This is a genomic window from Marinomonas algae, assembly GCF_047525555.1.
In the GTDB taxonomy this organism is placed as follows: Bacteria; Pseudomonadota; Gammaproteobacteria; order Pseudomonadales; family Marinomonadaceae; genus Marinomonas.
The window spans coordinates 36,253-93,923 of record NZ_JBLIXK010000001.1 but is presented as its reverse complement, the minus strand read 5'-3'; the positions used below and the strand labels follow the sequence as shown (position 1 = coordinate 93,923).

General features: G+C 42.3%; 48 protein-coding genes (1 of these 48 running past the window's edge). 29 read left to right on the top strand and 19 right to left on the bottom strand.

The window, feature by feature from the left end; all coding sequences use genetic code 11:
• From ACMUMQ_RS00395 to mobA, 6 genes are all read left to right on the top strand, one after another.
• On the top strand, positions 1 to 1,196 hold the 3' portion of the coding sequence (locus tag ACMUMQ_RS00395) for an NAD(P)/FAD-dependent oxidoreductase (RefSeq protein WP_414680081.1). 58 nt of this gene lie to the left of the window's left edge; 1,196 of the gene's 1,254 nt are visible here — the last part of the coding sequence; its start codon lies off the left edge, out of view; it ends in the stop codon at positions 1,194 to 1,196.
• A gap of 44 nt (positions 1,197 to 1,240) precedes the next feature.
• Entirely contained in the window at positions 1,241 to 3,799 is a 2,559-nt protein-coding gene (gene nirB, locus ACMUMQ_RS00390; RefSeq protein WP_414680080.1) for a nitrite reductase large subunit NirB, read from the top strand.
• 4 nt (positions 3,800 to 3,803) lie between these two features.
• Positions 3,804 to 4,139, top strand: coding sequence for a nitrite reductase small subunit NirD (gene nirD, locus ACMUMQ_RS00385; RefSeq protein WP_317003443.1), 336 nt, complete (start codon positions 3,804 to 3,806; stop codon positions 4,137 to 4,139).
• A 287-nt stretch (positions 4,140 to 4,426) separates the two neighbouring features.
• Positions 4,427 to 7,102, top strand: a complete 2,676-nt coding sequence (locus ACMUMQ_RS00380; RefSeq protein WP_414680079.1) for a nitrate reductase — start codon at positions 4,427 to 4,429, stop codon at positions 7,100 to 7,102.
• The gene (locus tag ACMUMQ_RS00375) at positions 7,099 to 8,097 is read left to right on the top strand and encodes a glycosyl transferase family protein (RefSeq protein ID WP_414680078.1); all 999 of its coding nucleotides are present in this window, start codon (positions 7,099 to 7,101) and stop codon (positions 8,095 to 8,097) included. Before ACMUMQ_RS00380 ends, ACMUMQ_RS00375 begins: the two co-directional genes overlap by 4 nt.
• Before the next feature lie 10 nt (positions 8,098 to 8,107).
• Positions 8,108 to 8,683, top strand: coding sequence for a molybdenum cofactor guanylyltransferase (mobA, locus tag ACMUMQ_RS00370; RefSeq protein WP_414680077.1), 576 nt, complete (start codon positions 8,108 to 8,110; stop codon positions 8,681 to 8,683).
• A 28-nt stretch (positions 8,684 to 8,711) separates the two neighbouring features.
• Here mobA and ACMUMQ_RS00365 read toward each other — a convergent pair whose 3' ends face one another.
• From ACMUMQ_RS00365 to purM, 3 genes are read right to left on the bottom strand one after another with little or no spacing between them, the layout of a single operon-like run.
• The gene (locus ACMUMQ_RS00365) at positions 8,712 to 9,386 is read right to left on the bottom strand and encodes a DUF3108 domain-containing protein (protein ID WP_414680076.1); all 675 of its coding nucleotides are present in this window, start codon (positions 9,384 to 9,386) and stop codon (positions 8,712 to 8,714) included.
• A 55-nt stretch (positions 9,387 to 9,441) separates the two neighbouring features.
• Positions 9,442 to 10,095, bottom strand: coding sequence for a phosphoribosylglycinamide formyltransferase (gene purN / locus ACMUMQ_RS00360; protein ID WP_414680075.1), 654 nt, complete (start codon positions 10,093 to 10,095; stop codon positions 9,442 to 9,444).
• The gene (purM, locus tag ACMUMQ_RS00355; protein ID WP_414680074.1) at positions 10,092 to 11,150 is read right to left on the bottom strand and encodes a phosphoribosylformylglycinamidine cyclo-ligase; all 1,059 of its coding nucleotides are present in this window, start codon (positions 11,148 to 11,150) and stop codon (positions 10,092 to 10,094) included. The genes purN and purM overlap by 4 nt, the downstream gene beginning before the upstream one ends.
• Before the next feature lie 115 nt (positions 11,151 to 11,265).
• On the opposite strand from purM, the gene ACMUMQ_RS00350 reads away from it, so the two are divergent.
• Positions 11,266 to 12,351 (top strand): DUF2066 domain-containing protein, encoded by a 1,086-nt coding sequence (locus tag ACMUMQ_RS00350; protein ID WP_414680073.1) that lies wholly within the window; start codon positions 11,266 to 11,268, stop codon positions 12,349 to 12,351.
• The gene (locus tag ACMUMQ_RS00345; protein WP_414680072.1) at positions 12,351 to 12,578 is read left to right on the top strand and encodes a hypothetical protein; all 228 of its coding nucleotides are present in this window, start codon (positions 12,351 to 12,353) and stop codon (positions 12,576 to 12,578) included. Before ACMUMQ_RS00350 ends, ACMUMQ_RS00345 begins: the two co-directional genes overlap by 1 nt.
• Before the next feature lie 80 nt (positions 12,579 to 12,658).
• On the opposite strand, the gene gltA is transcribed toward ACMUMQ_RS00345, so the two are convergent.
• Entirely contained in the window at positions 12,659 to 13,942 is a 1,284-nt protein-coding gene (gene gltA / locus ACMUMQ_RS00340; protein ID WP_414680071.1) for a citrate synthase, read from the bottom strand.
• Between the two features lie 572 nt (positions 13,943 to 14,514).
• Between gltA and sdhC the strand changes: the two genes are divergently transcribed.
• From sdhC to lhgD, 11 genes are all read left to right on the top strand, one after another.
• Positions 14,515 to 14,892 (top strand): succinate dehydrogenase, cytochrome b556 subunit, encoded by a 378-nt coding sequence (gene sdhC / locus ACMUMQ_RS00335; protein WP_414680070.1) that lies wholly within the window; start codon positions 14,515 to 14,517, stop codon positions 14,890 to 14,892.
• Positions 14,886 to 15,233, top strand: a complete 348-nt coding sequence (gene sdhD, locus ACMUMQ_RS00330; protein WP_414680069.1) for a succinate dehydrogenase, hydrophobic membrane anchor protein — start codon at positions 14,886 to 14,888, stop codon at positions 15,231 to 15,233. Before sdhC ends, sdhD begins: the two co-directional genes overlap by 7 nt.
• A gap of 3 nt (positions 15,234 to 15,236) precedes the next feature.
• Positions 15,237 to 17,009 carry a succinate dehydrogenase flavoprotein subunit gene (gene sdhA / locus ACMUMQ_RS00325; protein WP_414680068.1) on the top strand — a complete coding sequence of 591 codons (1,773 nt, stop codon included), beginning with the start codon at positions 15,237 to 15,239 and terminating at the stop codon, positions 17,007 to 17,009.
• Between the two features lie 12 nt (positions 17,010 to 17,021).
• A complete protein-coding gene (locus ACMUMQ_RS00320) occupies positions 17,022 to 17,726 on the top strand; it encodes a succinate dehydrogenase iron-sulfur subunit (RefSeq protein WP_317003461.1) in 705 nt (234 codons plus the stop codon).
• 368 nt (positions 17,727 to 18,094) lie between these two features.
• Entirely contained in the window at positions 18,095 to 20,932 is a 2,838-nt protein-coding gene (locus ACMUMQ_RS00315) for a 2-oxoglutarate dehydrogenase E1 component (RefSeq protein ID WP_414680067.1), read from the top strand.
• A gap of 33 nt (positions 20,933 to 20,965) precedes the next feature.
• Positions 20,966 to 22,474 carry a 2-oxoglutarate dehydrogenase complex dihydrolipoyllysine-residue succinyltransferase gene (odhB, locus tag ACMUMQ_RS00310; RefSeq protein ID WP_414680066.1) on the top strand — a complete coding sequence of 503 codons (1,509 nt, stop codon included), beginning with the start codon at positions 20,966 to 20,968 and terminating at the stop codon, positions 22,472 to 22,474.
• Between the two features lie 106 nt (positions 22,475 to 22,580).
• The gene (lpdA, locus tag ACMUMQ_RS00305; protein ID WP_414680065.1) at positions 22,581 to 24,020 is read left to right on the top strand and encodes a dihydrolipoyl dehydrogenase; all 1,440 of its coding nucleotides are present in this window, start codon (positions 22,581 to 22,583) and stop codon (positions 24,018 to 24,020) included.
• Between the two features lie 90 nt (positions 24,021 to 24,110).
• On the top strand, positions 24,111 to 25,277 hold the full coding sequence (gene sucC, locus ACMUMQ_RS00300; RefSeq protein ID WP_317003466.1) for an ADP-forming succinate--CoA ligase subunit beta: 1,167 nt from the start codon (positions 24,111 to 24,113) through the stop codon (positions 25,275 to 25,277).
• A 2-nt stretch (positions 25,278 to 25,279) separates the two neighbouring features.
• Complete coding sequence (gene sucD / locus ACMUMQ_RS00295; RefSeq protein WP_414680064.1) at positions 25,280 to 26,152, top strand: succinate--CoA ligase subunit alpha; 873 nt, start codon at positions 25,280 to 25,282, stop codon at positions 26,150 to 26,152.
• A gap of 96 nt (positions 26,153 to 26,248) precedes the next feature.
• Complete coding sequence (locus ACMUMQ_RS00290) at positions 26,249 to 26,479, top strand: cysteine-rich CWC family protein (RefSeq protein WP_414680063.1); 231 nt, start codon at positions 26,249 to 26,251, stop codon at positions 26,477 to 26,479.
• Between the two features lie 15 nt (positions 26,480 to 26,494).
• Entirely contained in the window at positions 26,495 to 27,721 is a 1,227-nt protein-coding gene (gene lhgD / locus ACMUMQ_RS00285; RefSeq protein WP_414680062.1) for an L-2-hydroxyglutarate dehydrogenase, read from the top strand.
• An 85-nt stretch (positions 27,722 to 27,806) separates the two neighbouring features.
• Here lhgD and ACMUMQ_RS00280 read toward each other — a convergent pair whose 3' ends face one another.
• Positions 27,807 to 29,954, bottom strand: coding sequence for a TonB-dependent siderophore receptor (locus ACMUMQ_RS00280; RefSeq protein ID WP_414680061.1), 2,148 nt, complete (start codon positions 29,952 to 29,954; stop codon positions 27,807 to 27,809).
• Positions 29,955 to 30,182: 228 nt separating this feature from the next.
• On the opposite strand from ACMUMQ_RS00280, the gene ACMUMQ_RS00275 reads away from it, so the two are divergent.
• The 3 genes from ACMUMQ_RS00275 to ACMUMQ_RS00265 all read left to right on the top strand — a co-directional run bounded on the left by ACMUMQ_RS00275 (position 30,183) and on the right by ACMUMQ_RS00265 (position 33,038).
• Complete coding sequence (locus tag ACMUMQ_RS00275; protein WP_414680060.1) at positions 30,183 to 31,136, top strand: helix-turn-helix transcriptional regulator; 954 nt, start codon at positions 30,183 to 30,185, stop codon at positions 31,134 to 31,136.
• Between the two features lie 117 nt (positions 31,137 to 31,253).
• Complete coding sequence (locus tag ACMUMQ_RS00270; protein ID WP_414680059.1) at positions 31,254 to 31,733, top strand: hypothetical protein; 480 nt, start codon at positions 31,254 to 31,256, stop codon at positions 31,731 to 31,733.
• A gap of 225 nt (positions 31,734 to 31,958) precedes the next feature.
• Entirely contained in the window at positions 31,959 to 33,038 is a 1,080-nt protein-coding gene (locus tag ACMUMQ_RS00265; RefSeq protein ID WP_414680058.1) for a class I mannose-6-phosphate isomerase, read from the top strand.
• 143 nt (positions 33,039 to 33,181) lie between these two features.
• Here the strand turns inward: ACMUMQ_RS00265 and ACMUMQ_RS00260 are convergent, their stop codons facing one another.
• The 4 genes from ACMUMQ_RS00260 to ACMUMQ_RS00245 form a co-directional block, all read right to left on the bottom strand.
• Entirely contained in the window at positions 33,182 to 34,492 is a 1,311-nt protein-coding gene (locus ACMUMQ_RS00260) for a TRAP transporter large permease (RefSeq protein WP_414680057.1), read from the bottom strand.
• Positions 34,489 to 34,983: a TRAP transporter small permease gene (locus tag ACMUMQ_RS00255; RefSeq protein WP_414680056.1), complete on the bottom strand. Its 495-nt coding sequence runs from the start codon at positions 34,981 to 34,983 to the stop codon at positions 34,489 to 34,491. Before ACMUMQ_RS00255 ends, ACMUMQ_RS00260 begins: the two co-directional genes overlap by 4 nt.
• A 95-nt stretch (positions 34,984 to 35,078) precedes the next feature.
• The gene (locus ACMUMQ_RS00250; RefSeq protein ID WP_414680055.1) at positions 35,079 to 36,071 is read right to left on the bottom strand and encodes a TRAP transporter substrate-binding protein; all 993 of its coding nucleotides are present in this window, start codon (positions 36,069 to 36,071) and stop codon (positions 35,079 to 35,081) included.
• 268 nt (positions 36,072 to 36,339) lie between these two features.
• A complete protein-coding gene (locus ACMUMQ_RS00245) occupies positions 36,340 to 37,113 on the bottom strand; it encodes an FCD domain-containing protein (RefSeq protein ID WP_414680054.1) in 774 nt (257 codons plus the stop codon).
• A 182-nt stretch (positions 37,114 to 37,295) separates the two neighbouring features.
• Between ACMUMQ_RS00245 and uxaC the strand changes: the two genes are divergently transcribed.
• Genes uxaC through uxuA form a run of 3 tightly spaced genes read left to right on the top strand, consistent with a single transcriptional unit; the run spans position 37,296 to position 41,420 of the window.
• Positions 37,296 to 38,702 (top strand): glucuronate isomerase, encoded by a 1,407-nt coding sequence (gene uxaC, locus ACMUMQ_RS00240; protein ID WP_414680053.1) that lies wholly within the window; start codon positions 37,296 to 37,298, stop codon positions 38,700 to 38,702.
• Between the two features lie 59 nt (positions 38,703 to 38,761).
• On the top strand, positions 38,762 to 40,231 hold the full coding sequence (locus ACMUMQ_RS00235; protein ID WP_414680052.1) for a mannitol dehydrogenase family protein: 1,470 nt from the start codon (positions 38,762 to 38,764) through the stop codon (positions 40,229 to 40,231).
• Between the two features lies 1 nt (position 40,232).
• The gene (uxuA, locus tag ACMUMQ_RS00230) at positions 40,233 to 41,420 is read left to right on the top strand and encodes a mannonate dehydratase (RefSeq protein WP_414680051.1); all 1,188 of its coding nucleotides are present in this window, start codon (positions 40,233 to 40,235) and stop codon (positions 41,418 to 41,420) included.
• A 70-nt stretch (positions 41,421 to 41,490) separates the two neighbouring features.
• Here the strand turns inward: uxuA and ACMUMQ_RS00225 are convergent, their stop codons facing one another.
• Positions 41,491 to 42,966 carry a RimK family ATP-grasp domain-containing protein gene (locus ACMUMQ_RS00225; protein WP_414680050.1) on the bottom strand — a complete coding sequence of 492 codons (1,476 nt, stop codon included), beginning with the start codon at positions 42,964 to 42,966 and terminating at the stop codon, positions 41,491 to 41,493.
• 292 nt (positions 42,967 to 43,258) lie between these two features.
• On the opposite strand from ACMUMQ_RS00225, the gene ACMUMQ_RS00220 reads away from it, so the two are divergent.
• Positions 43,259 to 44,419 (top strand): GNAT family N-acetyltransferase/peptidase C39 family protein, encoded by a 1,161-nt coding sequence (locus tag ACMUMQ_RS00220; RefSeq protein ID WP_414680049.1) that lies wholly within the window; start codon positions 43,259 to 43,261, stop codon positions 44,417 to 44,419.
• 84 nt (positions 44,420 to 44,503) lie between these two features.
• Positions 44,504 to 45,547, top strand: a complete 1,044-nt coding sequence (locus tag ACMUMQ_RS00215) for a threonine aldolase family protein (RefSeq protein ID WP_414680048.1) — start codon at positions 44,504 to 44,506, stop codon at positions 45,545 to 45,547.
• 107 nt (positions 45,548 to 45,654) lie between these two features.
• Here the strand turns inward: ACMUMQ_RS00215 and ACMUMQ_RS00210 are convergent, their stop codons facing one another.
• The 4 genes from ACMUMQ_RS00210 to ACMUMQ_RS00195 all read right to left on the bottom strand — a co-directional run bounded on the left by ACMUMQ_RS00210 (position 45,655) and on the right by ACMUMQ_RS00195 (position 49,602).
• On the bottom strand, positions 45,655 to 46,941 hold the full coding sequence (locus ACMUMQ_RS00210) for a TRAP transporter large permease (protein WP_414680047.1): 1,287 nt from the start codon (positions 46,939 to 46,941) through the stop codon (positions 45,655 to 45,657).
• 1 nt (position 46,942) lies between these two features.
• On the bottom strand, positions 46,943 to 47,467 hold the full coding sequence (locus ACMUMQ_RS00205) for a TRAP transporter small permease (protein WP_414680046.1): 525 nt from the start codon (positions 47,465 to 47,467) through the stop codon (positions 46,943 to 46,945).
• Positions 47,468 to 47,554: 87 nt separating this feature from the next.
• Positions 47,555 to 48,529 carry a TRAP transporter substrate-binding protein gene (locus ACMUMQ_RS00200; RefSeq protein ID WP_414680045.1) on the bottom strand — a complete coding sequence of 325 codons (975 nt, stop codon included), beginning with the start codon at positions 48,527 to 48,529 and terminating at the stop codon, positions 47,555 to 47,557.
• Between the two features lie 248 nt (positions 48,530 to 48,777).
• Positions 48,778 to 49,602 (bottom strand): AraC family transcriptional regulator, encoded by an 825-nt coding sequence (locus ACMUMQ_RS00195; protein WP_414680044.1) that lies wholly within the window; start codon positions 49,600 to 49,602, stop codon positions 48,778 to 48,780.
• 149 nt (positions 49,603 to 49,751) lie between these two features.
• On the opposite strand from ACMUMQ_RS00195, the gene ACMUMQ_RS00190 reads away from it, so the two are divergent.
• On the top strand, positions 49,752 to 50,831 hold the full coding sequence (locus ACMUMQ_RS00190; protein ID WP_414680043.1) for a calcium-binding protein: 1,080 nt from the start codon (positions 49,752 to 49,754) through the stop codon (positions 50,829 to 50,831).
• 111 nt (positions 50,832 to 50,942) lie between these two features.
• On the opposite strand, the gene arsJ is transcribed toward ACMUMQ_RS00190, so the two are convergent.
• From arsJ to ACMUMQ_RS00165, 5 genes are all read right to left on the bottom strand, one after another.
• Positions 50,943 to 52,166 (bottom strand): organoarsenical effux MFS transporter ArsJ, encoded by a 1,224-nt coding sequence (gene arsJ, locus ACMUMQ_RS00185; RefSeq protein ID WP_414680042.1) that lies wholly within the window; start codon positions 52,164 to 52,166, stop codon positions 50,943 to 50,945.
• 70 nt (positions 52,167 to 52,236) lie between these two features.
• Positions 52,237 to 53,244 (bottom strand): ArsJ-associated glyceraldehyde-3-phosphate dehydrogenase, encoded by a 1,008-nt coding sequence (locus ACMUMQ_RS00180; protein WP_414680041.1) that lies wholly within the window; start codon positions 53,242 to 53,244, stop codon positions 52,237 to 52,239.
• Positions 53,245 to 53,292: 48 nt separating this feature from the next.
• Positions 53,293 to 53,637 (bottom strand): metalloregulator ArsR/SmtB family transcription factor, encoded by a 345-nt coding sequence (locus ACMUMQ_RS00175; protein WP_414680040.1) that lies wholly within the window; start codon positions 53,635 to 53,637, stop codon positions 53,293 to 53,295.
• 203 nt (positions 53,638 to 53,840) lie between these two features.
• Positions 53,841 to 54,692 (bottom strand): universal stress protein, encoded by an 852-nt coding sequence (locus ACMUMQ_RS00170; protein WP_414680039.1) that lies wholly within the window; start codon positions 54,690 to 54,692, stop codon positions 53,841 to 53,843.
• Positions 54,693 to 54,757: 65 nt separating this feature from the next.
• Complete coding sequence (locus ACMUMQ_RS00165; RefSeq protein ID WP_414680038.1) at positions 54,758 to 56,248, bottom strand: SulP family inorganic anion transporter; 1,491 nt, start codon at positions 56,246 to 56,248, stop codon at positions 54,758 to 54,760.
• A 388-nt stretch (positions 56,249 to 56,636) separates the two neighbouring features.
• On the opposite strand from ACMUMQ_RS00165, the gene ACMUMQ_RS00160 reads away from it, so the two are divergent.
• On the top strand, positions 56,637 to 57,671 hold a 1,035-nt coding region (locus ACMUMQ_RS00160; protein WP_414680037.1), incomplete at its 3' end, for a retention module-containing protein.

Below are 57,671 nucleotides of genomic sequence, written 5' to 3'. Positions count from 1 at the left end.
TTGGTGCTGGAATGGCAGGCAGCAAGCTGGCGTTTGATTTGATGCAGCAAAAAAATGCGAATTATTCTATTACCTTGATTGGTGAAGAAGCTCAGGTTGGATACAACCGAATCATGTTGTCTTCCTTGTTAGCCAAAGACATCTCGGATCATGAAATGTCTTTGGTGGACACGGCAAAAATGCAGCAAGAAGGTGTGTCTATTATTGCTGGTGATGGGGTTGAGAGCATTGACCTTGAGGCGAAAGTGGTTTGTTTGGCCAGCGCTAAAGCCATTGGCTATGACAAATTGATTATGGCAACAGGTTCACGAGCAAGAATCTTACCTATCGATGGGGCGAAGGCGTCAAATGTGATGGGCTTTCGTACCTGGAGCGATGTCAACGTTATGGCGAGCCTTCAAGACAATCAGTCTGTTTGCGTGATTGGTGGCGGCTTGCTGGGATTAGAAGCGGCTGTTGGACTGGTTAAGCGAGGTCATAAAGTGACTGTTTTTCATCGCTCAAAATGGTTATTGAACCGACAGCTAGACGCTGAATCTGCTGCTTTGTTACGTAGCCGGTTAGAGCAGATGGGAATTGAGTTTCGTCTGGGGGAATCGCCATCTTCTTTTATTCAATCAGAAAACGGTCTCGTTAATCAGGTTGTGCGCGCGGATGGTGAGCGAATGGCGGCTGACTTAGTTGTTATGGCAGCAGGAATTTCACCAGAAATAGCTTTGGCAAAGTCGGCAGGTTTAAAAACTAATCAAGCGATTGTAGTGGATGAAAAAATGCAGACGTCCTATCGAGATGTTTTTGCATTAGGCGAATGCTGTGAATTTGACCAGCAAACTTTTGGTCTGGTAGCTCCTATTTGGGATCAGATAAAAGTGCTAATCAGTGTGCTGAATGACAAAGACGCCAGCTTTTCAATTGAGCCAACGCCAACCAAATTAAAAGTATCTGGTGTGAATCTTTTTTCAGTCGGGAAGATTCAAGCCGATCCGGAAGACTCGTGCATCTTCTTTAAAGATGTAGGAGCCAATCATTACCGCAAACTGATCGTCAACGATGGCGTATTAGTTGGGGCAATTCTTTATGGCAACGTTGCCGATGGGAGCTGGTATTTCCAGCTAATTCAAAACAAAACTAATGTCTCTGACATGCTTGAACTACTGGTGTTTGGGGAAGCATATTGCTGCCCAAAAGTTGCCTAATTAAGCGGTTTTAGACGTTGCTAGTTAAAAGCAAGGGGAACACGATGACATCTAATATACCTCTATCGGCCAATAAACCACGTCTTGTTGTAGTGGGGAATGGCATGGTCGGCCACCATTTTGTTGAACAAATTATTGCCCAAGGTGGTCACGAAACTTTTCATATTACGGTATTTGGTGAAGAGCCACATTTAGCCTATGACCGTGTGCATCTCAGTGAGTATTTTACCGGTAAAGGCGCAGCTGATTTGGCTATGACGGACGGTACGCTATATGACGACAATGGCGTTCGTTATTTTACAAACAGTCTTGTCACCGAGATTGATCGTGAAGCCAAAACACTACTCTTGCAAAATGGTGATTCATTACCGTATGACAAGCTTGTTTTGGCCACGGGCTCTTATCCTTTTGTTCCGCCAATTCCGGGTCACAAACGTGATAACACCTTTGTTTATCGTACATTAGAAGACTTGGATGCCATTAGAGATTGTGCCAAGAAAGTGACTCGTGGCACGGTTGTTGGTGGTGGCTTGTTAGGTTTGGAAGCTGCGAACGCCTTAAAAAATCTAGGGTTAGAAACCAGCGTTGTGGAGTTTGCTCCTCGACTTATGCCTGTTCAGTTGGATGAAAAGGGCGGTAGTGTTCTGAAAGGAATGATCGAAGCCTTAGGTGTGAAGGTTTATACCGACACAGCGACACAAGAAATTGTCGATGGAGAAGCGGCTTTCCATCGCATGAATTTTGCCGATGGCACACACCTTGAAACAGATTTGATTTTGTTCTCTGCAGGTATTCGACCTCAAGACGCATTGGCGAAACAGTCTGGTCTAGAAATGGGCGAGCGTGGCGGTATCACTATTAATAACCAATGCCAAACCAGCGATGCAGATATTTACTCGATTGGTGAGTGTGCGCTTTGGAATAACCGAATCTTTGGTTTAGTTGCACCAGGTTATACCATGGCGAAAGCGGCGGCAGGCCATTTGATGGGCGATGCTGGCTTGTCATTTACTGGCGCAGATATGAGTACCAAGTTGAAGCTGCTTGGTTGTGATGTGGGATCGGTAGGTGATGCTCACGGCACTTCACAAGGCTGCAAAGTTTTTGTTTATCAAGATGAGTTGAGTCAGAGCTACCGTAAAATGGTTGTCTCAGAAGACGGTAAAAAACTGTTAGGCGCAGTGCTAGTCGGTGACAACAGCTATTACGATACCTTGTTGCAATACTATTTGAATGCGATTGATCTGCCTGAACAAGCGCAGTCTTTGATCTTACCAGCAATGGATGGCGCACCTGCTGCATTGGGTGTTGATGCTTTGCCAGCGACAGCGTCAATTTGTAGTTGTCACAACGTATCGAAACAAGATATCAGCGATGCTGTCTGTGGCGGTGCTTTGTCTGTTGGTGATGTGAAAGGAGTGACAAAAGCTGGAACGGGTTGTGGTGGCTGTGCAGCTTTGCTGAAAAAGGTAGTCGACAATGAACTGCTTGCGCTGGGGGTTGAAGTCAGTACAGACATCTGTGAGCACTTTGCTTATACGCGTCAGGACTTATATAACATCATCAAAATTGGCAAGATCAAAAGTTTTGATGAGTTATTAGAAAAGCATGGCAAAGGCCATGGTTGTGAAATCTGTAAGCCTGCGGTTGGCTCTATCTTAGCCAGTGTTTGGAACGAATATGTTCTGAAAAAAGAACACATTATCCTGCAAGACACCAATGACCGCTTCCTAGGTAACATGCAGAAAGACGGTACTTACTCTATTGTTCCTCGTATTCCAGGCGGTGAAATCACACCAGAAAAATTGATTGTGCTTGGTGAAGTAGCAAAAGAATATAAGTTGTACACCAAGATTACAGGCGGTCAGCGTATTGATTTATTCGGTGCGACTTTACCTCAATTGCCAGAAATCTGGGGTAAGTTAGTCGCTGCGGGGTTTGAGACGGGTCAAGCCTATGGTAAGTCATTACGAACTGTTAAGTCTTGTGTTGGTAGTACTTGGTGTCGTTATGGTGTGAATGACAGTATGACCATGGCGGTTGATTTAGAGAACCGTTACAAAGGTTTGCGCTCTCCTCATAAGATTAAATTTGCTGTGTCTGGTTGTACTCGTGAATGTGCAGAAGCGCAAAGTAAAGACATTGGTGTTATTGCAACAGAAGGCGGTTGGAACCTTTATGTCTGTGGTAATGGTGGTATGAAGCCTCGTCACGGTGACTTATTTGCTACTGATTTAGATGACGAAACACTCATTAAATACATTGACCGCGTACTAATGTTCTACACAAAAACTGCGGATCGGCTACAGCGAACTTCCGTTTGGATGGATGGCCTTGAAGGCGGTCTAGAGTATCTGAAAGAAGTGGTTATAGAAGATAAATTAGGTATGTGTGACGAGCTGGATGCGGCGATGAATTATGTTGTTGATACCTTCCAGTGTGAGTGGAAAACAACATTAGAAGATCCAGAAGCACTAAAAACATTCCGTCAGTTTGTTAACTATGATGGCGTGGATGACAATGTTGTTTTCGTTGAAGAGCGTGATCAAATTCGCCCGGCGACAGAAAAAGAAAAGTTAGAATTGATTGCGAAGGTGGGTTAATAAGATGGCATCACAGTGGAAATTAGTTTGTAAGCAAGGTGATCTTATTAGAGGTGCTGGAGTAGCGGCTATGGTCGATGGTCAGCAAGTGGCACTTTTTTATATTCCTGAGTCTGATGATAAGGTGTTTGCTATCGGTAATTGGGATCCATTCGGCAAGGCGAACGTTTTGTCTCGCGGTTTGGTTGCTCACCTCCAAGGCAATTGGACGGTTGCTAGCCCTTTGTATAAACAACACTTTGTGTTGTCTTCTGGAGAATGTCTGGAAGACGACGCGGTTCGAATTCCTTACTGGAAAGCAAAACTAGAAGGAGATGAGGTGTACATTTCTGAGCCTTAGCTTGCATATTTTGCATTGTTTTGGTGCGATATTTTTGAAGCCTTATGGTGTTAGTAAAAGGTAACTTGTCCATTTATAGGGAATTGATAACGAATACATGGATTTAATGACTTTTATCAAAATTGGCTTGGTTATTGCTTTATACAAAGTAACTGATGCACCGTAAGTCGACGAAGGTTTACACATAAAGCAATCAGATATTACAAAAGGCAACGAGGCCCAACCGCTTTTCTAGGAAAGCGGTTGGGCCTTTTTTTGTTTTTGGATAATGGGTTTGAGGAATGATCATGACAGCACGAATTGAGAAAACGACTTGTCCATATTGTGGCGTAGGGTGCGGGGTGAATTTTACTGTACCAAATTCCGCAACTGACCCTGTTGAGCCTGTGTCTGGAGATCGTGATCATCCTGCTAACTTTGGTCGTCTGTGCGTGAAAGGCAGTAGTCTTGCGCAAACCATTCAATCTGACGATAGATTATTGACTCCTATGGTGAACGGTGAGTCTGTTGCTTGGCAAACAGCGGTTGAGACTGTCAGTGAAAAAATTGCTCAAGTGGTGAAGGATCATGGCCCTGATGCTTTTGGCTTTTACCTTTCTGGGCAGATTTTGACAGAAGATTATTATGTGGCGAATAAGTTAGCCAAAGGTTTCATTGGAACGGCTAATGTCGATACCAACTCTCGATTGTGTATGGCGTCAGCGGTTGTTGGCTATAAGCGTGCTTTTGGCTCTGATACTGTTCCCTGTAATTATGAAGACTTAGAGTTATGTGATTTGTTAATCATGGTGGGCTCTAATGCGGCTTGGACGCATCCAATTTTATTCCAGCGTATTGCAGAAGCTAAAAAGCAACGCCCTAACATGAAAGTGGTGGTGATTGATCCAAGAGAGACGGCCACTTGTGATATTGCAGATTTGCACTTGGGAATTAAGCCTGGCAGCGATGCGGCGATCTTCTCTTATTTGTTACAGCACTCTGTTCAGGCGAATGTGCTTGATCAAGGTTTTATTTCTCGTCATACCAATGGTTTTAAAGAGGCTCTAAATCAGGCGAATGAGTCAACACCGACTTTGGCTTCAGCGGCGGAATTCTCTGGAGTAAGTGAAAAAGATTTAAGTTTATTGGCAAGCTGGTGGACAGAAACGGCAAAAACGGTGACTTTTTATTCTCAAGGTGTGAATCAGTCTTCATCGGGTGTCGATAAATGTAATGCGATAATTAATTGTCATTTAGCAACTGGGCGAATTGGAAAGGAAGGTGCTGGACCGTTTTCGATTACAGGTCAACCGAATGCGATGGGCGGACGAGAAGTGGGCGGATTAGCGAATCAGTTAGCTGCACACATGGACTTCGCTACACCAGGTGCTCAGTCCTTGGTTCAGCGTTTTTGGCAAGCACCAAATATGGCGACAGAAAACGGTTTAAAAGCAGTCGACTTATTTCAAGCCATGGAAGAAGGTAAGGTAAAAGTGGTTTGGATTATGTCCACTAATCCTATGGTAAGTCTGCCTGATACGGCTCAGGTGAGAAGAGCATTAGAAAAGTGTGAGTTGGTTATTGTCAGTGATTGCAAAGCGCATACCGATACCACTGCGATGGCAGATGTCTTATTTCCGGCAACAGGTTGGAGTGAGAAAAATGGCACAGTGACAAATTCAGAAAGAAGAATTTCACGCCAACGTGGTCTTTTGCCAGCGCCAGGTGAAGCCAAACATGATTGGTGGGCGATTTGTGAAGTGGCGAAAAGCTTGGGATATCAGTCAGCGTTTTCTTATCGCAATGTTCATGAAATCTTTGTTGAGCACGCGGCGTTATCGGCTTTTGAAAATAATGGCAAACGCGATTTTGATATTGGTCACTTTAGTCAAATGACAAAAGAAGAATACGATGCTTTAGTTCCTGTGCAATGGCCTGTGCCAAAAGGGCGACCAGAAGGAACGGCTCGTATGTTTGAAGATGGTCGATTCTTTACGCCAGATAATCGAGCTAAATTTGTTCCTATTGTGCCACAATTACCTGTTAATCAGTTTTCTCAGGAATGGCCATTCACGCTTAATACGGGGCGTGTTCGTGACCAATGGCACACTATGACACGAACAGGCGATGCGGCTTTATTAACCAAACACACTGACCAGCCTTATGTAGAAATTCATCCTAGAGACGCAAGAGTGCTTGGTATTGAAGACAAAACGCTTGTGCGCCTTACTTCTTCGCATGGGGAAGCTTTGTTGAAGGCAAAAGTAAGCCGAGGCGTGGCTCCGGGGAATGTTTTTGCGCCAATCCATTGGACGCAACAATTTTCCAATGCATCTGTTGTGTCAAACCTTATTCCTCAAGTAGTTGATCCTCTGTCAGGGCAGCCGGAGTCGAAACATGCGCAAGTTAAACTTGAAGCTGTAAAAGATATTTCTTATGGTGTGGTTGTATCTTCAGAGCCGCTTGAAGAACTGGATTTCACTTATTGGTGTTATGTGCCATCTGAGCATGGCTATCATTACGAAGTGGTGTGGCCAATTGGCGAAAATGTGTCTTCGATTCAGGCTTTGTTAAATCAGAATGGTGCGTCAACAGGCGAGTGGCTGGAATATACTAACCCTGTTACAGAGCAAATTAGGCTGGCGTATATTCAGGATAAAAAGCTTTCTCTTGTTGCGTATTTGCATCCGACACCTGAATCCATTTCGTGTGATTGGTTAGAATCAAAATTAGCAGAGCAAGAACCTTTGTCTGAGTTGGATCGTATGGCGATATTAGTCGGATTGCCAGCGAATGTTGAAGATAAAGGCGCTATAATATGTACTTGTTTTCAAGTCGGTAAAAAGCAAATAGAACAAGCAATTACTGATGGTGTTTGTTCAGTCGAAGAGCTCGGTTCATTATTAAAATGCGGAACAAATTGTGGCTCCTGTATTCCTGAACTCAAACACTTTATCCCTACCATAACGGAGCTTTCTGCATGAGTAATGCGTTTACACAGTATGTGAAAATTTTAGGGCGCGGTAAAAAAGGCTCTCGTAGCTTGACTACTGAAGAGGCAGATCATGCAATGTCTCTTATTTTAAATGGCAAAGTTGAACCAGAGCAGCTAGGTGCTTTTTGGATGCTGATTCGTATACGTGAAGAAACAGTGGAAGAAACGGTTGGGTTTACTGAGGCCACACGTCAGTTTTTATCAGAAAAAGATCCGTTAGAATTTCACGTAGATCTTGATTGGCCTGCATATGCTGGTAAGCGTAATGAGTTACCTTGGTTTTTGCTTGCTGCGCTTGCTTTGGCAAATTATGGAAAGAAGGTAGTGATGCATGGTCATGCATTTGAAGGTGAAGAAAGAATATTTGTAAATGAAGCCATTAAGCGTTTAGGCTTGTCTATCTCCCATACTCGTCAGGAAGTAAAGGAGAAGGTTGATGAAACTGGTTTTGCGTATATCTCTCTTGAAAGTATCGATTTTACCTTAAGTGACATGATGGACTTGAAATACACATTGGGGTTGCGATCGCCAGTTAATACAGTGGTGCGCATGATGAATCCATTTCAAGCTGATCATAGTGTACATGGTGTCTTCCATCGTGGTTATGATGTGTTGCATATTTCAGCTTGTGAGCAATTAAATGATCCCTCTGTCTTGGTATTTCGAGGTGGTAATGGTGAAGCCGAGGTGAACCCAGAAAGGGAAGTAACCTTATGGAAATGGCAGAAAGGGGTTGCTAGTTGGACGAGTTGGTCTAAGGCTGAGAAGGAACATAAGCGTCTTAAGCATAATTTAGATCTAACTCGTCTGACGGATCACTGGAGTGGGTTGCAGGTGGATCAGTTTGGAGAGCAAGCAGTTCGTCAAACACTTGCTTCTGTTGCTGGACTTATGTTCGGAATTGCCTCTCACGAAGAGTGTTTAAGCTTAGCCGATGATATCTGGTCTAAACGCGACAAAAGTTGGGTTTCTAAACTAATTTAAACGAGCTTTTATGGCACTTACATCTCTATCTAGCGCCGTATTGGCCGGTGGAAAAGGCATTCGAATGGGAGGTCAAGATAAAGGACTTCTGCTTTTTCAGAATGAACCTATGATCATGCCGATTGCTCGTGCATTAAAGTCCATTTCTGGCTCTGTCTTTGTGAATGCCAATCGGCATGTAGAAGAATATTTAGCATTAGGTTTCGAGGTTGTTTCGGATCATCAAGCTTATTCCGAGAAAGGGCCTCTTTCTGGTTTATTGGCTTGTTTGATGCGTGCCGACTCTTCTCACTTACTTGTCTCACCGTGTGATACACCTTGTATTACGGAGCGCGCTTTTATGGCGCTTATAGAGGCAAGTCGCATATCTCCAGATAAGATTCATTATTTAGCAGGAGAGTCTGGTAATCAGCCATTGCATGCAATTTTGCCTGTTCAATCTGCCCTAGATAAATTAAAAGGCTTTTTTGATGAGGCAGAGAAGTACAATGTGATGGCTTTTTATGAGATGTTTGGCTGTAAGAGTGTATTTTGGGATAAAGAGAACGACTTTTTGAATGTAAACACACAAGATTCTTTACTCTAAATCTGGTGATATTTTATTGGTGAAAGCGTTATTTAACAGATTCTATGTTTAGGCGATAAGACTCACCATCTTCCTTGTGTTCTAGCTTAACAAGTAAGTAGTCAAATTTTGGAGCAAACCAAAATGAAGTTTGTTTACCTTTCGCTAAGTTGTCCGTTCGAATAACTTTAATTGTCGATACTTTGCCAAGTTTGGTGTCTATGGTTTCTAAGCTACTGCGCTCGAAGATCCAGTTTTTAATACGGCCGCCATCGGCTACTTGGTAATCAAACTCGCTTTTGCCTATCTTCAGATCTTGTCGGATTTGCAGTTGTATGGAAAGTTTGTCTAAGGTATCTGGGTTGATTGCAAGATTCCAAGGTTTACCTTTTATGTCGTTTCGAACCAGCATTTTTTCCCAATCAAACGTCAGCGTTGCTGTTCGCTTTTTACCAAGTGCGACACTTTTGTATTGATATTTTGTTGGGATTATTTGGTGGTTTTCGACGTAAAAATTGGAAACTTCATTCAGTGAGGCAAACATATTGTCGGCTGAAAACACAAACTGCCAAAGGTTATTGGATTTTTTTGATAAGGTTTGTGTCCCTTCTACTTTGAGGCTGATGCCTTTTTTCCAAATGGTGCTGTAGGTAGCAGAATAAGGTAAAAGAAAGGCATCGTTGGCTGCCTCAGAAGAGAAGATAGTGGTAGAAAGAACACTCATAAAAAGGCCAATTATATAGATTGAAATTTTACGAGTGATCATTCTTTCTCCCTGTTTATATCAATTCTTGATGATAACGAATACCGCATTCTGGAATGACCTTGCCATCTAAAATAGCTTGGCCGTTATCATAGCTTAGCCTGTTCTCACTGAACCATTTTACCGCTAGTGGGTAGATGATGTGTTCTAGTGAATGAACCTTGGTTGCCAGAGTGTCTGCTGTTTCGTCGTTTTCTATTTTGGTACTAGCTTGGAGTATTACCGCGCCAGCATCAAGCTCTGAGCTAACAAAATGCACAGAAACTCCATGTTCTGCTTCTTTTGCGTCAATGGCTCTTTGGTGCGTATTCAATCCTTTATATTTAGGCAACAATGATGGATGAATGTTTAACATTCTACCTTCAAAATGTTTCGTAAAAGTTTCAGTGAGAATACGCATGAATCCAGCGAGTACAACAAGCTTTGGTTGATACTGATCGATGATTTTTTGTAATTCTGCATCGAATTCTTCGCGGCTATCAAAAGACTTATGGCTCAGGGCGTGAGTGGCAATGCCTGCTGATTTAGCGCGCTCTAATCCATAAGCATCTGCTTTGTTACTGATAACAGCACAGATATTGATATTTAATTTACCTTGCAAGCTTTGATCAATCAAAGCTTGCAAGTTGCTGCCGCTGCCAGAAATCAAGACAACGATAGGGTAGCTCATGCTTCAGTCTCTAGATCAGAGATAAGCACGTCCTTTCCATTATCACGTGGGCAAATTTCACCAATGATCCAAGCTTCTTCACCTTCTGCTTTTAAGATAGAAAGTGCTTGTTCTGCTTTATCTGCATCAATAGCGAGAACCATGCCGACGCCACAGTTTAGTACGCGATACATTTCTTCTTGCTCAACATTACCTTGCTCTTGCAACCAATCAAATACAGCAGGGCGTTTCCAGCTAGTTGCATCGATTTTAGCTGCAGCGTCTTCTGGAAGTACGCGAGGAATGTTTTCTAATAAGCCGCCACCTGTGATGTGGGCTAGAGCATTAACAGAAATGCTTTCCATAAGTTTCAGGATAGATTTCACATAGATGCGAGTTGGTGCCATCAAGGCATCTTTTAATACTACGCCATCAATGGTTTGTGTTAGATCAGCGTTGTTCACTTCTAAAATTTTACGGATAAGAGAGTAACCGTTGGAATGGGGGCCAGATGAACCTAGCGCGATTAATGTGTCGCCAGACTTTACTTTGCTGCCATCGATGATGCTGTCTTCTTCAACAACGCCAACACAGAACCCTGCTAAATCGTAATCGCCATCATGATACATGCCTGGCATTTCAGCTGTTTCGCCGCCAACTAATGCACAGCCAGCTTGTAAACAACCTTCACCTATGCCTGTAACAACATTTGCAGCAACATCAATGTCTAGTTTGCCTGTTGCATAGTAATCAAGGAAAAGTAATGGCTCTGCGCCCGCAACCACAAGATCGTTAACACACATGGCAACCAAGTCGATACCAATAGTATCGTGTTGATTTAAATCCATCGCTAGACGAAGCTTGGTGCCTACGCCGTCTGTGCCAGAAACAAGAATTGGATTTTTATATTTTGTTGGAAGACGTGTTAAAGCGCCAAAACCGCCTAAACCGCCCATAACTTCAGGTCGACGAGTTTTTTTGCTTACGCCTTTGATGCGTTCAACAAGTTGGTTACCTGCGTTGATATCTACGCCAGCGTCTTTGTAACTAATTGATGGTTTATCTGACTTGGTCATTGCCTATGCCTTATCATGGTACGAGGAAAAAATGCATTTTAGCATAGTGACGCATTAGGGCTATGGTTCTTTATCATTATGGCAGTAGAATAGACAAATAAACGAAGGAAGGGCTATGAATTTTCGTATTTTATTATTACTTATTAGTGTTTTTTCAGTTTCATTTGTTCAAGCGGTTACTGTGAAGGGGCTTTATGACGCTGAAATCAATTTACCTGTTACTCAATCTGAGTCGAGAATGTTAAATGAAGCATTTGGTTTGGCTGCAGAAAGAGTATTAATTAAAGTCTCTGGCGATAGAGCTGCAATTACTGGCGATGTGTTGGCGCAGGCTAAGAAAAATGCTTCGATTTGGGTGGCTCAACATTCGGTGGCATCTTTGAGCGAACTGCTTCCGTCTGATAATGGCTTGGTTCCGGGCAAGCAAGTTAAGGTGACGTTTTATCAAGCATCTATTGATAGCTTTTTATCGCAAAACAATTTACCGGTTTGGGGAGATAATCGTCCTTCCGTTTTGGTTTGGGTAGCAAACGATAATAATGGTGTTCGAGCGTTATCAGGTTCGAAATCACCTTCTAGTGTCCTTAATCAGTTTGCGTATTTTTCCAATATGGTTGGTGTGCCTATTTATGCTCCTTTGTTGGATGACACGGACAGAAGTAATATTAGTGCGGCAGATATTTGGGGCTTTTTTGAAGATACGATTACGAGTGCTAGTAAGCGATACCAGACTGATGCAGTCGCCGCTTTGAGAGTGAGTAGTTACGTAGGGCATGTGGGCGGAAGCTTATTGGTACTGTTTAAAAATGGAGAAACAGAGCGTTTTGTTTTAAGTGGTGAGACGCCTGATGATGTTGTTGAGCAAGCAAGTACTCAGCTGGCAAAAGTGTTTTCTTCTCGGTATGCCTCTGTTCGCAATAGCAATTCAGTTAATAAGCTAAACATCCAAGTAACGGGCGTAACAAGTTACAATGTTATGAAGAGAACTCAATCCTATTTAGAAACAATCGGTGTGGTAAGAAACGTGGATTTAGTGCAGGTTGATGGTGAAAAAGTTGAGTTTTCAGTTGAAATCGATGGGGATAAGCAAAAACTTTTTAATTCTATTTCATTGAGTCACTTGCTAGTAAGTGTGCCATTAAACGCATTAGACCCTGATGCAAATCGCGTGGTTTCTTATCAATACAGTGGAGCGAAATAATGACAGATTTATCAAATGATCAAGCCGTAGAGCGAGATTTTTACGCACGATCAGCAGAAGAGCAAAAAGACTTTTTGTCTCAGACTTGGTGTAATGCTTGTGGTGAAGTGGATTTAGGCATGATTAACCCTAAAGAGTTCGAAACACTAGAGCGGGTTTGGATAGAAGGTGACTGCGTAAAATGCGGTCAAAAGACGATTACAGAAATAGTGGAAGAAGATGAATGATCTTCTGATCTTCTTCTGACTTTAGATTTAAGCAAAAAAAATCGCGCTATAAGCGCGATTTTTGTATCTATCAAAGATTACTACTTGTCAGTAGGGTAATCTCTTTGTGGTTGACCCACATATAATTGACGTGGACGGCCAATCTTGTAAGGTCCAGAAATCATTTCATTCCAGTGTGAAATCCAACCAATTGTACGAGACATAGCAAAAATTACTGTGAACATACTTGTTGGGATTCCGATCGCTTTCATGATGATGCCTGAGTAGAAGTCCACGTTTGGATAAAGCTTACGCTCTACAAAGTATGGATCTTCAAGAGCGATTTGCTCTAGGCGTTTTGCGATTTTCAATAATGGATCGTCAGACATGCCAAGTTCAGCTAATACTTCGTCACACGTTTCACGCATTACTTTAGCGCGAGGGTCGAAGTTTTTGTAAACACGGTGTCCGAAGCCCATTAGGCGGAATGGATCGTTTTTGTCTTTTGCTTTGGCGATAAATTCGTCAATGTTCTCAACATCACCAATTTCTTCAAGCATTGTCAATACGGCTTCGTTAGCACCGCCGTGAGCTGGTCCCCAAAGTGTTGCAATACCTGCGGCAATACAAGCAAATGGGTTGGCGCCAGATGAGCCTGCTAGGCGAACAGTGGATGTAGATGCATTTTGCTCGTGATCAGCATGTAAGATGAAGATACGGTCCATTGCTTTAGCGAATACAGGGTTAACTTTGTAGTCTTCGCAAGGTGTAGCAAACATCATGTACAAGAAGTTCTCAGCGTAAGATAGGTCGTTACGTGGGTACATAACTGGCTGATCTTTTGAGTACTTGTAGCAAATAGAAGCCAATGTTGGCATTTTTGAAATTAAGCGAAATGCTGCAATTTCACGGTGCTTAGGATCGTTGATATCCATGTTGTCTTGGTAGAAAGCAGATAACGCACCTACAAGACCACACATGATTGCCATTGGGTGAGCGTCATTTCTGAAGCCATCAATGAATTTGTGCATGGATTGGTTAACCATGGTGTGTTTGTTGACCATGGCATCAAATTCTTCTTTTTGCTTCTTATCCGGTAGTTCTCCGTAAAGAAGTAGGTAACAAGTTTCTAAGTAATCTGAATGTTCAGCAAGCTGGGCAATTGGATAGCCGCGATGCAAAAGAATTCCCGCTTCACCGTCTATGTAAGTAATAGATGATTCGCAAGAGCCAGTAGACATAAAGCCTGGATCATAGGTGAATACACCGTTAGCACCTAAGCCACGAACATCAATAACGTCTGTGCCTAAAGTACCTGAAAGAACAGGAAGTTCGATAGTTTTATCGATCCCATCCACTTTGAGTGTTGCTTTTTTATCAGCCATTTATGGTCTCCTTCGTATTCTGGTCCGGGGCTAAGGGGTCTTAATTTGACTCTCCTGGCCCAGAAGGTGCGCAAAAAATACTGTTTCTACACTATAAAAGTCAATCTTGTTCACTTACACAGTATTTACATTGTAGAGACATATTTCGTAATTATATGACAAAATTGCGATAAGGTCTTTTTCTATTTCTATATGGATTTGACTTTATCTTATTGATTACAAAGAAAATTAAAGTGATATATATTTGTTTATTTTATGTAATTTTATACCATTATTGTTTCGGCTTATGCCTACATTCATTTGATGAATGGTGATCATTGAAAACCTCTTGTTCAGTCTATTTGTCTTAGTATTTTTCACTGGTCTATAATTGCCGTCCCGATGATTTCATTGATTTGCTGACGTAAACTAATAAAAGAGAGTCGCTTTTAGAAAGTCGTTTGCAAATCGATGAGATTTTCAAAGCAGGCCTATGATGTGCTTTGGTGCTCTCTGCATATTTGTAGTGAGTGCAGTACATATAGATATTGGGTCGTGATTGACCATTCAATCGTTAAGATGGTGTAAATGTCGTGAATAAAAAAAGACCAGTCAACCTTGATATTTCTACAATATCAATGCCAGTCACAGCAGTCGTTTCTATTCTTCACCGCATAACAGGAATCATTCTTTTTGTGGGTTTGGTTTTCTTGTTTTATGCGTTTGACCTTTCTTTGCAGTCACAGGAAGGTTTTGACCAAGTGGTGAATGTTTTTCAGACAAGTTTTCTTGCGAAATTCATTATTTGGGGTGTTGTCTCTGCATTAATGTATCACCTTGTGGCAGGAGTGAAACATTTGTTTATGGATTTGGGGCATTTTGAAGAGTTGGAGAGTGGACGCAATGCTGCTGTCGCTAATTTAGCAATTGCCGCGATTTTGATCGTGCTAGCAGGAGTGTGGATATGGTAACTCAGATTACAAGTTTTGGCCGTTCTGGACTTTATGATTGGATGATGCAGAGAATCTCTGCCGTTGTCTTATCTCTATATACAGTATTCATTATTGGTTATTTATTGCTGAACCCAGATCTTACATACGACCAGTGGAGTGCTTTGTATGAAGCAACATGGATGCGTATTTTTAGTTTGATGGTTCTTTTGTCGATTGGTGTTCACTCATGGATTGGTTTGTGGTCTATTTCTACGGACTATATTAAAGCCACTGGTGCACGTTTTTTCTTTCAATCTATATGTGGCCTTGCGATGTTCGTCTATATCGTATGGGGCGTTCAGGTTATTTGGGGACTATAAGTAATGGCGAATATTCGTACTATTTCTTTTGATGCCATTGTTATTGGCGGTGGTGGTGCAGGCATGCGTGCTGCACTTCAGCTTACTGAGTCTGGTTTAAATACAGCTTGTGTTACTAAAGTATTTCCAACTCGTTCACACACAGTTTCTGCGCAGGGCGGTATTACTTGTGCAATTGCAAGTGACGATCCAAATGATGATTGGCGCTGGCACATGTATGACACCGTAAAGGGGTCAGACTATATTGGTGATCAGGATGCAATTGAATATATGTGTTCAGTTGGTCCACAGGCAGTTTTTGAATTGGAGCATATGGGGCTTCCGTTCTCTCGTACAGAACAAGGTCGTATTTATCAGCGTCCATTTGGTGGTCAGTCTAAAGATTTTGGTAAAGGTGGTCAGGCGGCTCGTACTTGTGCTGCTGCTGACCGTACAGGTCATGCTTTATTGCATACTCTTTATCAAGGTAACTTAAAAGGCGGCACAACATTCTTTAACGAGTGGTATGCAACCGATCTTGTTAAAAACAAAGAAGATGCAGTAGTTGGTGTTATTGCGATTTGCATCGAGACAGGTGAAACCGTTTACCTAAAAGCGAAAGCAACAGTTATCGCAACCGGTGGTGCAGGTCGTATCTTCCAGTCTACAACCAATGCGCACATCAATACAGGTGACGGTGTTGGTATGGCATTGCGTGCTGGTTTCCCAATGCAAGATATGGAAATGTGGCAGTTCCACCCAACTGGTATTTATGGTGCTGGTACATTGGTAACAGAAGGTTGTCGTGGTGAAGGTGGTTACCTGATCAATAAAGACGGCGAACGCTTCATGGAGCGTTATGCTCCAAACGCAAAAGACCTTGCTGGCCGTGATGTTGTAGCGCGTTCTATGGTTCTTGAGATTCTAGAAGGTCGCGGTTGTGGCCCAGATGGTGATCACGTTCTATTGAAACTAGATCACTTGGGTGAAGAGACTCTTAATAAGCGTCTTCCAGGTATCCTAGAGTTGTCTCGTACTTTCGCACACGTTGACCCAGTGAAAGAGCCAATTCCAGTTATTCCTACTTGTCACTATATGATGGGTGGTATTCCAACAAATGTTGGTGGTCAAGCGATTAAACAGAATGAAGCTGGCGAAGACGTTATTATCGACGGTCTTTATGCTTGTGGTGAAGCGGCTTGTGTATCTGTGCATGGTGCTAACCGTCTTGGTGGTAACTCATTGCTTGACTTGGTTGTATTTGGTCGCGCTGTTGGTCTTCACGTTAAGAAATCTTTGGATGAAGGTTTTGATTCTTTGGATGCGAGTGAGACAGACATTGAAACAGCAATGGCTCGTTTGAATCGCCTAAATACGACAACTGGCGGTGAGAGTGTTGCTAAAGTTCGTGAAGATCTTCAACGCGTTATGCAGCTTTATTTCGGTGTATTCCGTGATGGCGATGCAATGCAAAAAGGTCTTGCTCAACTGCAAGAGATTCGTCAGCGTGTTGAAAATTTACACCTTGAAGATAAGAGTCAAGCTTTCAACACAGCTCGTATTGAAGCTCTTGAACTTGAAAACTTGTTAGAAGTTGCAGAAGCTACCGCTGTTCCTGCTGAATTCCGTAAAGAAAGTCGTGGTGCCCATGCGCGTAATGACTTTACAGAACGTGACGATGAGAATTGGCTGAAGCACTCTTTATTCCATCCAGTAGATAAGAAAGTGACTAAGCGTGATGTAAACTTTGCGCCTAAAACAATGGAAGCTTTCCCACCTAAAGTTCGTTCGTACTAAGGAGTTATGTCAATGTTAGTTAGTATTTATCGCTACAATCCTGAGAAAGACGACGCTCCTTACATGCAGGATTACGAGGTTGCTTTGCCTGAAGGTAAAGACCTTATGGTGCTTGATGTTTTAAACTTGTTGAAAGCACAAGACCCTAGTATTTCTTACCGTCGTTCATGCCGTGAAGGTGTGTGTGGTTCAGATGGTATGAACATGTCTGGTAAGAATGGTCTTGCTTGTATTACACCGGTTTCTGAAGCTGTAAAAAATGGTAAGTTGGTTCTTCGTCCGCTTCCAGGTTTGCCAGTTGTGCGTGACTTGGTTATCGATATGGCGCAATTCTACAAGCAATATGAGAAAATTCGTCCATATTTGATCAATGATGCGCCGGCTCCTGCGATTGAACGCTTGCAAAGCCCGGAAGAGCGTGAAAAACTTGATGGCCTTTATGAATGTATCTTATGTGCATGTTGTTCAACAGCTTGTCCGTCTTTCTGGTGGAACCCAGATAAGTTTGTTGGTCCATCTGGTTTATTGCAGGCATATCGCTTTTTGGCAGATAGCCGAGATACAGCAACACAAGAACGCCTTGGTGATCTAGATGATCCGTTTAGCGTTTTCCGTTGCCACGGTATTATGAATTGTGTCAATGTTTGCCCGAAAGGTCTGAACCCGACTAAAGCAATTGGTAATATTCGTACCATGCTTTTACAGAGAGCAACTTAATAATGCTCTGTGTGGTCTTTTCTTCAACTTTATGTGACCACTAAAAAGTAGGCGGCTTGGATAAATGTTCAATGCCGCCATTTTTGCATGCTCTAGCAATAGAAAATGTAATAAAAAGAATTTAAAATTTGACCTTTGCGCACACGGATGTACAAAGAAAAACGATTAACTTTGTGATGATGGATTCAGAGTTTTCTTTATTGAACTACTCTTAATCGTTTAGTATTGATCGTGAAGGGCAAAAGTAGCTGTAAATAAACAAAAAAATCGAGGCTTTATAGCCTTACGGGCCTGATTAATTGATTGATCTTAATAATAGGTTGATGCCGGGACCCCGGTGGCTGGCTCGAACATAAGGGTGATCGAGAATGCACGAAAGTTTAATGGAGTTGCTGTGGAGTACTTCTCATTTCTCAGGTGGAAACCTGGAATATGTCGAAGGGCTTTTTGAAAGCTACCTCGTCGATCCGAACTCGGTATCGGAAGAATGGCGCAAATGTTTTGATCAATTGCCTCGTATAAGCGAAGCGCAATCAACTGATCTTCCTCACTCCGTGATTCAAGAGCAGTTTTTACAAATTGGTAAGAATAAATTTCGCTCTATGCCTGTTTCTTCAGGTACGGTTGCGACATCTGACCATGAGCAAAAACAAATTAATGTTTTGCAATTGATTAATGCTTATCGAGTACGTGGGCATCAACACGCAACACTTGATCCACTTGGATTACAGAAACGTGAGAAAGTTGCAGATCTAGATCTGGGTTACCATCAATTAACAGGTGCCGATTTAGACACTGAATTTAATGTTGGCTCTTTGTTTTTCAACAAAGAATCAATGAAGTTAGGTGACATAATATCTGACCTCGAAAAAACCTACTGCAATAGTATTGGTTATGAGTTTATGCACATTGTTGATACGCAAGAGAAAGCGTGGTTACAACAACGTGTTGAATCTGTTAGATCCCGTCCTGAGTATTCCCAAGAAACTCGTGAAAGCCTACTAGAGCGTTTAACCGCAGCGGAAGGCTTAGAGAAATATCTTGCTAGTCGTTACCCTGGTGCAAAGCGCTTTGGACTTGAGGGTGGCGAAAGCTTAATCCCAATGGTTAATGAATTGATACAGCGTTCTGGCTCACTTGGAGCGAAAGAAGTTGTTATCGGCATGGCTCACCGTGGTCGTCTTAACGTCTTGGTGAATACTTTAGGTAAAAACCCGAAAGATTTGTTTGACGAGTTTGAAGGTAAGAAGCTTGTTAATACATCTGGTGACGTTAAATACCACCAAGGTTTTTCATCTAATGTAATGACGTCTGGTGGTGAAGTTCATATCGCTTTGTCATTCAACCCATCTCACCTTGAAATCGTTTCTCCTGTTGTTGAAGGGTCTGTACGTGCCCGTCAAGACCGTCGTAAAGACACATCAGGTAAAACAGTGGTGCCTATCTCTATCCACGGTGATGCCGCTTTTGCAGGGCAAGGTGTTGTGATGGAGACATTCCAGATGTCTCAAACTCGCGCTTATCGTACTGGTGGTACGGTTCATATTGTTATCAATAACCAAGTTGGTTTCACAACAAACCGTCAAGAAGACTCGCGTTCTACTGAATATGCAACGGATGTTGCTAAGATTATTCAAGCGCCAATCTTCCATGTAAACGGTGATGATCCAGAAGCGGTGTTGTTTGTTACTCAGTTGGCACTTGATTACCGTTATGAGTTTGGTCGAGACGTCGTTATCGATATGGTTTGTTACCGTCGTCGTGGACATAACGAGACCGATGAGCCTTCTGGTACACAGCCATTAATGTACAGCGTAATTAGTAAGCTAAAAACGACTCGTACTTTATATGCTGAGCGTTTGATTAATGAATCTGTTGTTTCAAAAGAAAAAGCAGACCAATTAGTAAGCGAAAACAGAGAAGATTTGGATAACGGTCGCCATGTAGCGAAAAGCCTTGTTTTAGAATCTCAAACAGGTTCTTTCGTAGATTGGAAGCCTTACCTTGGTGTTGAATGGACAGATGCTGGTGATACGACTTATCCATTAGCAAAACTTCAGGAAGTGGCTAAGAAATTAACCGTTATTCCTGATGGTGTAGTGGTTCAGCGTCAGGTTCAGAAAATCTACCAAGACCGCGATAAAATGACAGCTGGTGCATTGCCTCTAAACTGGGGTTATGCAGAGACCTTGGCTTTCGCAACTTTGCTTGAGCAGGATTACCCAATCCGTATCACAGGTCAGGATTCTGGTCGTGGTACTTTCTCTCACCGTCATGCAGTTATTCATAGTCAAAAAGACGGCAGCACTTACATTCCTTTAAAACATTTGTCTGATGATCAACCTACGTTAGATCTTTATGATTCTTACCTGTCAGAAGAAGCAGTATTAGCATTCGAATATGGTTATGCGAGCACTTCTCCAAAAGGTTTGGTTATTTGGGAAGCGCAATTTGGTGACTTTGCCAATGGCGCGCAAGTTGTTATCGACCAATTTATTACAAGTGGTGAACATAAATGGGGCCGCTTATGTGGTCTGACTATGTTGTTACCGCACGGTTATGAAGGTCAAGGCCCAGAGCATTCGTCAGCACGACTAGAGCGTTTTCTGCAGCTTTGTGCAGAATACAATATTCAAGTTTGTGTTCCGACTACGCCGTCACAAATCTTCCATATCATCCGTCGTCAAGCGATTCGACCTATGCGTCGTCCGCTTATCATTATGTCGCCTAAGAGTTTGTTGCGTCACAAGCAAGCAATTTCGACATTAGAAGAATTGGCGGAAGGAAGTTTCAAAACGGTATTACCTGAATCTTCTGAAACTGTTACTGCGGATAAAGTAAAACGCATTGTCCTTTGTAGCGGTAAAGTTTATTACGACTTGATCAACCGTCGTGAAGAGCTACAAAAAGAGGATGTTGCCGTGGTTCGCTTGGAGCAATTGTATCCGTTCCCATACGCTGACCTTGAGTCTGTGTTGGAACAATACAAAAATGTTGAGAGCTTGGTTTGGTGTCAAGAAGAGCCGAAAAACCAAGGTGCTTGGCATGCCAATCGTCACCGCATGAATCGAGTATTGGAAAAACTGTATCCTGAATTGAAAATCCGTTTTGCGGGTCGAATTTCTTCTGCTGCTCCTGCAGCGGGTTACATGTCTATCCATGTTGAAGAACAAGAAGCACTGGTCAACGACGCACTAGTTGGTTAGTACCATAGCCTGTCAGAGAGATAAGGGTATAAAATGAGCATTGAAATTAAAGCACCTACTTTTCCAGAATCTGTAGCCGACGGAACCGTTGCTACTTGGTACAAGCAGCCAGGCGAAGCCTGTGCACGTGATGAGCACATCGTAGACATCGAGACAGATAAAGTTGTCTTGGAAGTCGTTGCACCTGCTGATGGTGTATTAAAGGAAGTTTTGAAAGCAGAAGGTGACGTTGTCCTTAGTGATGAAGTCTTAGCTGTATTTGAATCTGGCGCAGCAGCTTCTGCTGCACCAGCGGAAAAAGCGGCGGCACCTGCTGCTGCGGCTCCAGCAGCAGTGCAAGAGTCTGTACAAATTAAAGCACCAACTTTCCCAGAATCTGTTGCAGAAGGTTCTGTTGCTGCTTGGCACAAACAGCCAGGTGAAGCATGTACTCGTGATGAACATATTGTTGATATCGAGACAGATAAAGTTGTACTTGAAGTCGTTGCACCTGCAGATGGTGTGATTGGCGATATTTTGAAAGCGGAAGGCGACACTGTCTTAAGTGATGAAGTGTTAGCAAACTTCCTAGTAGGCGCATCTGGCTCGGCGGCAGCACCAGAAGCTGCAGCACCAGCTAGCGCTACAGAAGAAAGTGATGAAGATGGCGTTGCTGGTCCTGCTGCTCGTAAAGCCTTGGCAGAAGCTGGTTTAACAGCAGCCCAAGTAAAAGGCACTGGTAAAGGCGGTCGCATCACGAAAGAAGATGTTGATGCTGCAGTAAAAGCGAAACCAGCTGCTGCTCCAGCAGCAAAAGCAGCTGCACCAGCAGCGGCGATGCCAGCCTTGGGTGCAGATGGTCGTGTTGAAAAACGCGTACCAATGACTCGTCTACGTGCGACGATTGCGAAGCGTCTTGTTGAAGCGCAACAAACAGCAGCTATGTTAACAACGTACAACGAAGTTAACATGGGACCAATCATGGAGATCCGTAAGAAATACAAAGATCAATTCATGAAGACTCACAATGGCACTAAGCTTGGTTTCATGTCTTTCTTTGTAAAAGCGGCAACAGAAGCTCTTAAACGCTTCCCAGCAGTTAACGCTTCAATCGATGGTAATGACATGGTTTACCATGGCTACCAAGATATTGGTGTTGCTGTTTCTACTGACCGTGGTTTGATGGTTCCAGTATTGCGTAACACAGAAGCAATGGGCTTGGCTGATATTGAATCAACTATCATGGACTTCGCACTTCGTGGTCGTGATGGCAAATTGGGTATGGATGACATGCAAGGCGGTACTTTCACTATTACTAATGGTGGTACTTTTGGTTCTTTGATGTCGACTCCTATCATCAACCCGCCTCAAACAGCAATCTTGGGTATGCATAAAATCCAAGAACGTCCAATGGCTGTAAATGGTCAGGTTGTTATCCAGCCTATGATGTACTTAGCACTTTCTTATGACCACCGTATGATCGATGGTAAAGAAGCTGTGCAGTTCTTGGTAACAATTAAAGACTTGCTAGAAGATCCAGCGCGTCTGTTGCTTGAGATCTAAGTGCTTGAAATTTGAGTATTCGTACCAATAGTTAGGTATGAATTGATCCTGTAGCGATGTTTAAACAAAACATCGCTCAGTTTGACTGAAAAATATGGAACTTCTTATGTCTGATAAATTTGATGTTGTTGTAATTGGTGGTGGCCCTGGTGGTTATGTCGCTGCAATTCGTGCTGCTCAGCTAGGTTTGAAAACAGCATGTATTGAAAAATGGTTAGACAAAGATAACAAGCCTCGTTTAGGTGGTACTTGTTTGAATGTTGGCTGTATCCCATCTAAAGCTTTGTTGGATTCTTCTCACAAATATCATGATGCTAAAGAAGCTTACGGCGTACATGGTATTTCTGTAGGCGACGTTGCGATGAACGTTGACACAATGGTTGATCGTAAAGATAAAATCGTTGACCAACTAACAAGTGGGATCACTGGCCTTTTCAAAGCGAATGGTGTTACTAGCCTTGAAGGTTTTGGTAAAGTTCTAGCCAACAAAAAAGTTGAATTCACAGCGCATGATGGAACAGTTACTGTTATCGACGCTGAAAACGTTATTTTGGCAACAGGTTCTGTTCCTGTGAACATTCCACCTGCACCACGTACTGGTGACATCATCGTTGATAACGAAGGTGCATTGGATTTCCGTGAAGTACCTAAGCGTCTTGGTGTAATCGGTGCTGGTGTTATCGGTCTAGAACTTGGTTCTGTATGGTCGCGTCTTGGTTCAGAAGTTGTTGTACTTGAAGCACAAGATTCTTTCCTAAGTGTTTGTGATCAAGACATTGCTAAAGAAGCAGCGAAAATCTTCAAGAAGCAGCACCTAGATGTACGTTTGGGCGCTCGTGTAACAGGTAGCCAAATTAACGGCGAAGAAGTTGAAGTGACTTACCTTGATGCAAAAGGTGAAGAACAGAAGCAAACTTTCGACAAGCTTATTGTTGCAGTTGGCCGTAAACCATTCACTCAAGGTTGTTTCTCTGACGATTCAGGCGTTAAGCTTGACGAACGTGGCTTCGTATTCGTTGACGAGCAATGCCGTACTTCTGTACCAGGTGTTTACGCGATCGGTGATATCGTTCGTGGTCCAATGTTGGCTCACAAAGCATCTGAAGAAGGTGTGATGGTTGCAGATATCATTGCTGGCCATAAAGCACAAATGAACTACGACTGCATTCCTTCTGTTATCTACACTCACCCAGAACTTGCTTGGGTTGGTAAGAGCGAGCAGGAACTGAAAGCGGAAGGCGTTAAATACAAAGTGGGTAAATTCCCATTTGCTGCGTCTGGTCGTGCTATGGCTGCTAACGATACAGATGGTTTTGTTAAAATCATCGCGTGTGAAGAAACAGATCGTATTTTAGGTTGCCATATCATTGGTGGTCATGCGGCTGACTTGATCGCACAAGCGGTTATTGCTATGGAATTCGGTTCTACAGCAGAAGACATTGCTTTGACAGTATTTGCTCACCCAACAGTAAGTGAAGCAGTACACGAAGCAGCGTTAGCAGTAGATGGCCACGCTATCCATATTGCTAACCGTAAAAAGCGTTAATAGAAATTTAGATTTGCCGGCTTAAAGCCGGCAATTTCTGTCTTAACAGGCAGAGCTTATGTCAATCATTCAGATGAGCGGAAGAATCAAATGAACCTACATGAATATCAGGCTAAACAGCTTTTTGCTGAATACGGCCTGCCAGTATCTACAGGGTACGCAGTAGACACGCCTGAAGCGGCGGTGGAAGCAGCGAAAAAAATTGGTGGTGACAAGTGGGTTGTTAAAGCTCAGGTTCACGCAGGTGGTCGCGGTAAAGCGGGCGGTGTGAAACTTGTTGATTCTTATGAAGAAGTAGCAGCATTTACAGAAAACTGGTTAGGTAAGAACTTGGTTACTTACCAAACAGACGAAAATGGTCAGCCAGTTGCTAAGATTCTTGTTGAATCTTGCACTGACATCGCGAACGAATTGTACTTAGGTGCCGTTGTTGACCGTTCAACTCGCAAAGTTGTTTTCATGGCGTCTACTGAAGGCGGTGTTGAAATCGAGAAAGTTGCTGAAGAAACTCCAGAGTTAATTCACAAAGCGATCATCGATCCTTTGGTTGGTGCTCAGCCTTACCAAGCTCGTGAAATGGCATTTAAAATGGGTCTTAACCCAGCTCAAATCAAGCAGTTCACTAAGATCTTCCTTGGTTTGTCTCAAATGTTCCACGACTACGATTTCGCACTTCTAGAAATCAACCCATTGGTTATCACTGATGAAGGTAACCTTCACTGTCTAGACGGCAAGATCAACATCGACAGCAACGCTGTATACCGTCAGAAGAAAATGCAAGAGTTCCACGATCCATCTCAAGAAGATGAGCGTGAAGCACATGCTGCACAGTGGGAACTTAACTACGTAGCTCTTGATGGTAACGTAGGTTGCATGGTAAACGGTGCCGGCCTAGCAATGGGTACAATGGACATCGTAAACATTCACGGTGGCAAGCCAGCTAACTTCCTAGACGTTGGTGGTGGTGCGACTAAAGAACGTGTTGCTGAAGCATTTAAAATCATCCTATCTGATGACAATGTTAAAGCCGTATTGGTTAACATTTTCGGTGGTATCGTTCGTTGTGACATGATCGCTGAAGGTATCATCGGTGCCGTTGAGCAAGTAGGTGTTAACGTACCTGTTGTTGTTCGTCTTGAAGGTACAAATGCTGAACTAGGTCGTGAAGTTCTTGCAAAATCTGACCTAGATATTATTGCTGCAGCAAGCTTGAAAGACGCCGCTGAGCAAGTTGTTAAAGCTGCGGAGGGCAAATAATAATGTCTGTCTTAATTAACAAAGATACTAAAGTAATCTGTCAGGGTTTCACTGGTGGCCAAGGTACTTTCCATTCTGAGCAAGCGATTGCATACGGAACAAAAATGGTTGGTGGTGTTACTCCTGGTAAAGGTGGTCAAACTCACCTAGGTCTTCCTGTATTCAACACAGTGAAAGAAGCAGTAGAAGAGACAGGCGCTGAAGCATCTGTTATCTACGTTCCAGCACCTTTCGTTAAAGACTCTATCCTAGAAGCAGCGAACGCTGGTATCAAACTTATTGTTTGTATCACTGAAGGTGTTCCAACGCTAGACATGCTTGACTGTAAAGTTGCATGTGACGCTCTTGACGTTCGTCTAATTGGTCCTAACTGCCCAGGTGTTATCACACCAGGTGAATGTAAGATTGGTATCATGCCAGGTCACATCCATTTACCAGGTAAAGTAGGCATTGTATCTCGTTCAGGTACTTTGACTTATGAAGCTGTTAAGCAAACGACTGATGCTGGCTTTGGTCAATCTACTTGTGTAGGTATTGGTGGTGATCCAATCCCAGGCACTAACTTCATCGACGTATTGGAAATGTTCCAAAACGATCCTCAGACTGAAGCGATTGTTATGATCGGTGAAATCGGTGGTACTGCGGAAGAAGAAGCGGCTGCTTACATCAAAGCAAACGTGACTAAGCCTGTTGTTTCTTACATTGCGGGTGTTACGGCTCCTGCTGGTAAGCGTATGGGTCACGCTGGTGCAATCATCTCTGGTGGTAAAGGTACAGCTGATGAGAAATTTGCAGCTCTAGAAGATGCGGGCGTGAAAACGGTTCGTTCTTTGGCTGACATCGGTGCTGGTCTTAAAGAAATTACTGGCTGGTAAGTCGTTTTAAATAAACGCTTATTTATAGCCAATAAAATCCCTGCCTCGGCAGGGATTTTTTTTGCATGAAAGATACAGTCCTCTAAGTGAGTAAATATGAATTGCCCGTTTTGCCATATAGATAATCGTTGTTCTGTCAGTGAAGAGGGGCCTTGTTGGTGTTTTACAATGACAATTCCAGATGGCATGCTTGAACTCTTGTCAGATCAAGATAAAGGAAAAAACTGTGTCTGCCAGGCTTGCATCAAGCGTTACAATGATGATGCTGACAAGTTTACTCGCCTTTATCGCGTATACCTGAATTCAATGATAAACAACGACAATTAAGGAAGGAAAATAAAGGTGGCGAGCGTATCAAAAAATAACTCTAAGTATGATATTGCTGTAATTGGAGCGGGTATTGTTGGCTTATCGACTGCTTGGCAATTATTACAATGTTACCCAGACTACCGTATTGTAGTGATTGAGAAAGAAGACGATGTTGGCTTACATCAGACTGGTCATAATTCTGGTGTTATACATGCGGGTGTTTATTATGCGCCAGGTAGTTTAAAAGCTGACTTTTGCCAAAGAGGAGCAACAGCCACTAAAGCTTTTTGCCAAGAACATGATATCGATTTTAATGAGTGTGGTAAGTTGTTGGTCGCAACAAATGATGTTGAATATGAGCGTATGAATGCTTTGTTCGAGCGGTGCCAAGAAAATAATTTAGAAGTACATAAACTGGATCAAACACAATTAAAAGAAAGAGAGCCTAACGTAGAAGGTCTAGGAGCTTTATTTGTTCCATCTACAGGCATTGTTAATTATCGTGAGATTTGCCAGAAGTTAGCCGAAATTTTCATTCAAAAAGGCGGAGAAATTCGACTTAGTAGCCAAGTGGTAGGGCTTGTGGAAACTCATGAACAAGTGATTATTACATTGAGCAGTGATGTCATTAGCTCATCCTATCTTGTTAGTTGTGGTGGGCTAATGGCTGATAGGTTAACCAAGATGTTAAATATCCCAACAGACTTTCAAATCATTCCCTTTCGTGGCGAATATTATCGGTTGCCTACCAAACATAATAAAATTGTAAACCATCTGATTTATCCAATTCCAGATCCAGATTTACCTTTTTTAGGTGTTCATCTTACTCGTATGATTGATGGCTCTGTCACTGTTGGCCCAAATGCGGTGCAGGGATGGAAACGAGAAGGCTATGGCTCAATAAATATTAGTCTACAAGACATAGTTGAAATGATGCGCTTCTCAGGTTTTTGGAAGCTACTTAAAAAATATTGGCGAACAGGGATAATGGAAACAAAAAACTCTTGGTATAAACCAGGCTATCTGGCTCAAGTTAGAAAGTATTGTGACCAAATTAATTTGGATGACTTGCAGGCTTATCCTGCTGGAATAAGGGCTCAAGCAGTTCTCCATGATGGAACTTTAGTACACGATTTTCTATTTGCTCAAAGCTCAAGAAGCTTGCACGTTTGTAATGCACCTTCACCGGCGGCGACCAGTGCTTTTCCTATTGGTGAACATATCGTGCAAAAATTAGAGCAACAGGTAACATTGAAATAAAAAGAAAGAATATTCTAAAAAAGAAAAAGGAGCCGTTTTAGGCTCCTTTTGAGTTAACACATACTAAATATAAAGGGGATTAAATTTAGAAGGTGTAAGTAGCATTGGCCATAAAGTTGCGAGATGGCCCGTAGAAGTTAAAGGTACTTGTTGCACCAACACGTGCATAGTACTTTCTATCAAACAGATTGTTTACATTTAATGAGACTTTAAAGTTGTCGTTGATTTGTTTAGAAACAGCTGCATCTATTGTTGCATAGCCCGCACCTTTCACAGTTCCGTCAGATGTTTCGAAATCGCTCATTGCAGTTAAGCCTGCACCAACTGTCATGTTGTTAAGCAAAGAATCTTCTGGTGCTTCAAAGCGATATTTAGACCAAGCTGAGAAGTTGTGTTCTGGCATAAGCGAGAAGTAACGGCTTGTGCTTCCAGATAGTACTTCCGTTTGCATGTAGGTATAGCCCAAGATCGTATCCCACTGGCCAAATTGACCTGCGAGTTCAGCTTCGAAACCACGTACTTGGTATTCACCCGTCGTTTCATAGTAGGTTTCACCGTCGACTTGCTCTGCACGGTTCTTATCCGTTAATTGGAAAGCTGTTAGGCGGCTGTTAAGTAGGCCGTTTAGGTAGCTTCCTTTAATACCAAATTCAACCTGTTCGCCTTCACGAGGATCGATAAAGTCTCCGTTCACATCAACAGAATCTTGTGGTTTGAATACTTCTGAATAGCTGGCGTAAAACGCCTGAGAGTCAGTTAAGTCGTATACAAGGCCAGCGTATGGCGTGATGTGAGAGCCAGTAGCCGTATCGGTTCCTGTATCTAGGTCGTAGTTACTGACGCGTGCACCCGTGATCAAGGCTAGGTTTTCAATAGGGCGGAAAGTAAGCTTGCCGTATACAGCTTGTTCTTGTTCAGAGGTATCAGAATCTGTTGTACGTGTAACGCTAAACAAATCTTTCGTTAAGGTAGAAGAGTCAAACGAATAAATATTCCATGTGCCACTCGCTGCAGAAATGATAGAGCTCTGGGTTGACTCTTCTTGCTTGTAGTCAAATCCTACAACAAATTCACTAACATTACCCATCGCTTCAAAAGGCTGACTGTAGCTGGCGTCAAAAGCTAATGCCTGCTGATCAATGTCACTAGCATATTCTGAAAATCTGGTGATGTTGTCATCCGAATCAACAGAACTGCCTGTATAGGCGTAGTCAAAGTCTGAAGTTCGATCTGATACTCTAGCCGCGATACGACCACGACCACCATTGTCGAATCGATGTGTTAAGTCAGCAAAGACATCTGTACTTTCTGCATTAAACTCATTCCAATCAGCCCCGAAAAACGTAGATGTGTCTAGGTCTAACAAAGTGCCGTCAGCGTAGCTTGGTAAGCCATTACTTGTATCGATATCTTTAGTTTGGTGTAGTAAGCCAACGGATAATTCAGTGTCATCATCCAAGTCGATTTCAACAGTGGCATAAACACTCTGGCTAATATTTTCATTGTCTTCTATTTGGTTCGCAGCATTAGATTGATCTAATACCAAGCGTCCGCGAACACTACCATCTTCATTAAGGGAGCCGGATACATCAGTGCCCAACTGATATCTACCCCAGCTACCAGCACCAATGTTGACGGATGCTTGAGTGTCTTCAGTACCACGTTTACGTACTAAGTTCATGATACCACCCATTTCACTGGTACTGCTAAACAGACCAGATGGACCGCGCATAATTTCTATACGGTCAAAAGCACTTAGCGAAGGAAGTGTGCCTGACTGGCTACCAACAGGGGCAGATAGACCATCGATTAAAAGATCATCGTATTCGTAACCACGGGCAAAGATAGATGAACGGCCACTTTCATTTGATAGGGTCGTTAGGCCTGGTGTCGTTTTAGTTATATCATCAAGGTATACCGCACCACGATCTTCAATGTAGTCATTGGTGATGACGGTGATAGACTGAGGAATGTCTTTTAGTGCTGCAGGGGTTTTTGTACCAACGGTTGCTGCTTCAACATTGTAGCCAGTCAATTCTTCACTAGACGCCGCATCATATAGAGCGTTACCTTCAACGGTAAGCGTTTCCAAAGACGTTGCATTTGATACTTCTTCCGCTAGCAGAGTCTTAGGGAAAGGAGCCAATATAAGTGCAATGGATGCAATTTTTAGTGACTTTACTAGGATATCTTTCGTGCCTTGTTGAGCTGGCATTGTTTGACAATCTTGCATTTTTAGCCTCAATCATGTTTCAACGAAGAAATTCTCATTTATATATCGAAATACAAATGAGAATGAATTGTATTTAATGTATCTGAAGCGTATTATTCCACAAACTTTATGTAAAGTTCTTATGCACTTTAATCAATCTTTTATGAGAACCGCTCAAATGTGGGCGAAAATGTGTTTTTTCGTCAAACATGCAAATATTAGTTTCATTATTAGGGGTCGCTATCATTTATGGAAAATTTAGACTTAGAACATAACGCCAGATTTCTAAAGCGTTACAAACTAAACGTTACTAAAGAAGAGCTTGAAAACGCTTCTAAGTCAGCCTGTCACCCTTCTGCTTTAATGGATGGGATGATGATGACTGAAAAGCTAAAGTCTGGGATGACGTTTCATATGGTAGATGCGAAGGCTCTGCATGAGTTTGGATTTGAGGCAGAGTTTGCTCCCAATTTTAAAATTGCCTTGTTATTTTCCGGTGATATGCGTTTTCAATTTGGGCAAAAAAAGAAGTACATGGAAGAGAGCAAAAAAGTCGCTAAAGTAATGAATTTCAGTGAAGTAGAGACTTGTGCATTAAGCGCAAGAGCAGAAGAGCACAGATCCGCCCTTTATCTTTCTGTTGAGCCGGATTGGTTTGAGCAAAATGGTATTGAATCTCCTGAAATGAAGCAGAAGTTAAGCCAGCATCTTGCACTAAAAGATTGGGCTTTACCTAATGTCCTATGGTTGCAGGGACAGCAACTACTTAATCAGCATGATCAAAGCTATGTCAGTCGTATGGCGAGAGAAGGTTTTTCTTTGTCATTAATGTCTTCTTGGCTTGAGACATTAGATCAAAAAGAATCAGCTCATTTAAAACCTGAAAGTCGTCGTATGAATCAATTTAAGGAGCTTATGAACAGTGATGAAGTGCTAACCATGAGCTTAGGTGAAATTAGCAATCACCTTGGTATGAGCTCTGCCACTTTACAACGCTATGCTCATGAGCACTTGAGCATGAGCCTGACACAATACCTAAGAAAGCGTCGATTGGACTTAGCAAAGTGCGCTTTACATCAAGATGGTGTGTCTATTATCGAAGCGGCTTTATTGGCGGGATACAATCATTCAAGCAACTTCACGACGGCTTTTAAACGCCAATTTGGTGTTTCGCCTGCAGAATCTCATCGATTAATCGTATAAGTAGTCTGTTTTTCTTTAGTCTTGTGAAAGCATTATGAAAAAGGAATGCTTTCATCTATTTTACCTGTGGGTTTCAATATAGAGTAAATACACTTTATAACCTGCGAGGAAAATACGATGGCACATGCGAACGCTTTTCTTGGGACTCGCTCGATACTGAAACTGCCAATGTTGAAGCGCAGCCTCGTGGTTGCTTTAATCTCGACTCAAATCACAGCTTGCGGGACTTTGCTTTATCCTGAGCGAAGAGGGCAAACGACTGGTCAAATAGATGTTGGTGTTGCCGCTTTAAACGCTGTGGGGTTGTTGTTCTTTTTCGTACCTGGTGTTGTTGCATTTGGGGTCGATTTTATAACGGGAGCCATTTATCTACCCAGTGGCGGTGTGGCCAAGCTAACTCAAGATGAGCTTGAAGCTGTTCGAAAAAGCTCAAATGAGATCGATATAAATAAATTAAAAACCGTCATAGCACAAAGAACGGATATATCACTTCCTAAAAGAGCTTATACGGAAAAATGGCAAACTTCTTCCATGAATTCCCCTCGTGATCTACAAACGGCATTGTATTTATCTAAAAAGCAAATTGCTCTTAAATAAAGTGAAATACGAGTCTTAGTTATAAATGATATCCTGACAATCAAATTAGGGAATAACTGCATTTTCTTTTTATGATGAAAAACATATAAATATTGTTTTCATCATTTAATCTCTTATCTCTCGTTCGACTCTTGTATATAATTATCTAGTATCTATAAAAATTTAAAGCGTTTAATAAATTAAACCGTTTAAATGATTCAATGCCTTAAAATAGATGGAATAACCATGAATTATAAAAATAAAATTATTCGTTTTACTTCAAATCGTGTTTGGCGTACTTATACTGGTGGTAAAATTTTAGATCAACTAGAGCAGAAAGCAGATCCTCAAGATTCGCATTTCCCTGAAGATTGGATAGGCTCCACCACGCAAGCTGTGAACTCTGGCAGAGAAGAGGTTGTTGAGGGAATTTCTCACGCGATTGTTGGTGAGGAAAATGTTCGTTTCGATGAGTTATTAGCGTTAGATCCTAGCTACTTTTTAGGTGAACAACATACCAAAGCATTCGATGTAAATCCGATGTTACTGGTTAAGTTTTTAGACTCTTCGGTGCGGTTACATTTTCAAGCCCATCCTACGGCTGAGTTTGCTCGAGAACATCTTAATAGTAATCATGGTAAAGCAGAAGGTTATTATATTTTGGATGTTCGTGACGGAACAGAGCCTTATGTTTATGTTGGATTTCAGCATCCACCTTCCCGTGATGCTTTCAAAGAAATGATAGAGACTCAGAATATAAGCGCCATGGAAGAGTGCTTTGAGAAGGTCGCTGTGAAGCCTGGCGATTGCTTATTTATTCCTGGTGGTTCTCCTCATGCGATTGGTGAAGGTATTTTGATGGTTGAAATCATGGAACCTTCAGATTGGGCGGTTCGTTTTGAATTTACTAAAGCGGGTTATACCATGCCTGAGGAAGCACGTTTCATGAAGCGTGATCTTGAATTCTGCATGGATGTTTTTGATTTCACTCAGCTTTCCGTTGAAGAGGCGATTGATAAGTTCTATCAAAAGCCAAAAGTCGAGCGTCATTATTCAGAAAGCTCTTTTCAAGAAAGTCTCATTGATGGAAAAGTGACGGATAAATTCAGAGTGAAAAAATCCACTATTACAGGAAGTGTAGATAAATCCGAGGACGACTTTTACATAGGTATTGTGGTATCTGGTGAATGTCAGCTTAAAATTGGTGACGAGGTGACTCATCTTAAAAAGCTTGACCGATTCTTCTGCCCAGCTGGTGTTGAAGTAGTTAATATCACAGCCGAATCTACAGTAGAAATTTTAGAGTGCTATCCTCCGCAAGTTTGATGAAATAAATGGCAGAGCTCTTACTTAGAGCTTTGCCATTATTGAGCAGTAAGTTTGGATTAACATGATGAGTTTTCTGAAATAAAGGCGTGATGAACATATTCATCACGCCTTTATTTGTCTATGGGGTTTGCTTATTTGTGTTAGTTAAACGAATTTGGCATCAGTTTACCAGGAAGCCATAACGCTATTTCTGGGAAGATGATGACCAGCAACAATATAAGCAACATAGGAAGCAGGATGATAGCTACTTGCTTCAATACGCTGATGACATTCATTCCACCAATGGACGCTGAGATCAGAAGGCAGAGGCCATAGGGCGGCGTAACCAGTCCAAAAGCTAATGAAATAATACCTATAATTGCAAAAACAATCGGAGAGATATCTGCTTGTAATGCCACTGGTAATAAAACTGTTCCTAAAATAATGATTGTAGGAATGGCATCAATGAATAAACCAAAGAATAGAAATAAGAAGGCAATCACCAAAGCGGTTCCAAAACTGCTCAGATTCATATCTGTGATTAATTCAATGATCAGACGTGGCACATTGTAATAAGCCAACAACCAACCAAAGATAGAAGCAGTACCAATTGCAAAAAGCGAAATGGATGCGAAGCGGCCCGTGTCATATAAAATCACACCGACTTCCCGAGGAGTTACGGTTCTATAGACAACCATACCTAAAAACAAAGAGTAAGCTGCGGCAATAATGGCACTTTCTGTTGGTGTTACGATACCAGCAACAATACCGAAAATAACAAAAACAGGTGTGAGCATAGCCAGTGCGGCACCTTTAAAAGCTTTTATTGCTGAAGAGAAAGTCGGCTTCATTGCAATAGGGTAGTTATACACTTTGGCGAAACCATATACTGTCGCCATTAATGCACAACCAATCATTAACCCAGGCACTGCGCCCGCTAGAAATAGAGCGCCTACTGATACTTGCATGACGCCACCCCAAACAATCATCAAGATGCTTGGTGGAATAATAACGCCCATAACGGAAGAGCAAGCTGTGATGGCTATGGCAAAGCGTCGATCGTAGCCTTCCTTTATCATAGCTGGGATTAGAATCTTGCCACAGCCAGCAGCATCAGCAGTAGATGAGCCAGAAATACCAGCGAATAGCATTGAAACTGCCACGTTAACATGACCTAAACCACCAGGCATCCAGCCAGTTAATACTCTTGCTAGATCAATCAGTTTGTCGGTTATCTTCCCTGAATTCATCAAGTTGGCAGCCAATAAAAAGAAGGGCACAGCAAGTAAAATAAAGGAATTATATGACTGAAACATACGGTCGATAATGATAAATGGCGTTAATCGAATATCGAGTGCCACAACTGGGATAGTTGCCAAACCCAATGCAAATGCAACAGGAACACGCAATATAACCAAAAGAATAAAGCCGCCTACTAATAAAGAGCAAGCGAGTCCAGTAGTAAGGATCATAGTGTAGCCCTTTTAGTAGAGAGGTATTGAGTAAACGCTTCGTATAGACGGTATAAACAGAACACAGCCCATAATAATCCCGCGATTGGAATGGTGATGTGGGTCACAATCAAGTTGGCGTTCATCATTACTGAATGCTGGATTAAGCCAAATTTCGCATATTCAATACCGTACCAAGCGAATAGGGCGCCAAAGAGACCCACAAGGAGTAGAACCAATGCTTTTTGGAAGAATAAAAGGAGCGGATTCGCACTTTCGGGAATGACTTGAACATCAAAATGCGCACCATCCCAAACGGCAACCACAGAACCTATCATGACAATCCATACAAAGATGAATGTAGCGAGTTCTTCAGTCCAAAGATAAACAGGAATAATACCCGTGTAACGAGCAATAACTTGCATGGCGACAGGGATAATCAAGGCACCGACTAAGATCGCTAACAGTACCCGCAAAAGGTTACATAGCGATTCTAAACTGCGTTTAATCATAAAAAAGCCTTTAAGATAAATTATGTCTAACTATAAAACATCCCTAAGGCCAACCTCGGCCTCAGGGCTGTTAAACCAGAAAGTAACGCGATTGATTACTTGCTACGAATCGCTTCAAGTAATTCTGTTGCGCCAATGCTTGCTGCAAATTTATCTTGAACAGGTTTAACCATGACTAGCAGTTTCTCACGGTTGGCAAATTCAGATACTTTGATCTGACCTGCATCTGCCATTTGCTTAAGTTTGATTGCGTCTTCACGGGACTCAAGTTCACGACCGTATGCACCGGCTTCTTTGCCTGCTTTTTTGATAGCAGCTTGAAGGTCAGCAGGTAATTTACGGAAGCTTTTACCACTAAATACGATAGGACGTACCGTGATAGTATGAGCTGTTTTTGTTACATGTGGTGCCACTTCATAGAACTTAAGGTTTTGGATACTTGCGGCTTCATTTTCAAGACCGCTCACTACGCCAGTTTGAATCGCGTTATAAACTTCGTTATAAGCAATTGCAGAAGGTGCTGCGCCGATCGCATTAAAGATCTGGGCCTGAATCGGAGCACCCATTACACGCATTTTGTGACCAGAAAGCTCTTCAAAGTTGCTGACTTTTTTACTAGAAATTAGGTTGCGAGTACCACCGCCAGCATAACCAACAATTACTATATCGGCTTTATCAGACAGTTCCTTTTCAAGAGGAGCAAGGATGTTGCTAGACAAGACCGCATTCCAATGATCGAGATCACGGAACAAGAATGGCATATCCATAAGAGGAATAGAGGGTGCGAAGCGAGCCATATTGGATGGGGCTAAGATGGTGTAGTCGATAGCAACACCTTGATTCAAGAAAGTCACATAATCTTTTTCAACACCAAACTCACCGTTCAAACGCAAATCAAAGTCAACGTCACCTTTGTAATACTGGTTTACAAGGTCACCGAATTTAACCATGGTTTTTGTGAAGGTGTGATTGTCATCGAACATGCTGGCACCACGAAGTGTTACCGCATTTACAGGAGCGATTAGTGCTGCGAATGTAGCACCAACCAAAGTAGCTTTCATGATTTTTTTAACATTAAATTTCATCATTTTCTTATCCTTATTATTATGATTGTGTTTTAAAGTAACAATTGTCATGCAATAGCACTTAAACACTCAAATTTACTATATTGAAAACGAATCATACTGTTTATGTATGACTTTATATGTTTGTCTAATATATTTTCCTCTTATTTTATATGTTTTTAATGGTTATCTATTTACTTGAAAATAATTAACATACTGAAAATTCTTTCATTTTTGTTAATTATAATTTTCAAACAGTATGATCGACTATTTGAAACTAAATATAATTCTTTTACATTTTTATCTGAACAGGATTAGAGCTAAATAAATAACCATCAAAATTTGGTGATTGGTGCTCAGATAATAGTAATAAGGTATCTTTTACATTTTCTAAATGTCGCCACATGGCATTGCGTGCCGCTTCAGGTTTCTTTTGTTGAATGGCTAATAAAATATCTTCGTGATCCACAAGCCATTGTTTTCTGTATGTTTGGTCTATTATGTGGCGGTGTAATTGTTTCCACATTGGGCTTTTTTCACGTCTCTCCCAGAGGCTTTCCACCAAATCGACCAACACACTGTTTTGAGTCGCTTCGGCAATCGCGAGGTGGAAAAGCTTATCGGCATCATGATTATTATCTGGTACTTCGATACTTTGTTTTTCTAGCTCTAATGCGTCACGCATTTTTATAATGTCTTTCTTGGTTGCTTGTGTTGCTGCAAATTCAGCCACATGGCTCTCAAGTAGCTGCCTTGCTTGCATCATTTCAAAAGGCCCAACATCATCTTTATCTACAGAAGATTCAAACTCTTTTTCTGGCAAATTTTCTGTTGGTTGTTTGATTAAATAGATACCACTGCCTTTTTTAACTTCAACAAGCCCCATTAGTTCTAGCATGATTAAAGCTTCTCGCACGACTGCGCGACTTACACCTAAGCTTTCTGCAATATCTCGTTCAGGAGGCAGCCTGTCGCCAACACTAAAACGGCTGTCGCTTAGTTCTTCGTATAGTTTCAATCCAATTTCTTGGTATAGACGTTTTGGCTTAGTAAATGTCTCTATCATTAATCTAAATCTGCTTATTGGCTCATCTGAGCATTTGGTATGAGTGTTAATCTAAAGGCATAACAAAAACTGGTCAACCAATTTTTTATTTGGTTGACCATAAAAAATCTTTGGTTCAATATGTTGCTCACATTTTAAGTTGTTTGTTCGATTGGCATGTTGAATTTAATGAAGGTGGCAGTGTGAAAAGTTTTATGACAGAAGATTTTTTACTTACAACGGAAACCGCTAGGCGCTTGTACCATGAGTATGCCGTTGAGCAGCCGATTTACGACTACCATTGCCATCTGAATCCTCAAGAAATTGCTGAAAATCGCTGCTTTAATGATCTTGGTGAAATTTGGTTAGAAGGCGATCACTACAAATGGCGAGCAATGCGTGCTGCTGGTGTAGAAGAGCGCTTGATCACAGGCGATGCAAGTTTTAAAGACAAGTATCAGGCTTGGTCACACACGGTTCCACAATGTATTGGTAACCCGATTTATCACTGGACGCATTTGGAATTACGTCGTCCTTTTGGATTGTCTGATGTGATTTTTTCGCCCGATACTGCTCCTGAGATTTGGGATCAATGTAATGAAATACTGAAACAGCCGGCGTTTTCAGCGCGCGGTATTATGCAACAAATGAATGTAAAAATGGTGGGTACCACGGACGATCCTGCGGATGATTTAGCACATCATAAATTTATCGCCAATGACGAGACGTTTGATATTGAAGTCACACCAAGCTGGCGACCGGATCGTGCCTTTAAGGTGGATCATATTGGTTTCACTGATTACCTGAGCAAGCTTGGTCAAGCGGCAAATATAAACATTTTGCGCTTTAGTGATTTGATTGATGCTTTGGCGAAACGCCTTGAGGTGTTTGACGCTCATGGTTGCCGCAGCGCTGATCATGGCATTGAAATCATGCGTTATGCCAATGAGCCAAAGGAAATGGATCTGGACGCTATTTTATCCAAACGGATGAATGAACAACCATTAACCGAGCTTGAAATTGCACAATTTTCGAGTGCAGTTCAAGTGTGGTTGGGCAAACAATACGCCAAAAAAGGTTGGGTGATGCAACTGCATATTGGTGCACGTCGCAATAATGCCTCACGAATGTTTAAGTTGTTAGGTGGTGATTCAGGGTTCGATTCAATGGATGACCGTGCTTTTGCTGAGCCTTTATCTGGTTTTTTAAATGCACTTGACGCAACGGATGAGCTGCCTAAAACCATCTTGTATTGCTTAAACCCGATGCATAACGAAATGTTAGCAACCATGGCGGGTAACTTCCAAGGGGGTGGTGTTGCAGGTAAGGTGCAGTTTGGTTCTGGCTGGTGGTTCAATGATCAATTGGATGGCATGCAAAGGCAGCTTACCAGTGTGGCGCAAATGGGATTGCTCAGTCAATTTGTTGGCATGCTAACGGACTCTCGTAGCTTTTTGTCCTATACGCGCCATGAGTATTTTCGCAGATTGCTGTGTGAAATGATCGGTGGTTGGGTAGAGCGAGGTGAAGCGCCTGCGGACCTAGCGTTATTAGGAAACATGGTGACAAATATTTGCGCAGGCAATGCTAAAAAATATTTCAACCTATAGGGCTGATTATTCCCTTTATTTAAGTAATTGCTGAATACAACGCGTCATCAAGGATTATTATGAATATAAAAACAATAAACACGTTATATGCGCCAGAAGATATTGCTATTGGCATCGTACATATTGGCTTGGGTGCTTTTCATCGTGCACATCAAGCGGTTTATGTCGAAAAAAACCTAAACCGTAACCTTGGTGGTGATTGGGGGATATGTGCTGTTAATATTCGCTCCAATAGACAGTTGGTTGACCAATTAAAAGCACAAAGCTGCCGCTACCATATCGCAGAGTATACAGACAATCAGCACGCTGAATTGAGAGAAATTAACGCCATCAGAGACGCTTTATTTGCGGGGGAAGACAAAGAGGCTTTATTTGAAAAGCTGCTATCGCCTCATACCAAAATAGTGACTCTAACGGTCACTGAAAAAGGCTATTACGTCACGCCATCAGATAAAAAACTACGTCGCGATGACCCAAGCATTCAGCATGATATGCAATCGCCAACCACACCGAAAACAGCACCAGGTATTTTGGTGGAAGCCTTATTTCGTCGTAAAGCATTAGGCTTAGCGCCGTTTACTATTTTGTCTTGTGACAATATGCCAAATAACGGCGAAATAACACGTCAAGCCGTGTGCGAATTAGCGTCACTTCGATCTGAAGAATTTGCCAAATGGATTAAAGAAAGCGTGGCGTTTCCTTGCTCTATGGTGGATAGAATTGTGCCCGCCATGACAGATGAATCACGAGCGCGATTACAAGCTGAATTAGATTGTAATGATCCAAATGCAGTGATGTGTGAAGCCTTTAGCCAATGGGTTGTGGAAGATAACTTTCCATTAGGTCGACCAGATTGGGAATTGGATGGTGTTCAAATGGTAAAAGATGTTCACCCATTTGAAACCATGAAGCTGCGTTTGTTAAATGGCAGTCATTCTTTGCTGGCCTATGTTGGCTCCGCAGCAAAACTAAACACAGTTGCAGACGCCGCAGCAGACCCAAAATTGGTTGCCTTGATTCGTCACTATATGACTCTAGAGGCTGCACCTACTTTGGATATGCCAGAAAGCGTTGATGTTCAAGCTTACATAGAGAATCTCATTCGACGTTTTTCAAACGACAGCTTGCAGCACAAGTTGGCGCAGATCGGTATGGATGGATCACAAAAAATTCCTCAGCGCTGGTTGCCGGTAGCTGAAAATAGATTGGCTTTAAATCAAGAAATACCAGCGATTGCATTAGGGGTTGCCGCTTGGCTTTTTTATGTTCGTGGAGAATCTGTAACAGGCCAAACACACATTGTTGATGACCCAATGTCGCAAACATTTAGCGAGATTCATGCTCGTAACTCAGATCCAGAAAGCCTTATTCGAGAGATGCTGACATCAGAAAGCGTTTTCCCAGAAAGCCTCAGACAAGACGAAGGCTTCTTTCAATCCGTTTTGAAATCTTATTTAACATTGACAACAAAGGGTGTGGTTGACTGCTTGCAGTTCGATCAACCTGATACAACACGTTTCGGAGAATAGAATGGAACATACTTGGCGTTGGTTCGGACCAAATGATGACACAACCTTAATAGACATTCGTCAATGTGGTGCAACAGGCGTTGTTACTGCGTTACATGAAATTCCTAATGGCGATGTTTGGCCTATTGAAGCCATACAAGCGCGTAAAACTATGATCGAAAGTCATGGCTTGCGTTGGTCTGTGGTGGAGAGCGTCCCTGTACATGAAGACATTAAAAAGCGCACAGGGAAGTATCTTGAATACATAGAGAACTACAAGCAAACACTTGCGAATTTATCCGCCTGTGGCATAGACACTGTGTGTTACAACTTTATGCCTGTTTTGGATTGGACGCGTACCGATTTGGCCTATGAATTGCCGGATGGTTCCCGCGCACTTCGATTTGATCAAACTGCATTTGCGGCGTTTGAACTCTATATTTTAGAACGCAAAGGCGCAGAGCTGGAATACAGTGATGCAGAAAAAGCCGAAGCAAAAACCTTCCTTGAAAACTTAAAAGAGGAAGATAAAAATCGCTTAGTTGCCAACATCATTGCAGGCTTACCCGGTGCGGAGGAAAGCTACACGCTAGAGCAATTCCGTGACAAATTAGCGGAATACGACCATATCGACCGAGACGGACTTCGTCAGAGCCTCAAATTCTTTTTGGAAGCGATTGTGCCTGTTGCAGAGCAGGGTGGATTGAAGCTAGCGATTCACCCAGATGATCCGCCGCGTCCTATTCTAGGCTTGCCGCGCGTTGTATCAGTCAAAGACGATGTGCAATGGTTGTTGGACGCAGTACCAAGCGCTTCAAACGGCATTACCTTGTGTACAGGTTCTTACGGTGTGCGTGCAGATAATGACTTGGTCGACATGATTGAGCGCTTTGGATCAAATATCTTTTTCACTCATTTGAGATCTACAAAGCGAGAAGAAGTGGCTGGTAGCTTCCATGAAGCCTCTCACCTTGGCGGTGATGTAGACATGGTTGGTGTAGTGAGTGCCTTAATTAAAGAAGAGCAAAAGCGTGAAGGTAGCGATGCTTTTCACCTGATTCCAATGAGACCGGATCATGGTCATCAAATCCTGAATGACTTGGCGAAAGACGCAAAACCTGGCTATTCGACATTAGGAAGAATGAAAGGGCTTGCTGAAGTTCGTGGTTTAGAAATGGGCTTAAAAAGCATGCTTAAAGCATCTAAATAAAAATGCTTTAGAATAGGGTGAATAAAAAATGCCTTCTGTCTCGTTGGGACAGAAGGCATTTTTGTATGAGTTAGCTAGGCGTATTGCTGCGCTTTAACTGCATACGGCGTAAGAATTCCGACATGATGTGCATATAAAGTTCATCACCCAGATATTTGTCTTCCACGCCACGGTCAATACTTGGGTTATCATTCACTTCAATGACGTAACCACGGCCATTAATTTCTTTTACATCTACACCATATAAACCGTCGCCAATGGGTTTGGTGGCGGCAATAGCAGCTTGTAACACCCGTCTTGGTACTTCAAACGTTGGCAAGGTATCAAAACCACCACTTTGGCTTTTGGTTCCGCTGTGTTGATAAATCTGCCAATGGTTTTTCACCATATAATAACGACAAGCAAAGATAGGCTTGTTGTTTAACACGCCAATACGCCAGTCAAATTCAGTGTACAAATATTCTTGCACCAATAATAAAGACGACTTTTTGAATAAAGTATTCAAGCTTTCCGTCAATGCTTCACGGTTTTCCGCTTTTATCACACCTTTTGAAAATGCGCCGTCCGGGATTTTCACTACCATTGGGTAGTTGATAACCGCCTCCAACGCCTCTTCTACGTCTTTTTCCCCTTTATGCACAATACGTGTTTTTGGGCATGGCACTTTGTGGGTGTTAAACAAATCGGCCAAATAGACTTTATTGGTGCAACGCATAATGGATTGCGGATCGTCCATGACAACCAAACCAGCGGCTTCAGCTTTTTTCGCAAAACGATAAGTATGATGATCAATGTTTGTTGTTTCACGAATGAATAAACCATCGTATTCTGACAAGCGCATGATGTCTTTCGGGCCAATCATGTCGACCTGAATGCCCAGTTGCTTGCCTGCTTGCACAAACTTCTTCAGAGCCTGAGCATCACTTGGCGGCATGGCTTCTTCTGGGTTGACCAACATAGCCAAGTCAAACTTCGCAGTCCGCAAAGCACGACTCTTATTCCATACCTTGGTACTAAAGGCTTCCAAGGATTCTGCAAACAAGGTTTCTTCTTCGTCATTTAAGTTCTTGTGCGAAGTGACCTGCAAATCACTCACTTGCCAGGTTTTACGAAACTTTAATTTCACTTCTAATACAGGGCAAGCAAAGGCTTCGAACATCTTTCGAGCGAATTCTTTCATTTCTGGTTGCGTGCTTTTGCCAAACACACAATGAAAGCTCAATTCCGTTGGCGCTTCTGGCGTACCCAGTTTTTGGGCAAGCGCAGGCAGTAATTGTGCGACTTGCATCTCATACAGGGCTTTTTTACTGATGTCATTTAAGACACGAACAGAAGGCATAACGTGATGACCACGGCTTTCTGCCAACAGAGAACAGTAATATCCGTCAGACAAATATTTACTGCTTTTACAAAGGTTGATGATGCGCGTTCGTCCTTGGCTTTTGGTTGCCAAGTTCAAATATTGCGTAAAAGTGATGACTCGATCACTGGGTAAAAACGCAGACCAATCTTTGGCCTGATCAACAACAATGTACGTCTGTGACATTGGCTTTGTATTTCCTTCTAAATAGACTCTATTGAGTTTGCTTGTAATGCCTTTCTGAAGGGCGTTTCAGCGTTGTTTATACGCCTTTAATTTGAGCGGATAATGCGCCTGTTTTGATCATTTAACAATCGTTTTTTATCGTAAAAAATAAATATTTTTTGATTAATTATTAAGCTATCTTTTTAAAACTTTTCGTCCTAGAATGCGCGAAATTTTCGTCGTTCTGTTTAATCTATCGCAAGAGTTAAAGGATCGACTTTGGTAACTTTTTGCCCTTTCCTGAGGCGACCTAATGTCTTCAAACCGCTCCATAACAACTACTGATCCTGCATCAGATTTAGCTTCTTTAAATATCGATATTCGTCCCGCGACAATGGACGATTTAAAAGCCTTACTCGCACTCGAAGAAAGCGCATTTTCTGGTGACCGCTTAAACCGACGAAGCTTTCGCCGAGCAATCAGCAGCACAGGCTCGTCTTTATTAGTCGCCGTTGGAAACGAACAGAATTTACTAGGTTATGCGCTGTTGCATCTTCGACAAGGAACAAGGTTGGCACGCTTATATTCCCTTGCAGTGTCGCCAAAGGCTCGTGGATTAGGAATTGGAAAACAGTTAATACAAGCCTGCGAGCACAAAGCCATTAAAAAAGGTAAAAACTTACTGCGTTTAGAAGTCAGTGACGTGAACAAAAGTGCCATCGCCTTATATCAAGCCATGGGATATCGTGAGTTTGGCCATTACGACGCCTACTACGAAGACCAAACAGACGCCATTCGCATGCAAAAAACATTGCGTTATCTAAGCAGCGAACAAACATCTCGCCCTTTACCATGGTTAGCGCAAGGCACCCCATTTACCTGTGGCCCGGCTTCACTGCAAATGGTGTTGTCTGCTTTAAGCCCTGACTATCAAGCCACACCAAACGACGAATTAGAAATTTGGCGAGAAGCAACCACCATCTTCATGACATCCGGTCATGGTGGTTGTCATCCAATGGGCTTAGCTCTAGCAGCACAGAAACGAGGTTTAACCGCTGAAATATGGCTAAGCGAACAAGCGCCTTTATTTGTCGCTGGGGTGCGAGATGAATTGAAAAAAGAAGTGATAACGCGAGTACATGAAAGCTTTAGCGAGCAATGTGCCACAGCAAAGTTAGCAGTGCACTATTCTGTTATGCCATTAGAACAATTAATTCGTGCTTTTGAATCTGGCGCTTTACCAATCATCTTGATCAGTACTTATCGAATGGATGGAAAAAAAGCCCCTCATTGGGTTGTCATGTCAGGCTACGACGAACATTGTATTCTGGTGCATGACCCAGACTATGAAGCCAAAGACGATACACAAAACCCATTGGATTGCCAATTTGTCCCCATTGCTCGTAATGAGTTTGAGAAAATGTCTCGCTTTGGTCAGAGCCGTTTGCAAGCGACTGTTGTGTTGAGTTTTTAAAGTTCTTTCTTATTGCACAAAAATACAAGCGGAGCGCTTTCAGTCCTGACACAATAAGGAAAATCAATAAATGGAGGATGTTAGATGAAAGTGGCTTTTACCAGTGACAACATCGCGGGTGCGTCAGATTCTGTCATGGCAGCGATAATGGCTGCGAATCAGGGCGATACAATGCCTTATGGAAATGATGATTACACAGCACAAGTGACGCGCATGTTTACTGAGCTTTTTGAATGTGATGTGGATGTCTTTTTGGTTTCCACAGGAACAGCGGCAAATGTATTAAGTTTAAGTGTGATGACACCACCGTGGGGAAGTGTGCTTTGTCACTCAGAAAGCCATATTTTGAATGATGAATGCTCAGCTCCTGAATTTTATACAGGTGGCGCCCGTTTGGTTGGGATTGGCGGTAAAGACGCGAAAATCGATCCTGTTAAATTAAAAGCGCTAGCTCACCAAAAAAAAGGCGATGTACATTCTTGTCAGCCTTCCTCTGTGAGCGTGTCGCAAGTGACAGAAGTCGGTAGTGTTTACACTTTAGAAGAATTGAAAGCCATTACAGCGATTGCAAAAGAAACAGGCTTGCCTGTTCATATGGATGGAGCGCGTTTTGCCAATGCTTTGGTTGCTTTAGGTTGTACGCCTGCTGAGATGACTTGGAAAGCGGGCGTGGATATTTTGTCTTTTGGGGCAACGAAAAATGGTGCCATGACAGCGGAAGCCATTGTGGTATTCAAAAAGTCTTTGGCGAAAGACTTGGGGCACCTTCGCAAACGTGGCGGACATTTGCATTCTAAGATGCGTTTATTAGCGTCACAAATGATTGCTTATTTGACGGACGAGCTGTGGCGAATCAATGCTGAGCATGCGAACGCTATGATGTCGCTTTTACAGGATGGTTTGAAAGATATTCCAGGTGTGAAAATTAATACGCCAGCTCAAGCAAACATGCTCTTTTGCACTATGCCAACACCTATGATTGAGCACTTATTAGCTGAAGGTTATGCTTTTTACACAGGGCGTTGGGCCGAAGGCGTTGTTCGTCTAGTGACGTCTTTTCGTACGCCAAAAGAAGGCGTAGAAGCTTTTGTCGAGAGTGCGAAGCGTTTTGCAGAACAGGGCGTTTAACCTCGTTTAAGCTAAGTGCTTAAAAATTAGCTTCATCTAAATAAAAGAGCCAGTGAATATTGGATATTCACTGGCTCTTTTGGTTTTCAATCGCTTTATTTAGAGGTTTATTTCTCAAGCAATAGATTTGGTAGTGTCATTGAAATTGATGGAATGAAAGTCACTAAAATCAATGCAGCTAACATGGCGATATAGAATGGCCAGATGGTTTTAACGGCTTTTTGAATCGTTACCTTACCGACAACGCAGCCGACAAATAAGCAGGCACCTACTGGAGGAGTACAAAGTCCTAGCCCCAAGTTCATCATCATCATAATGCCAAAGTGGACAGGATCCATACCAAAGCCCGCTGCAATAGGCAGGAATATTGGTGTACAGATAAGAATAAGTGCCGCCATATCCATGATCATTCCTAAGCATAAAAGCAAAAGATTGAGCATGATTAGAATCATGATTGGATTATCAGAGATCGACGTGATGAAAGCTGACATAACAGCAGGCACTTGATAAAACGCCAACATGTAGCCAAAAGCAGAAGCACTACCGATGAGGATCATCACCATGCCTGTAGTTCTGATGGATCCTGTAACGGCCAACACAAACCCTTTGAAGTCCATTGTTCGATATACAAGAAAAGATACCAACATTGCATAGACGGCACCAATAGCACCAGATTCTGTAACAGTGAAAATGCCAGACAAGGTGCCGCCCACAACGATAATGGCAGTAATCAAACCAGGTACTGACGCAAGGAAGGAGAGAGCTAATATTTTTAAGCCAACAAAAGGTTCCGTTGGGAATTTTTTCTTGATAGCAATCCAGCGAGCGACACAGGCAAGTAAGACACACATTAATATGCCAGGAACGATACCTGCCATAAATAGACTTGAGATGGATATACCGCCACCGGCAGCAACAACATATAAAATCATGTTATGGCTAGGAGGAATTACAATACCGGCAATAGAGGAGGTGACTGTTACGTTTACGGCGAAATCGTCGTCATAACCTTTTTCCTTCATGACAGGAATAAGCAAAGAGCCTAATGCTGAAATATCTGCGACGGCGGAACCTGAAATACCACCGAAAAGCATACTAGAGAAGATGTTTACTTGCGCAAGGCCGCCACGCATCCAGCCAACAGACGCTGCTGCAAAACGAATTAACCTAGCTGCGATGCCGCCGTGTAGCATCAACTCACCAGCAAAAATGAAAAAAGGAACAGCAAGTAAGGCAAATGTAGACATACCAGCGACTATGCGTTGGAAACCTACCATAAGTGGTAGACCTTCAAACATAAAAGCAGAAATAGCTGCGATAGCCAAAGCAAAGGCCACAGGAACGCCCATAACCATAACAAGAGCAAAAACACCAAGTAAAATAGCTAAGCCCATTTTATTTATTCTCCTGGTTAATGGTTGTAGGACGTATTAATTGATTCAAGGTTCTGACAACTCGATCAAGTGAAAAAATAAATATTAACGCCCCCGATATAATCACTGGGTAGTATCGAAAAGCGGCACTAATATCTAGAAGAGGAATTCTTTTTGCTGCAGAAAACTGAGCTAAATCAATTGCGCTAGATGCCATGAGAAATCCAAAGATTCCCATAATAATATCGGCTAGAAGCCCAATAAATATTTGTCCGGACACAGGTAAAAATTGAGTGAAAATATCGACACTTAAATGTGTTCTTTCATGAATACCAACAGAAGCGGTTAAAAACCCAATAGTGATGACAAGTAATAAAGAAAGTTGCTCAACCCATGTAGGCGTGTCATTTAGAACATAGCGTCCATAAACTAGCCAAGCGAAAGTAAAAACTAAAACGAGCATGCCAAGACCGGAAATCAAGTTGACGAGTCGTTTAACATAAACAAGTAATGTGTCGTATACCTGAAGGATATTGATTTTATTCATAATGAGCCTCAAAAAGCGGGAACTCAAAAAAACGGAAAACAGATTAAAAGCGGGAACAGATCAAATCATGTTCCCGCTTGTTATCACCTAATCGACTTTTTTAATGTCTTCAATGTACGACGCTAAGATAGGCGTTGCTTTGATGGCTTTTTCATACACAGGCCCCATTAAGTCAGAAAATGCTTTAGGGTCGTCTACTTCGTTGAACTTCACGCCAGCTTTCTCAGCAAGCTCACGACTTGCTTTAACTCGTTTGGCCCAAAGTTCACGCTGCATAGCAACACTTTTATCTGCTTCACGTTGCACAATTACTTTGTCTTCTTCAGACAGACTATTCCAAGCTTTTGTACTTACGCAAAGGCATTCAGGAATAATAAGGTGGTTTGACATAGAGTAGTATTTAGCCACTTCATAGTGGTTGGAAGATTCGAATGATGGTGGATTGTTTTCAGCACCATCTACGACACCCGTTTTTAGTGATTGGTACACTTCACTGTAGGCCATAGGCGTTGCGTTACCGCCAAGTTCAGCAACCATGTCTACATACAGTTCGTTGTTCATTACACGGAACTTCATTCCGTTTACGTCACTAGGCTTTGAGATAGGCTTAGTATTGTTGTAGAAAGAACGTGAACCTGCATCATACCAACCGATCGCCATGATGCCTGAAGGTGCCATATCATTACTTAGGCGTTTACCAAAAGGGCCATCCATTACACGATACATGTGATCGACATCTTTAAAGATGAAAGGTAGGGATACGATATTGGTTTCAGGAATTTCGGTACCCATTGGCCCTAAACTAAAACCAGCAAAATGAATAGAGCCGATTTGCATCATTTGGATCGCATCACCTTGGCTGCCTAAAACACCACCATGGTAAAGGTTTCCAGAGACACGACCATCGGTCGCTTCTTCAACATTTTCAATGAAAGAGTCAAGAGCGTCACTGATAGGGTAGTTTTGAGTATGGATATTCCAGCCAGTCCATGCGGAAAGTGCGGAACCAGAGAAGGCAAGGCCAGCAGCAAGTGCAGCAGATGCGATAAGAGTTTTTTTCATTGTTTTTATCCTCTTTTTTATTTTTTGTGTGCTTTTAAAAAAGCGTTTTTTATTATGAGCTTTAATTTCTAACGCATCTTAATAAGAATGACAATAGTGCTATTGTATTATTTTCTCCATTTGGAATTTAAATCATTGAAAATTAAAGAATGATTGGTATGTATTAATATGTAATGTAGCGATTTATTAAATGTATTTTTTAAAAACGGTTAAGAGATTTTTAAAAAACCTAAATTAGCTGTTTTGGTTTAAGCTGTATGAAGTCGATACTGAGAAGGGGAAATTTGATAAGCCATTTTGAACATGCGATTAAAGTGGCTCTGGTCATAAAAGCCATTGGCTGTGGCAATGTCTGCGATCATCGCTTTTGAATGAGCAAGGCCAATACAGGCTCTTTCGAGTCTGAGGCGCATCAACCAAGCATGTGGTGCAAGGCCGATTTGTTTTTGGAAGCGTCGAATGAATTGAAAACGGGTGAGATCCGTTAAGTTGGCCAATTCATTTAAGGTGATTTTGTTGTGTAAATTGGATTCGCAATAGTCTCTAATTTTTATAAATGCTTGTTTTCCAATCAGATAGTCTTCTTTTAGTTCAGACTTTTTATCCGCTAAATATAAAAGCTCCGCTAAACTGCTTATTAAAAGACTGTCTTTTTGTAAAGCGGCTTGTTCAGACTGCAAAGAGGCTTTTAATTGCAGTAAATTACTGACTAGCTCTGGATGATGAATCACGTTAGGGGCTAATTGCTGATGAACGTCATGGTATTGGCTATCAAAAAAGAAGGTATTTAATCGATCGGGTGAAATCCGGAAAGTGGTTAAGTGATATGTCTCTTCACCTTGTTCATTCCCGTTGTGCACGACATCCGGTGGCATAATACAAATATCACCAAGTTTGAGATGATGCTTTTGACCTTCCCATGTTTGGTGCAAAGTGCCTTGGGTAACCAAGCCGATGTGATAATCCAAATGAAAGTGCGGCTGAAATGAGAATTGAGCAGAAGTTGCTTCACCAATGGTGAACCCTGGTAACGCATCAAGATGCTGATAATGAAAAGTATCCTTTATCGTCATGTTGTCATTCTCTGCTTTTAGACTCTAAATAAACATTTACTCTATTAACCTAATGTAACAGTTATTACAAATCATCACGACTGTCTGTACCAAGGTACAATGTTTCTGATGTTCAAGACTCTAACGGTAAATACCTCTATACCGTCAATGTGTTAGGTTCTGATCTTGCGAATACAACTCAAACGAATCCGAATATTACGGTGATCGTTTCAGGAGAAGATGACGCAGGAAACCCTTTCTCAACTCAAACGACAGAAGTCTATTTTATTGAAGAAACGACGTACGCTGATGCTTATGTTTTTCTTGCGGATACCAATTACGATGGTGTAATTACGGAAGGTGAAGCGGAAAACCTGCTGGTTGCAGGCTGGATTCAAACGGCTCACTCTGTTTCTTCTATTGTGATTACGGACAGCGAAGGTGAAACGCTTACGGTTTCCACAGGTGTTACGAGTGATGACGATGGGAGTTGGGTGTATTTTGAAAACTCAATTGATGTCTCTGGGTTATCGAATGGCGCATTAAGCGTGGTTGTTAACGTTGCTGACTCTAGTGGTGTTGTTGCGCCTTCAGAAGCTGAGGTGATTACAAAGGATACTGACGAAGACACAGGTGTTATGTATTTGAGTGACACGGTATCGATCAATGCCAGAATTGCTGAGATTGATGATGCTCAAACTGGATCTGTGGCTGATAGCTCTATTGAAGGAGCAGCATCGGATGATGATTTGAGAGGCGCAAGTGGAAACTCTCAAGACACTATTAACGGTAATGGTGGCGATGATGTTCTGATTGGTGGAAATGGCGCTGATACGCTCATGGGAGCAGAAGGAAATGACATTCTAGTGGGTGGAACGCTTGGTGCTGATGATGACAGCATTGATACATTAACTGGCGGTGCGGGAGAAGATACTTTTGTGCTTTCTCAAAGCCATTCACTCGATGTGATTACAGACTTTAATGCAAAAGATGATCGACTAGATTTAACCGCATTACTTTCTGGTTTGTCTGATAATCCTGGTAGCGGTGCCGATACGGATGCGATCGCTGAATTTCTATCTGCCAATGTGAAAATTCAAGACCAGAGTGTGGAGGTCAATGGCGCTGCTGTTGCTTCCTTTGGAGCAGATTCAAACTTTGATTCAGATAATAGCAGTGCTGTGACTTCTGTTGATGCCATTAAAGTGATTTTTAATGACCAAGAATACAGCATTAACATTGATGGCTAGTTCATGCTTATGTCATCTCTGGAAGTGACAGATGATAAATACAGAAAAACCGAACTGGATATGAAAATTCAGTTCGGTTTTTTTGTGTCTTATGATCTTTAACTCTACAAATTAAAGACTGGCTTGCTCTTGATTTCGCTTCGGCAGTAAAAGTGAAATGAGGCTGGCGAAAAGTAGGAAAGCGCATGACACCCATAAACAGCTGATTAGACCGTATTCTTGGTAAATCCACCCGGAAAATAATGTTCCAATTAAACGTCCCATGGCATTGGCCATATAATAAAAGCCAACATCCATTGATACGCCATCTTTACTGGCGAACTGAACAATCAAGTAGCTGTGGAGCGAGGAATTTACAGCAAAAACAGCACCGAACACAATCAGCCCGCCTAGTAATATGGCTTGTGGGTAGAATGACGACTGCAAACCAATCGCAATACCTGCCGGTAAAATCGTCAATGCCAGTGCCCATAAAGTAACCACTTTGGCGCCAGGGACTTGCTTGCTGCGTTTTCCTGTTATGTGAGGTGCGAGACTCTGAACGATTCCGTAACCAATAACCCAAAGAGCAAGAAAACCGCCGACAGTCCAATGATCCCAGCCAAACTGGCTGCTTAAGTAAACCGGTAGCGCGACCACAAACCAGACGTCTCTTGCGCCAAAAAGGAACATGCGTGCTGCAGAGAGAATATTGATTTCTTTGCTTTTAGAGAAAATTTCAGAAAACTTAGGCTTGCTTGTCGATTTACCAAGGTCTTCTTTTAATTGCCAGATACTGAATGCCCAGATTAAACCAAGGGCCAGCGTCATGATAAGAATAGCTTGATGGAAACCTACTGTGGTTAGTAGTAATCCACCGATAAAAAAACCAATGCCTTTTAAAGCGTTTTTGGAACCGGTTAATACCGCAACCCATTGATAAAGTTGGCCACTTTCACCTTTTGGTACCAATACTTTAATGGAACTTTTAGCACTCATCTTATTTAAGTCTTTGGCGATGCCAGATAAAGCCTGAGCTGCCATAACCCAAATAACTGTTAGCCATGAATCAGGCACCAAGAGCATAGAAAGAGCGAGAATTTGCATGCCAAGGCCTATGTTCATGGTGCGGTTTAATCCCCATTTAGCGCCAAGCCATCCGCCTAATAAATTGGTCACGACACCAAAGGCTTCATAAAAAACAAAGAGTAGGGCGATTTCTAATGCGCCATAGCCTAACCCATAAAAATACAAAACAACCAGCATGCGCAATGCGCCATCGGTTAGGGTAAAGCACCAATAGTTACCAGTTACGATAAGGTACTGGCGAACACTTTGAGAAAGTTGTGAAAGCATAGTTTCGTCTTCAGCTTTTGGTCATAGGATAAAACGGCCTTTCGGCCGTTTAAATGTTTTTTTAGATGGCTTACTTGTCCAAGCGTCCTACTTTTCGCATTAACTCAGCAGTACGATTTGCATAGCCCCACTCATTGTCATACCACACATACAGTTTTACTTGTGTGCCATTGATAACCATGGTGCTTGGTGCATCGATAATGCTAGAGCGAGGGTCGGTTTTGTAATCAATAGAAACCAACGGACGTTCTTCATAACCAAGAATGTCTTTTAACTCGCCTTCGCTGGCGTCTTGAAGCAGTTTGTTGATTTCAGCTTCTGTTGTGGTGCGATCCATTTCAAAAACACAGTCTGTCAGAGAGGCGTTGGTTAATGGAATGCGAACAGCGTGTCCATTCAGCTTGCCTTTAAGTTCTGGGAAAATGTGTGTGATAGCGGTTGCAGAACCCGTTGTCGTTGGAATTAAACTACTACCACAAGCACGTGCACGACGTAGATCTTTATGTGGCGCATCGATGATAGTTTGTGTGTTTGTAATGTCATGAATTGTGGTCATGGAACCGTGTTTGATGCCGATGGATTCATGCAGAACTTTAACCACAGGTGCTAGGCAGTTAGTTGTACAAGACGCTGCTGTCACGATTGGGTGTTGCTGTGGGTCGTAGTCTTTGTCGTTGACGCCCATTACGACGTTCAAAACGCCATCTTCTTTCACAGGAGCGGTAACAACAACGCGTTTTACGCCTTGGTCAAGGTAGGCTTGTAACAGTGCCTTTGTCTTCATGACACCTGTTGCTTCAATAACAACATCACATTCTGACCAATCTGTTGCAGCAATATCTCGATTGCTTGTGCATTTGATTTCTTTACCATTGATTAGAATGCTATCGCCTTCGCTGGTGGCATTGTGGTGCCAACGGCCATGAACGGAGTCGAAATTAACAAGGTGAGCCAATGTTGCAGCGTTACCTGCAAGGTCGTTGATTTGGACAAACTCGACATCGTCCCAATCAAAAGCGGCGCGAAAAGAAAGTCGGCCCATGCGGCCAAATCCGTTGATTCCTACTTTAATGGTCATTTTTTAATCCTGATTGTGTTGAGTGTTGAAAGGTTAGGTTGCAGTTCATTAACAGCATTCGTTTAAACGTTCTGGGCGGTTTCCCATGTTTTTAAGCTGCTCTATGTTCGTTTTTAGCCATTCTGTTTGACTGTTTAGTGTTGTTTGCAAAATTTTTGGAGCCCATTCTGGAAGATCTGGATGTAACTTATAGAACACCCATTGCCCTTGGCGTCTGTCGCTTAATAACCCGCTCTTACGCAACTGAGCAAGATGACGAGAAATCTTTGGTTGTGTTTCATTGAGTGCTTCCATAAGTTCACAGACACACAATTCAGTTGATTGTGTAATTAATAAAAGACATCGGAGTCTTGTGTCGTCAGCTAATGCTTTAAAAAATAAACTTGGGTCCATCTCGATTGCTTTTCTCTTTCGTGTGTTCTTAGGAAGAGAGTATATGGATTTTTGTATATATGTAAAACCATATATTTATATTTGATCGATATTTAATGTAATTGTCATAATTGCTTGCCGTGTAACCAGAACGAAAAAGGTGACTCATTCAATGGTCACCTTTTGATAGCATCACTTGATAACAGTTTTATGAAAAATAGAAATTAGCGCAGAATTAATAGTGGAATATTGCTTTCTATGATCATTTTGCTTGTATTACTACCAACAAAAAACTGCCTTACTTTGGAGTGAGCATAAGCTCCCATCACCATTAATTCGATGTTGTGCTCATTGCGGTATTGGGTAAGAACAGGATAGATTTTTCCTGGCTGAATGCTTGAGGTTACTTGGAAACCTTCTTCTTCAAGAATGTTCTGAGCTTCTTCTAGTTTTGCGCGCCTTTCTTTTGTGTCATCTCCTGCCATGACTAAGTGACAAGGTAAGCCTAATAAAAGAGGGCTTTGCGCAATTCTAGCAATGGCGTTGTCTGCGGCTTCTCGGCCATCATAGGCAATCATAAAGTTTTTAGGCGCTTCGAATTTGCCTACACTAATCAGAATAGGTTTGTGAGAGGTGCGAGCGACTCGCTCTATGTGTGAGCCGATAGTATGAGCGTCCATGGCATGATTCGCACCAAGGCGGCCGAGCACAATAAGACGAGTTTCTTCTTCCAGATCGGAAAGTGTTTCGACGAGGTCGCCGTGACGTTGTAGTAACTCTATTTGTTTTGCGCCAGCTTTTAAGGCGAATGCCTTGGCGTTTTCTAGAATGAGTTTGCCGTGTTCAAGAGCAAGTTTCGCCCGTTGAGCATCTAATGTAATAAGTTCGTCCAAGAGATGCTCTCGGCTCCCAAAACCTATCGTACCAGATAGGTCTTCATCAGTTCTGGGAGATTCCTTCTCTAAGGAGTGCAACAATGTCAGTGGGCAAGCCATTTGTTTTGCAGCCCACACAGAGGCTGTTGTGATGTTTTCTGATAAAGCAGAACCATCGATACAAGCTATTATATTTGTCATTGCTGTACTCCTTATCTCATGATTGCAAAAGAAGAAGGAGAGTGTGATTTTCAGCGGTTAGTTTTTTAGTGACCGCCCATCACTTTTTCTACTTCTTCTGGATTGTTATGAACACCAAATTTATCAACGACTGTTGCGCTGGCTTCATTTAATCCTACGACTTCCACCTCGGCACCTTCGCGGCGGAATTTGATCACAACCTTATCGAGAGCAGATACGGATGTAATATCCCAGAAGTGTGCATCGGATAAATCGATCGTAACCTTTTCAATCGCTTCTTTAAAATCAAAAGAGCCATTAAATTGATCTGACGACGCAAAAAAGACTTGTCCGACCACTTTATAAGTACGGTGATTCGTATTTTCATTTTTGTCGCTTTTAACCACCATGAAGCGGCCAATTTTATTGGCAAAAAACAGAGAAGCTAACAGCACGCCAACAAAAACGCCCAGTGCAAGGTTGTGTGTGGCGACAACAATAGAAACAGTAGCCAACATAACTATATTAGTCGACAGTGGGTGTTTCTTCAGGTTAATAATGGATTCCCAAGAAAAAGTACCAATCGATACCATGATCATGACTGCAACAAGTGCCGCCATTGGGATTTGACCAATAAGTTCGTCAAGGAACACCACCATGATCAACAACAAGAAGCCGGCGATGAAGGTTGATAATCGTCCGCGACCACCGGATTTTACGTTAATGACAGATTGACCAATCATGGCACAACCTGCCATTCCGCCGAACAAACTAGAACCAATGTTTGCAATACCTTGGCCTTTGCATTCGCGGTTTTTGTCACTTGTTGTGTCAGTGAATTCATCCACTATCGTGGCTGTCATCATGGATTCCAGTAAGCCAACAATCGCAAGGCCGATAGAATAAGGCAGGATAATCATCAATGTTTCCAGTGTTAATGGAACATCTGGCCATAGGAAAATAGGCAGAGTATCAGGAAGTTCCCCCATATCCGATACAGTTCGGATATCTAAGCCATAAGCCATAGCGAATGCTGTTAAAACAACAATACACACTAATGGAGAAGGAAGCGCTTTACCGATTACAGGCAGTAAAGGGAAAAGGTAAATGATGCCAAGACCGGCAGCCGTCATTGCGTAAACATGCCAAGTAACGTCGGTTAACTCAGGAAGCTGGGCCATGAATATAAGAATGGCTAAGGCATTTACAAAGCCTGTTACGACAGACCGAGAGACAAACCGCATTAAAGAGCCTAACTTTAAGTATCCTGCAAATATCTGGATGACCCCAGTTAATAAACTAGCCGCAAGCAAATACTCTAAACCATGTTCTTTTACCAATGTCACCATCAATAGTGCCATTGCACCTGTGGCTGCGGAAATCATTCCAGGACGGCCGCCAACAAAAGAGATGATGACAGCAATACAAAATGATGCATATAAGCCAACTTTTGGGTCCACGCCCGCAATAATAGAAAAGGCGATTGCTTCTGGTATGAGGGCAAGAGCAACAACAGTACCAGCGAGGGAATCGCCTTTTATGTTCGAGAACCAATCTCGTTTTATTGAGTCGATCATTTATTACCTTCTATTTTGTAAAAGTATGTAACTTCTTTGTCGAGAGAAGCTTTGAATTAGTATTGAAGTTAATGCGGTGCCAGCTACACGACATACAAGGATAAAGGTATCACTGTACAAAGCAGGCAGAACAAAGGGTAGAGCGCTAATTGATTTATTAGCAAAATATTGAAAAACCCTGAGTTTGAGGAGCATTGAAAACGCGGCGATTATAAAGATTTGGGATATTGATAGCAACGACAATGGTTTTTGAATTATCGGGTTTACGAACTGAAACAAATTAGAGGTATTACTGTACCAAGGTACAATAGCGACTTGTATTTGATTCAACTATTCTGCAATTAATTAAAAATTTATTACGTCTTATCAAGAGTCTAGGAGATTCACCATGAGCGACAATCAAAATACATTTGCAACATTAGGCGACCCTGTTGGTATCGTGACTAAATTAAGTGGGTCAGTCACTGTTCAATCTATTGATGGTCAAACACGAGAGCTCCAGATTGGTGACCAAATTTACTTCGCTGAAACTATTATTACTGGGACAAACTCCAGCGTTACGATTGCTTTTGTTGATGGTACAGAAGTTGTTATCGGCGGCGATTCAATCGTTGAAATTAACGAAGAAGTATATAACCCGGGTACTAGTGAGGAATTAGTTGAAGATGCTACGGCTGAGGCTGAAGCCCTACAGGCTGCGATCTTAGCGGGTGATGACCCGACTCTAGTACAAGAGGCTCCTGCTGCAGGTGAAGAAGTAGAAGAACAAAATCGTGTTGATGTTTCTGTAGAACGAAATGGCAATATCGATTCGTTACCTGCTTATGGTTATGATACCGACGGTGTTGAAAGTGCAAGTGTAGTTGCTTCATTTGATGATACCGATACTGATACTGATACTGATACTGATACTGATACTGATACTGATACTGATACTGATACTGATACTGATACTGATACTGATACAGATAACGAAAGCGCGCCAGTGGTGAGCATCGAGGCGGATGCGGCGAGCGTGACCGAAGGTGACGAAGCAGGCTTCACCGTGAGCATCGACCAGGTGGCGGATGAAGACGTTGTGGTGAGCTTCACCTACAGCGGTGTTGCGGAGAACGGTGACGACTTCACAGGTGTTGCGAGCGTGACGATCCCAGCGGGCTCAACGTCAGCAGACCTAGACATCACGACCCTAGATGACGGCATCTACGAAGGCGCAGAAACCTTCACAGTTAGCATCGACAGCGTGAGCGGAGCGGATGCGACCGTGTCTGAGACAGCAGGCAGCGCGGACGTGAGCATCACAGATAACGAAAGCGCGCCAGTGGTGAGCATCGAGGCGGATGCGGCGAGCGTGACCGAAGGTGACGAAGCAGGCTTCACCGTGAGCATCGACCAGGTGGCGGATGAAGACGTTGTGGTGAGC

What these genes read in the sequence shown, in the direction of transcription:
- nirB (WP_414680080.1), top strand. Translation starts at nt 1,241, where the DNA reads ATGACATCTAATATACCTCTATCGGCCAATAAACCACGTCTTGTTGTA.
- nirD (WP_317003443.1), top strand. Translation starts at nt 3,804, where the DNA reads ATGGCATCACAGTGGAAATTAGTTTGTAAGCAAGGTGATCTTATTAGA.
- ACMUMQ_RS00380 (WP_414680079.1), top strand. Translation starts at nt 4,427, where the DNA reads ATGACAGCACGAATTGAGAAAACGACTTGTCCATATTGTGGCGTAGGG.
- ACMUMQ_RS00375 (WP_414680078.1), top strand. Translation starts at nt 7,099, where the DNA reads ATGAGTAATGCGTTTACACAGTATGTGAAAATTTTAGGGCGCGGTAAA.
- mobA (WP_414680077.1), top strand. Translation starts at nt 8,108, where the DNA reads ATGGCACTTACATCTCTATCTAGCGCCGTATTGGCCGGTGGAAAAGGC.
- ACMUMQ_RS00365 (WP_414680076.1), bottom strand. Translation starts at nt 9,386, where the DNA reads ATGAGTGTTCTTTCTACCACTATCTTCTCTTCTGAGGCAGCCAACGAT.
- purN (WP_414680075.1), bottom strand. Translation starts at nt 10,095, where the DNA reads ATGAGCTACCCTATCGTTGTCTTGATTTCTGGCAGCGGCAGCAACTTG.
- purM (WP_414680074.1), bottom strand. Translation starts at nt 11,150, where the DNA reads ATGACCAAGTCAGATAAACCATCAATTAGTTACAAAGACGCTGGCGTA.
- ACMUMQ_RS00350 (WP_414680073.1), top strand. Translation starts at nt 11,266, where the DNA reads ATGAATTTTCGTATTTTATTATTACTTATTAGTGTTTTTTCAGTTTCA.
- ACMUMQ_RS00345 (WP_414680072.1), top strand. Translation starts at nt 12,351, where the DNA reads ATGACAGATTTATCAAATGATCAAGCCGTAGAGCGAGATTTTTACGCA.
- gltA (WP_414680071.1), bottom strand. Translation starts at nt 13,942, where the DNA reads ATGGCTGATAAAAAAGCAACACTCAAAGTGGATGGGATCGATAAAACT.
- sdhD (WP_414680069.1), top strand. Translation starts at nt 14,886, where the DNA reads ATGGTAACTCAGATTACAAGTTTTGGCCGTTCTGGACTTTATGATTGG.
- sdhA (WP_414680068.1), top strand. Translation starts at nt 15,237, where the DNA reads ATGGCGAATATTCGTACTATTTCTTTTGATGCCATTGTTATTGGCGGT.
- ACMUMQ_RS00320 (WP_317003461.1), top strand. Translation starts at nt 17,022, where the DNA reads ATGTTAGTTAGTATTTATCGCTACAATCCTGAGAAAGACGACGCTCCT.
- ACMUMQ_RS00315 (WP_414680067.1), top strand. Translation starts at nt 18,095, where the DNA reads ATGCACGAAAGTTTAATGGAGTTGCTGTGGAGTACTTCTCATTTCTCA.
- odhB (WP_414680066.1), top strand. Translation starts at nt 20,966, where the DNA reads ATGAGCATTGAAATTAAAGCACCTACTTTTCCAGAATCTGTAGCCGAC.
- lpdA (WP_414680065.1), top strand. Translation starts at nt 22,581, where the DNA reads ATGTCTGATAAATTTGATGTTGTTGTAATTGGTGGTGGCCCTGGTGGT.
- sucC (WP_317003466.1), top strand. Translation starts at nt 24,111, where the DNA reads ATGAACCTACATGAATATCAGGCTAAACAGCTTTTTGCTGAATACGGC.
- sucD (WP_414680064.1), top strand. Translation starts at nt 25,280, where the DNA reads ATGTCTGTCTTAATTAACAAAGATACTAAAGTAATCTGTCAGGGTTTC.
- ACMUMQ_RS00290 (WP_414680063.1), top strand. Translation starts at nt 26,249, where the DNA reads ATGAATTGCCCGTTTTGCCATATAGATAATCGTTGTTCTGTCAGTGAA.
- ACMUMQ_RS00280 (WP_414680061.1), bottom strand. Translation starts at nt 29,954, where the DNA reads ATGCAAGATTGTCAAACAATGCCAGCTCAACAAGGCACGAAAGATATC.
- ACMUMQ_RS00275 (WP_414680060.1), top strand. Translation starts at nt 30,183, where the DNA reads ATGGAAAATTTAGACTTAGAACATAACGCCAGATTTCTAAAGCGTTAC.
- ACMUMQ_RS00270 (WP_414680059.1), top strand. Translation starts at nt 31,254, where the DNA reads ATGGCACATGCGAACGCTTTTCTTGGGACTCGCTCGATACTGAAACTG.
- ACMUMQ_RS00265 (WP_414680058.1), top strand. Translation starts at nt 31,959, where the DNA reads ATGAATTATAAAAATAAAATTATTCGTTTTACTTCAAATCGTGTTTGG.
- ACMUMQ_RS00260 (WP_414680057.1), bottom strand. Translation starts at nt 34,492, where the DNA reads ATGATCCTTACTACTGGACTCGCTTGCTCTTTATTAGTAGGCGGCTTT.
- ACMUMQ_RS00255 (WP_414680056.1), bottom strand. Translation starts at nt 34,983, where the DNA reads ATGATTAAACGCAGTTTAGAATCGCTATGTAACCTTTTGCGGGTACTG.
- ACMUMQ_RS00250 (WP_414680055.1), bottom strand. Translation starts at nt 36,071, where the DNA reads ATGATGAAATTTAATGTTAAAAAAATCATGAAAGCTACTTTGGTTGGT.
- ACMUMQ_RS00245 (WP_414680054.1), bottom strand. Translation starts at nt 37,113, where the DNA reads ATGATAGAGACATTTACTAAGCCAAAACGTCTATACCAAGAAATTGGA.
- ACMUMQ_RS00235 (WP_414680052.1), top strand. Translation starts at nt 38,762, where the DNA reads ATGAATATAAAAACAATAAACACGTTATATGCGCCAGAAGATATTGCT.
- uxuA (WP_414680051.1), top strand. Translation starts at nt 40,233, where the DNA reads ATGGAACATACTTGGCGTTGGTTCGGACCAAATGATGACACAACCTTA.
- ACMUMQ_RS00225 (WP_414680050.1), bottom strand. Translation starts at nt 42,966, where the DNA reads ATGTCACAGACGTACATTGTTGTTGATCAGGCCAAAGATTGGTCTGCG.
- ACMUMQ_RS00220 (WP_414680049.1), top strand. Translation starts at nt 43,259, where the DNA reads ATGTCTTCAAACCGCTCCATAACAACTACTGATCCTGCATCAGATTTA.
- ACMUMQ_RS00215 (WP_414680048.1), top strand. Translation starts at nt 44,504, where the DNA reads ATGAAAGTGGCTTTTACCAGTGACAACATCGCGGGTGCGTCAGATTCT.
- ACMUMQ_RS00210 (WP_414680047.1), bottom strand. Translation starts at nt 46,941, where the DNA reads ATGGGCTTAGCTATTTTACTTGGTGTTTTTGCTCTTGTTATGGTTATG.
- ACMUMQ_RS00205 (WP_414680046.1), bottom strand. Translation starts at nt 47,467, where the DNA reads ATGAATAAAATCAATATCCTTCAGGTATACGACACATTACTTGTTTAT.
- ACMUMQ_RS00200 (WP_414680045.1), bottom strand. Translation starts at nt 48,529, where the DNA reads ATGAAAAAAACTCTTATCGCATCTGCTGCACTTGCTGCTGGCCTTGCC.
- ACMUMQ_RS00195 (WP_414680044.1), bottom strand. Translation starts at nt 49,602, where the DNA reads ATGACGATAAAGGATACTTTTCATTATCAGCATCTTGATGCGTTACCA.
- arsJ (WP_414680042.1), bottom strand. Translation starts at nt 52,166, where the DNA reads ATGCTTTCACAACTTTCTCAAAGTGTTCGCCAGTACCTTATCGTAACT.
- ACMUMQ_RS00180 (WP_414680041.1), bottom strand. Translation starts at nt 53,244, where the DNA reads ATGACCATTAAAGTAGGAATCAACGGATTTGGCCGCATGGGCCGACTT.
- ACMUMQ_RS00175 (WP_414680040.1), bottom strand. Translation starts at nt 53,637, where the DNA reads ATGGACCCAAGTTTATTTTTTAAAGCATTAGCTGACGACACAAGACTC.
- ACMUMQ_RS00170 (WP_414680039.1), bottom strand. Translation starts at nt 54,692, where the DNA reads ATGACAAATATAATAGCTTGTATCGATGGTTCTGCTTTATCAGAAAAC.
- ACMUMQ_RS00165 (WP_414680038.1), bottom strand. Translation starts at nt 56,248, where the DNA reads ATGATCGACTCAATAAAACGAGATTGGTTCTCGAACATAAAAGGCGAT.